The organism is Pseudomonas sp. 2 (assembly GCF_056627435.1).
This window is the reverse complement of the sequence record NZ_JBWXNG010000001.1, coordinates 226,307-281,924: the sequence shown is the minus strand read 5'-3', so window position 1 is coordinate 281,924 and position 55,618 is coordinate 226,307. Positions and strand designations below refer to the sequence as shown.

Below are 55,618 nucleotides of genomic sequence, written 5' to 3'. Positions count from 1 at the left end.
CAGGTCCGCGCAGATGTCATGGGCCGAGTTGTTGGCGCCGATCACCACCGCGCGCTTGCCGCGCCAGGCGTCGCCGCCGGGATGGCGGCTGGAGTGATGCTGCTGGCCCTTGAAGCCTTCGGCGCCCGGATAGCTCGGCACGTTTGCGACCCCGGACATGCCGGTGGCGAGGATCAACTGGGTCGGGCGCAGGGTCAGCCGCTCGCCGTTGCGTTCGACTTCCACGGTCCAGGTGCCGCTCGATTCGTCGAAGCTGGCGCCGATGCATTCGGTGCGGGTCCAGTAATTGAGCTCCATGACCTTGCTGTACATTTCCAGCCAGTCGCCGATCTGGTCCTTGGGCGTGAACACCGGCCAGTGCTCGGGGAAGGGCAGGTACGGCATGTGGTCGTACCAGACCGGGTCGTGCAGGCACAGCGACTTGTAGCGGCCGCGCCATTGATCGCCGGGGCGTTCGGCCTTGTCGATGATCAGCGTTGGCACGCCCAGGCGCTTGAGCCGCGCCGCCAGCCCCAGCCCGCCCTGACCACCGCCGACGATCAGGCAATAGGGCTGGGTGGTGATGCCCAGCGAGGCTTCTTCGTCGCGCCGGCGCTCGGCCCAGTTGCGTTTGTCCGGATGCCCATGACCATGGGTGGCGCCCAGCGGGCGACGGCGGCCGTTGGGCTCTTCGAAACCCTTGAGTTCACGCATGGTGGTCAGCAGCGTCCAGCACAGGCCGTCCTTGAGGCGTACGTAACCCTTGCCCCGTGCGCTCTCGGTTTCCAGGCTGATCCAGCCTTCGACCACGCCGTTGTCCTGCGTGGCCTGGCCTTCGACTGTCCAGTGTTCGGGGCGGGTTTGCGCCAGGCGGTTTTCCAGCATGTCGCGGATGGCAGGTTTGCCTTCCAGGGTGATCAGGTTCCAGCTGAACAGCAGCAGGTCCCGCCAGTAGCACTCGTCGCCGAACAGCGCGAGGGTGGCGTTCAGGTCGCCCTGGGCGAGGGATTGTTCCAGGCGTTGGAGCCAGTCGGTGAGCTGGGCGGTGGCGGAGTCGAGCGGGGTGTCGATCGCAACGTTCATGTGGGGCTTCTCCCTGTTTTTTGTTGTTGTGGCGGGAGGGGTGTCAGCAAGGGGTGGGCCATGTTGCCCAATGGCGCTTGCCAGAGCGGTTGCGGGGAGGGGGCTGAGGCTTTTTCACTGCGGGTGAGGCGGTGTATGTCACGAATTCGGGAATGGGGGCGGGACAAAGTGTCACTGTCTCAAGATCGAGATCGAGATCAAGGTCAAGATCAAGATCAAGATCAAGATCAAGATCAAGGTCAAGAGCGTTCTTCCTAACGTCAGACCTGTTTCGACTTCGTCGAGTTACTTGGAAAAGCCCCAAGTAACCAAGGGCTTTTGCTCCTGGTTTGGCCTCGACTTCGTCGAGGTCCCCTCACTCCGGCGATGTTCCGTGGGCCCGGCGCGAATGGGCCATCCATGGCCCCGCGCCTCGCGCGGCATCCTGCCGCTTGGCCCACTCCACATCGCCTGCGTTCGGCCTGCACCCAAGTCGCGATTTGTGGTGTTTGTGGGATTTGCGCATGAAGATCAAAAGCAACGGCAACGGCAACGGCAACGGCAACGGCAACGGCAACGGCAACGGCAACGGCAACGGCAACGGCAACGGCAACGGCTGATGTTGTGCGATCTGCTTTTGATTCTGCCCGGAGGGCGTGGGAGCAAGCTTGCTCGCGATCTGGCGCGAAGCGGCAGCACATCCTGTGCACGCGATTTTTCTGATACTGCCAGGTCGTCTGGTTTTACTGCCGCTTCGCGCCAGACCGCCGGCAAGCCGTGCTGCTACGGGGGATGTCGTGTGCATGAGATCGAATTACACCCTCAATCCCGTAGCAGCCGGGCTTGCCCGCGGGTGGCCCTCAAGATCGCCCCGTCGGCAAGCCGTGCTGCTACGTAGAGCATCCCTCGCGATTTTGATCTGGTTTTTGCTTCTGCTTTTGATCTTCGTGCGCGATAGCCCAGACAACACAAATCGCGACTTGGGTGCAGGCCGAACGGAGGTCTCGTGCAGTGGGCTAAGCGGCAGGATGCCGCGCGAGGCGCGGGGCCATGGATGGCCCATTCGCGCCGGGCCCACGGAGCGGGACCGGAGCGAGGGAACCCGACGAAGTCGGGCCCAACCAGGAGCAGAAGGACTTGGTTACTTGGTCCTTTCAAGTAACTCGACGAAGTCGAAACAGGTCTGACGTTAGGAAGAACGCTTTTGATCTTGATCTTGATCCAAATATCAAAACCCCCGCGCCATTTGTTCTAAGCTCCCCTCTCAGTTGTGCCCCAATCACAGCGGAGAACAAGAACAATGACATCTGCCTTGATCAGCGCCCATGCCCAACAGGTGCTGCAAGCGGTGCATGGCGCGACCCATGCCCAAAGGCCTGGCCATGGCCCCATGGCCGACGCCGCCATCACCCGCTCGTGGCGTCGCTGTCTGGATCAGCATCGCCTCGACCCGGCCAGCCACCGCGCGCCCAACGTGGTCGAACACCCCCGTCTGCAGGATCACCGCGCGCCGCTGGAACACATCATCGCCGTGGCACGCTGGCAGATGAGCAGCCTGCATCAGCAGCTCGGTGGCGACGGCCACGTGGTGCTGCTGACCGACGCCCAGGGCGTGGTCATCGACAGCGTGTTCAACGAAGCCGAACGGGTCGATTTTCAGCGTGCCGGCCTGTGGCTGGGCGCGATGTGGCGTGAGGACATCGAGGGCACCAATGGCGTCGGCACCTGCCTGGTAGAACGCCAGCATGTGACGATTCGTCGAGACGAGCATTTTCGGGGGCGGCACGCGGGCCTGACCTGTTCGGCCAGCCCGATCTTCGATGCCCGCGGCGAGCTGCTGGCGGTGCTCAACCTGTCGACCGCGCGGGAAGAACACAGCCTGCACCAGCGCTTTCAGGCCATGGCCCTGACCAATCTCTCGGCCAAACTGATCGAGAACTGCTTTTTCCTCGGCCACGAACCCCATCGCTACCTGCTGCGCTTTCATCCCGAGGCGCGCTTTGTCGGCTTGTTGGGGGAGGGGCTGTTGAGTTTCGACGACAGTGCGCGCATCTGCTCGGTCAATCAGGCGGCGCTGGATCTGCTGGGGCTTGATCGTGAGCAATTGATCGGCCAGCCCCTCGGCCTGTTGCTGGAGTCACCCCTTGAGCACCTGCTCGCCCAGGCCAGCCCGCAACCCGGGATCTGCTGGCCGCTGCGCCTGGCCGACGGGCGCCTGTTCTACGCGCAATTGCGCGAGCCGGTGCGCACGCGGCCCAAGCCTTTACCCGAGCCTGCGAAGATCATCGACCCACGGGTGTGCCTTGAAGATCCGCGCCTGCAACGGGGGCTGTCCCGCGCGTTGCGGGTGCTGGAGGCCGATGTGCCAGTGTTCCTGCACGGCGAAACCGGCACCGGCAAGGAAGCGTTCGCCGCCGCGCTGCACCGGGCCAGCTCCCGCGCCGGCCAGCCGTTTGTGGCGATCAACTGCGCGGCCATTCCTGAAACCCTGATCGAAAGCGAATTGTTCGGATACCGCGGCGGCAGTTTCACCGGTGCGCGCAAGGAGGGCATGGTCGGCAAGCTGGAGCAGGCCCACGGCGGCATCCTGTTTCTCGACGAGATCGGCGACATGCCGCTGGCCCTGCAGACGCGCCTGTTGCGCGTGCTCGAAGAGCGTCAGGTGGTGCCGCTGGGCAGCGCGACGCCGCGCCCGGTGGATGTGCGGTTGATCAGCGCCAGCCATCAGGACCTGCAATCCTGCGTGGCCGAAGGCCGCTTCCGCGAAGACCTGTTCTACCGGCTGGGCGGCTTCACCGTGCAACTGCCCGCGCTGCGTGACCGCTCGGACAAAGGCAGCCTGCTCGACCTGCTGCTGCGTGAAGAGGCCGCAGGTGCCGCGATCACTCTCGAACCTGGCGTACGCGAATACCTGCTGGCGCAACCCTGGCCGGGCAATGTGCGGCAACTGCGCACCTGCCTGCGCACACTGGTGGCGCTGGCCTGGGAAGGGCGGGTGAGCTTGGTGGACGTGGCCGAGTTGCTGCCTGACGCCGCCTTGAAAAGCACACTGGGCGACGACCCGCTCGGCACCAGCGAACGGCAGACCCTGGTGACGCTGATCGATGAGGAACACTGGCACATCGGCCGGGTGGCCGCGCGTCTGGGGATCAGCCGCAATACCTTGTATCGCAAGCTCAAGCAGCATGGGATTGCGCGGCAGGGATAGCCGCGTACTTGATCCTATCGCGCAGGCAAACGACACACCGGCCCAGCTTCATCAGCCTGCGCGGAACCGGCCTCCGCCGCAGGCGCACGAGCGACCAGCTCGCCGAGGATGATGCCCAGGCGCAGGTCGTCCAAATGCCCGAGGTGCTGCAGGACCAGCTCGCCCTGGCGGTCGAACACCATCAGTGTCGGCGTGCCGCCCAGTGCCCAGCGGTGCATGGTGGCGGGCATGGACGAGCCTTCGCGGGGGTTGTCGATGGCGATGGGGAAGGTCAGGCGGAATTCGCTGACGAATACCCGCAGCGCGTCAGGCGTCATCACGTGATGGTGCTCGAACACGCTGTGCAGGCCGACAACCACCAGATCGTCGCGCAGGAAGGTCGCATGCAGTTTGCTTGCCTGGGGCAGGCTCAGCTGGACGCAGCCGGGGCAGAGCATCTGGAACACACAGACCACGACCACGCGTCCGCGCAGGGCCGCCAGGCTCAGCGGCGTGTCGGTGTTGAGCCAGTCGCAGGCTTCGATTTCGTAATGGGGCATGGCGTCGATCTCTTGCAAGGGGGTGAGCCCCGCCCGGCGCAGGCGGGGCCCGGGCGGATCACTTCAGGGCGACTTTGGGAAAGTCCACCGGAATATCCAGCGCGACGTTGATGTAGTTGGTGAACAGGTTCAGGGCCACATGCGCCACGATCTCGACGATCTGCTCATCAGTGAAGCCCACCTCGCGCAGGCTCGCCACGTCGGCATCGGTCAGTTGTGCGCGCTGTTCGACCACCTTGAGTGCGAAGGTCAGGGCCGCGGCGGTTTTGCCGTCGGTGGCCTGTCCGATCTGCGCGGCGGACATCTCGGCCGCGGTGGCACCGGCCTTCTGGCCGAGCATGGTGTGGGCGGCCAGGCAGTATTCGCAGCGGTTGCGGTTGGCGATGGCCACTGCCAGCTGCTCACCCAGTTTGGCACCCAGTGTGCCCTTGCCCAGGGCGCCGAACGCGGCCCACATGCTTTGCAGGGCCGCCGGGGAGTTGGCCACGGCCTTGAACATGTTCGGGGTGGCGCCGAAAGCCTGATGAATCTGCGCGAGGATCGGCTGGCTGGCGGCAGGGGCGTTTTGCGATTGCAGGTTGACGCGGGACATGTCGTTCTCCTTGGGAGATGAGTGGTGTGTTTCGACGTGGCCAGTTTAGGGATGCTGGATGTATGATTGGGATCAATAAATTCACAAAACATACCCTTTCGTACATATGCAGCCATTACCTCCTCTGGACCGGCTTTCCGGCATCCTTGAACGCTTCAGGGTTCAGGCCCAGCTGTTTCACTCAGGCGCCCTGTGTGGCGTGACCACGTTCGACGCCCGCGAGGGCTATGGCTATCTGCACGTGTTGCGCCGTGGCGAGTTGAACGTCAGCCACCCGGGCAATCGCAAAGGGTTGGGCGCGATGCGTTTCGACGAGCCGACGTTGCTCCTTTATCCCCGACCGCTGACCCATCGCTTTCATAACCCGCCGCAAGAGGGTTCGGATTTCACCTGCGCCCGGCTGAGTTTCGACGGCGGTGCCTACAACCCTCTGGCGCGGGCATTGCCGCCGATGCTGGCGATTCCGCTGGCGCGGGTGCCGGGCCTGGAAATGGCCCTGCAACTGCTGTTTTCCGAAGCTGATCAGGTGCGCTGCGGCCAGCGTTTGCTGGTCGACCGGATTTTCGAAGTGGTGGTGATTCAGTTGCTACGCTGGTTGCTCGACCATCCGCATGAGGCGGGGGTGCGGCCCGGCTTTCTTACCGGCCTGTCGGACCCGCGCCTGGCCCGCGCACTGGTAGCCATGCACGACGCGCCGGGGCAGGCCTGGTCGCTGGAGCGCATGGCCGATTGCGCGGGCATGTCGCGCACGGCCTTCGTCAATCGCTTTCGTGAAATGGTGGGGCAGACACCGGCCGATTACCTCGGCGACTGGCGCATGGCGCTGGCCCAGGGGCGGTTGCGTGCCGGGCAGCCTATCAAGCTGCTCGCCGAGGAACTGGGCTACGCCAACCCTTCGGCGCTGTCGCGGGCGTTCGCCGCCAAGGTGGGCATGTCACCCAGGGAATGGCTGGCGCAGGACACAGACACGGACATGGACAGGTGAGGGCGGAGCAATGAAAAACATCCTGATCATCGGCATCGGCGCGGGCAACCCGGACTACATCACCATCCAGGCGGTCAAGGCGCTGAATCGGGCCGACGTGGTGTTCCTGATGGACAAGGGCCAGGACAAGGCCGGGCTCAATCACCTGCGCCGGGAAATCTGCGAGCGCTACATCGAGCACGACCGCTCCCGGATCGTCGAGGCGTTGAACCCTGAACGCCAGCGCGAAGGCATCGAATATCGCCAGGCTGTCGACGATCTCAACGCGCAGAAGCAGCAGGTTTTCGAGCAACTGATCGCCGATGAGCTGGCCGAGGGGCAGTGCGGCGCGTTTCTGGTCTGGGGCGACCCGTCGCTCTACGACAGCACGATCCGCATTCTCGACGCCATTGCCCAAAGCGGTCGCCACGACATCGCCTGCGAAGTCATTCCCGGCATCACCAGCGTGCAGGCGCTCACCGCGCAGCATCGCATCCCGCTCAACAGCATCGGCCAGTCGGTGACGATCACCACCGGGCGGCGCTTGGCCCAGGGGCTGCCTGCAGGCGCCGACAGCGTGGTGGTGATGCTCGACGCCGAGAACAGCTGGCAGACGCTGGTCGACCAGGACCTGGACATCTACTGGGGCGCCTACCTCGGCACGCCGGACGAAATCCTCATCGCCGGCCCACTCAAGGACGTCGCCGACGACATCCGCCGCGCGCGCAGTTCGGCGCGCCAGGCCAAGGGCTGGATCATGGACACCTATCTGCTCAAACCCGGCACCCGGCGCTGAGCGATGCCCGGGACGCGACGTGAAGGTCAGCTTGGAAAATGGATAATGTTACTGTATAACGTATCCATTGTGACTTAACCGAGGTATGCGCCATGAAACCGAATATCCACCCTGACTACCGCGACGTGCTGTTCCACGACACCGCGGCCGACGTGTACTTTCTGATCGGCTCGACGGTCGAGACCGACCGCGAACAGCAATACAGCGACGGCAAGACCTATCCTTACGTCGCCTTGGACGTGTCCAGCGCCTCGCACCCGATGTACACCGGCCAGCAGCGCCAGGCCACCACCGAAGGGCGCATCGCAGGCTTCAACAAGCGCTTTGCCGCCTTTGGTTCGGGCAGCAAGAAGAGCTGATCCATACCTTTGTGCAATCGATAGCCCATCAGGCTTCTGTTTTGATTCGCCAGCGCATCCGGGATGCGCGTCATTCAATACAGGAGCTTGAACATGACTGCCCAAAAGGTTCTCTACACCGCCAAAGTCCACACCACCGGCGCCCGCGATGGCGGCACGTCGCGCAGCGATGATGGACGTCTGGATATTCTCCACTCGCTGCCGGGCAGCAAAGGCACCGGGACCAACCCCGAGCAGTTGTTCGCGGCGGGCTGGTCGGCCTGTTTCGATGGCGCGCTGGGTCTGGCCGCGCGCAAATTCAAGGTCGAGCTGCCGGCCGATGTCGCCATCGATGCCGAAGTCGACCTGTGCCTGGAGAGCGAGGCCTACTTCCTGCGTGCGCGGCTGAACGTGAGCCTGCCGGGCCTGGACCGTGACATTGCCCAGCAACTGATCGAGACCGCGCACCGCACTTGCCCGTATTCGAAGGCCATCGCCGGCAACATCGACGTCGAACTCAAGCTGATCTGAGTCCGCCAGCGCTCACGGGCGCCGGCCCAGGTTCCAGATCAGCAGCGCGGCCAGCAACTGGCTGACGGCGTAGAAGCTGAACAGCCCCTGCGTCGTCCATTGCGCGTCGATCAACAGCCCGGCCGCAGCGGGGGAGACGATCGAGCCCAGGCGCCCGGCGCCCAGCACCAGGCCGACACCGCTGGTGCGAATGGCGGTCGGAAAGGTCCGCGGCGCCAGGGTGAACAGCCCGGCAATGGCGCCGTACAGCAACAGCCCGCTGCTGAAACCCGCCACGCCGCCCAGCCAACCCAGTTGGGTGGCCGGTACGATCAGGCCCATCAACACCGCGTCCAGCAGCACGAAGCCCAGCAGCAGCCGGCCGATGCCGGCGCGGTTGCCACCCAGCCCCATCAACAGCGCACCGAGCATGCCGCCGCCACTGAGCAGCATGCCGCCCGCCGCGCCGTCCTTCGGGGAAAAACCGCTCTGAATCAGCAGCGTCGGCGTCCAACTGGTGACGAAATAGAAACTGAACATGATCAGAAACAGCGCAGTGGCCAGCGACAGCGTGCGTTGCCACTGCGCGGGGGCGAACAGTTGGCGGTAGTTCATGGGCATTGCAGATGTTGAACCGACTTGGCGCTGGCGACCCAGGGCGAGGAACTCGTCGGATTCGCGCAGCCACAACACACCGGCCAGCCAGGCGGCGAGGGTGATGCCGCCGCCCGCCAGAAACACGAAGCGCCAGCCTTCGCTTTCGTTGAGCGTATGGGCCAGCAGGCCGCCGACGCTGGCCCCCAGGCCGAACGCCACCGATTGCAGGGCAATCGCCAGGCTGCGTCGCTCGGGGCTGGCGTGCTCGTGTGTCAGCACGTTGGCGCCCACCACCACGGCGCCGACGCCCAGGCCGGTCAAGCCGCGCAGCAGCATCAGCGTGCCCAGGCCCTGGCTGCAGAACGACAACGCCATGCACACGCCGCTCAGCAGCAGGCTCGCGAGGATCATCGGCCGTCGCCCGTGGCGGTCGGCCATGGGCGCGGCGAACATCGAACCGCAGGCCATGCCCACCAGGCTGGCGCTGAGCAGCACCCCCACCTGGGCGCCCGACAGCCCCCACTGCGCGGACACGCTGCTGGCGGTGAACGCCATTGCCATGACGTCCAGGCCGTTGATCACGTTGAACAGCATGCAGAGGCCGACGACCGCCCACTGAAACGCCGACATGGAAACTGCGTTGATCCCTTCGCGCACCGATTGCCTTCTCTTGTGAGTGGCCCGCTCTGCTGGCAGGTCCTGTTCGGGCCGGCATGTTATCAAGAGTTGGCATAAGGAAGCGTTGCCTGCGTCACGCTGCGGGCGTCGCGTTCGGCTTACTTGTGGTCCTCGCTCCGTTGTTGGCGCTGACGCGACTGATGGGCCTTGACCTCCGAGAGGCGGATATCCTCGGGCAACGCCTGGCGATGCTTGCTCTGGCCCACGCGCTGGGCGTGGTAGATCCCGGTGTGGCCCGAGACCAGGTAGCTGGCGACGCAGGCGATGGCCGCCAGTGGCGCGATCTCCGGGCCGAACAATTCCATCGCCATGACAATGGTCGCCAGCGGCGTATTGGCCGCGCCGGCGAAGACCGCGACGAAGCCGATCCCGGCGAGCATCGAGAAGGGCAGGTGCAGCAGCGGTGCCAGTGCGTTGCCCAGCGTCGCGCCGATATAGAACAGCGGGGTGACCTCACCGCCCTTGAAGCCGGTGCCCAGCGAGGCCACGGTGAAGGCCATCTTGCCCAGCCAGTCCCAGGGTGCGACCGGCACTTGGAACGACTGCACGATGCTCGGGATGCCCAGCCCGATGTACTGATAGCCATCCAGCGCCCAGACCGCCGTGGCGAGCACCACGCCACCCAATACCGGGCGCAGCGGCGGATAAGCGATCAGGCGCTTGATCAGCGCGCCGAGCCGGTGGGTGGCGGTGGCGAACAACAGCCCCGCCAGGCCGAACACGATCCCGGCGACGACCACAGCCATCACGGTCCAGAACTGTACCGGGGCGATTTCACCAATGACGTAATGGGTGTGAACCACGCCCCAGAGCAGGCCGACCTGATCGGCGACTATGGCCGCCACCATGCAAGGGAACAGCGCGTCGTAGCGCATGCGGCCGATGGCCAGGACCTCCAGGCCGAACAGGGCGCCCGCCAGCGGGGTGCCGAACACCGAGGCAAAACCTGCGCTGATGCCGGCCATCAGCACGATACGCCGGTCCTCGCGGCGCAGGCGCAGCAGGCGGGTCATCTGATCTGCGAGGGCTCCGCCCATTTGCACGGCGGTGCCTTCGCGGCCCACCGAGGCGCCGAACAGGTGCGAGATCACGGTGCCGGCCAGCACCAGCGGAACCATACGCAGCGGCACGGTTTTCTTCGGGTCGTGAATCTCATCGATCAGCAGGTTGTTGCCGGCGTCCACCGGCTTGCCGATCAGGTGATACACCAAGCCCACGACGAAACCTGCCACAGGCAACAGCCAGATCGCCCAGCGATGGCCTTCACGCCACTGGGTCGCATGATCCAGGGCGAACAGAAACAGCGCCGAAGCCGTGCCTGCCAGCGCCGCCACGGCACTGGCGATCAGCAGCCATTTGCCGATGTAGGGGAGCAGGTCGAGTTGTTCAGGTCTTGCGAGTCTTGACATGGGATCAGCCAAACGGAAATCGAATGGGCCTGATCGAAGCGGGGGATTTTGCGCGCGAACGCCTACAGCCCTGTCTTTGATCAGGTGTCTGTAGGCATCATCAGCTGCAGCACTTGGACAATGCGCAGCGGTTGGTCAGCGGAGGAATGCCATCTCCGGCTGGCGATCATAAACAGCTCGCGGGTAGTTGTAAAATGATGTTGCAAGGCGTGCGGGCAGAACGGCCGTTGACGTTATTTCCAGAAACTGGATATCTTGTCCAGATGAAAAAACACACCCCCGAACAACGCGCGCTCATCGAGCAACTGGGCCACATCGCCAAGGGCCTTTCCGAGACCTTCAGCCCGTTCTGCGAAGTGGTGCTGCACGATCTGCGCGATCCCGAGCACGCCATTCTGGCGATCCACAACAACCTTTCCGGTCGCAGCGAGGGTGATCCGGCCACCGAGCTTGGCCTGGCGCGCATCGCAGACCCGGCCTATCCCCAGGTGATCGCCAACTACCCCAACCGCTTCAGCGATGGCCGCCAGGTGAAGAGCACTTCGATCGGCATCAAGGACTCGACCGGCAAGTACGTTGCGGCGCTGTGCATGAACGTTGATCTCTCGGTATTTCGTGGCCTGCAGGGCATGCTCGATCAATTCAGCGCCTTTGGCGACGAGCGCCCTGAAGAGAGCCTCGAAGTGGGCAGCGCAGACTTGATCCGTGGCCGTATCGACCAGTTCGCCGCGCGCCTGGCCACCACCCCGCGCGCGCTCAAGGCGGCGGATCGTCGAGTGCTCATGCAGGAGTTGCGCGAGGCGGGGCTGCTGGACATCCGCCGCTCCATGGAAACCGTAGCGGCGTATCTGGGGGTGTCCCGGGCGACCGTTTACAACGACGCCCGGTAGTGGCGGGATTCACTCAAGCGCAAGTAGGCACCCGGGCCAGGGCTTCGATTTCCACCAGATACCCATGGTGCAATTCCGGCACCGGCACGACCACCCGTGCCGGGCGATGATCGCCCAGACGCTGCGCGTAGATCCGGTCGAACGCCGGCCAGTGTCTGATCCCGGCCACATAGACCGTCACCTTGACCAGATCCTCAACGGAACACCCGGCGGACTGCAAAATTGCAGTGAGGTTATCGAGCACCAGCCCTACTTGGTCGGCGAAACTCGCCTGCAGGTTGTGACTGCCATCGGGGCTGACCGGCAGTTGTCCGGAGATATGCAGCGAGCCCTGGTGAATCACCCCTTGCGAGTAATGGCCGGCAGGCTTTGAGGCCTTGTCGGTGCTGACGATGCGCATCCCGTTGTCTCCCTGGCTCATGAGGTCAGCAACGCGGCGAAGCGTTCGATGTCGACGTTGCCGCCGGTGATGATCACGCCGACCCGCTTGCCGCGCAGTTGTTCTTTCATCTTGCGCACCGCCGCCAAGCCCAGGCAGCCGGTGGGCTCGACCACGATTTTCATGCGCTGGGCGAAGAACTTCATGGCTGCTACCAACTCGTCGTCGGACACGGTGACGATATCGGTCACGCCCGCCTGAATGATGGGAAAGGTGTAGCGCCCCAGGTGCTGGGTCTGGGCACCGTCGGCCAGGGTCGCAGGGGTGTCGATGTGGACGATCTCGCCCTTGCGCAACGATTGCAGGCCGTCATCGCCAGCTTCGGGCTCGACGCCGTAGAGCAGGCAATCCGGCGCCAGCGCGCGAGTAGACAGCGTCGTGCCCGACAGCATGCCACCGCCACCCAGGCCCACGAACAACGCGTCCAGGGGGCCTGTGCTTTCCAGCAACTCCTTGGCAGCGGTGCCCTGGCCGGACAACACATCGGGATGGTCGTAAGGCGGGATCATGGTCATGCCATGTTCCTGGGCCAGCGCACGGCCGATGGCTTCGCGATCCTGGGTGTAGCGGTCGTAGAACACCACGGTGGCGCCGTAGCCTTGGGTCGCCGCGACCTTGGCCGCCGGGGCGTCGTTGGGCATGACGATGGTCGCGGGCATCTTTAGCAACGCCGCCGCCAGGGCGATGCCCTGAGCGTGGTTACCCGACGAGAAGGCCACCACACCGGCCTTGCGTTGCTGCTCATCGAATTTCGACAGGGTGTTGAATGCGCCGCGAAACTTGAACGAGCCGGTGCGCTGCAGGTTCTCGCATTTGAAAAACAGCTGCGCGCCGATCTCGTCGTCGATCGTGCGTGAGGTCAGCACTGGCGTCTTGTGGGCGAAACCCTCGATGCGCGCGGCGGCGGCCTGAACGTCGCTGAAGGTGGGTAGAGTGAGAGAGTCCAAAGTCATGTCCTTTCCTGAACGCGGTGGCCCGCAGCAGGGGATACAGTAGCTTTGATTATACTAAGTGTAAATATTTGGACAAAAAATACAGATTTCGACACTCAGCCAATGTTTCCGGATCCTGATTGCCACACGGCTTCCGGCGATGGGGCCCTGAGGGCAGCCCCGCCGGCAAGCCGGGCTGCATCGGGAGAGTCAGCGTTATTTCGTTTGCTCACTCCACACGTCATACAAATTGGACGGCGCATCGAGCTGCACTTCGAAGTTCAAACCATGCAATGTGTCCCGTGCCGCCAGCTGATAGTTGGGCGCAAACAGGGGAATCAGAAACGCCTGATCCACCGCCCGCTGCTGAATCTGATCCAGAATCAGTTGGCGCTGCTTGAGGTCCGATGTGGCGCGTGCCTGGTTGATCAGGCCGGTGATCTGCTCGTCGGGCTGGGCAATGCCGCGATACAGAAAGCCCGAGGCGCCCAGCACGTCACGCAGCGACAGCGCGGTGTCGGACGGATTGAGCGTGTTGGGGTACACATGCCAGGAACCATCGGCAATCGACTTGACCCATTCGCCGGTGCTGATCAGGCGCAGGTCCAGTTCCAGGCCCAGGTTCTTGCGCACCGCAGCCTGGATCTGCTGAATCAGCAGATCGCGGTTGTCGCGGACGTAGGTCTGCGGGTAACCCACTTCAATACGCAACCGCTGGCCGTCGCGGGTCCGGTAACCCTCGGCGTCACGGCCGGTCCAGCCGGCTTCGTCGAGCAGCTTGTTGGCACCGGGGACGTCGTTGCCCCAGGTATTGACCAGCGCCTTGTTGTAGCCGGGGTTATCGGGGCCGATGTTCGACCAGGCGCGCGGCAAGGTGCCCAGGTAGATGTTCTTGACGATGGCCGCCACATCGAACCCGTCACGCAACGCCCGGCGCACGCGTATGTCATCGGTGGGTGCCTGTCGATAGTTGAGGTTGAGGGTGAAGGAGGTCTCCGCCGAAGGGCTGGTCAGGAACTGAAACCCGGGGACGTTCTCGAACAGTGCCCGATCGGTGGGCTGCACGCCTTCGATCAGGTCTACCTGGCCCGAACTCAGTGCGCCGGCGCGTACGGCGTACTCAGGCAGGAAGCGATAGGTGACCGAATCCAGATAGGCCGCGCCCTTGTGCGCAGCGTAGGCCGGCGGCCAGTTGTAATTGGGGTTCTTGACGAAGCGCGCGGACTGGCCGCGATTGTACTGATTGAAAATGAACGGCCCGGTGCCGACAAGGTTCGGGCCGCCCTGACAGAGATCGCCGCCAGCGGCCAGCGTCTTGGGTGAGAGGAAGCCGAGTTTGACGCTGGACAGCGATTCGAGCATGGCTGAATCGGGTTTGCTCAATACGATCCGCACTTCATGCGGGCCGACCACTTCGGTGTGGTCGTAATACTCCAGAAACGCTGCGGCGTTGGCGGTGTGCGCCGGATCCTTGGTGTAGTCCAGGTTGGCCTTGACCGCGTTGCCATCGAATGGCGTGCCGTCGGTGAAGGTCACGTCGTCGCGCAGCTCGAAGGTGTACACCAGGCCGTCGTCCGACACGCTCCAGTGCTTGGCCAGCCACGGCGCAAAACTGCCGTCGGCCTGTTTGCCAATCAGCGAGTCAACGTAATTGCGGATGACCATGAAGGCGTTCTGTTGCGATGAGTTGTGCGGGTCGAAGCAGGCCGGTTCCGTGGTCACGCCAAAGGTCACGTCGCCGCCATTGCGTGGCTGCGCGGAGCCGGTTTTGGGCGCGGCGTTCGCAGTGGAAGGTGGTGCGCCGTTGTCGCAGGCGGACAGCAGCGGGGCGGCCGTGATGGCCAGACAGAGCAGGGAGCGATGGGCTTTCATGAGGTCCTTATCAGGCGCCAGGGTGCGCGCTGAGCAATTGCCGGGTATAGGGGTGAGCGGGAGCATCGAACAGCGTGGCGACAGGGCCTTGCTCGACGAGTTGACCTTGATGGAACACCAGCACGCGATCACTCACATGACGGATCACGTCCAGGTCGTGAGAGATGAACAGCAGGGCGATACCACGGCTGGCTTGCAGTTCGCTGATCAGGTCGAGCACTTGGGCCTGCACGTAAACGTCCAGGGCCGAAACCGGCTCGTCGCAGATGATCAGCGCAGGTTCGGCCGCCAATGCGCGGGCGATGGCGATGCGTTGACGCTGCCCGCCAGAAAGCGAGCGCGGGTGGCGATCCAGGTAATCGGCGTTCAGCCCGACCTGAGTCAGCAGCGCGGTGGCCTGCTTTCGGTGCTCGTGGGAGGCGGGGAGATTTTCCGCGATGATCTGCAACACGCTGTAACGCGGGTCGAATGAGCTGAGCGGGTCCTGGGGGATGTATTGCATCTGCCGCCGCAGGGCGCGTCGCTGCGCTTCCGGCACATCGCTCCAGCGCTGCCCGAGCAGGTGCACGCTGCCTGAATCCGGCGCGAGCAATCCCAGCACGATGTTGGCGCAGGTGGTCTTGCCCGAACCGGACTCGCCAACGATCCCCAACACTTCGCCTCTGTTGAGCGTGAATGAGGTACTTTGCAGCGCGGCGAAGGCCGGGGATTTGCGTCCCAGGCCACGACGCCGGTAAGACTTGCCGATGCCCTGGACCCGCAACACCTCGCGTTCGGTCACCTGGCGCGCAGGCAGTGGATCGCGCTGGATGACCAGCGGCGCCGTGTCATCGATCCCGGGCAGCACGCGCGCCGAACTCAGCCGTGTGCCGCGAGAATCGGGGCCAGGGCTCGCCGCCAGCAACTGACGGGTGTAAGGATGGCGCGGTTGGGTCAGCACCTGATGCACGCTGCCTGAGTCGACGACTTCGCCATGGTGCATGACATACACCCGGTCGGCGATCTGCGCGACCAGATTGAGGTCATGACTGATGATCAGTAACCCCGCGCCCTGCGCCACGCGCTCGGCCAGCACTGAGATCACCTGACGCTGCACGCTGACGTCCAGCGCGGTGGTGGGTTCGTCGGCAATGATCAGCCTGGGGCCGGCAGCGATGGCGGCGGCAATCAGCGCACGCTGGCGCAGGCCGCCGGACAACTGGTGGGCAAACTGATTGCTGCGCCACCCGGGTTCAGGAATGCCGACCTGGGTCAGGGTGTCGAGCACCTGTTCGCCACGCGCCTTGTCATCGGCCAGCAGGCGATGGGTCAGCAGCACTTCACCGGTTTCCTGGCCGATGGTGCGCAGCGGGTCGAGCGACACCAGCGCGTCCTGCATCACCAGCCCGGCAAACCGGCCCCGGATCTGGCGCCAGTCACCCGGGCCGAAGCGCAGGGCATCGCGACCGGCGATCAGCAGGCGCCGGGCCTGCACCTGAGCGTTGTCCCCAGCCAGCCCCAGCAGGCTTCGGGCTGTCAGGCTCTTGCCTGACCCGGACTCGCCGACCAGCGCCACGCATTCGCCGGGGCGAATCTGCAGGTTCAGGCCACGGACCAGCGGTGCGCCTGCATTGACGCCTGAGAAGCTGATGCGCAGGTCTTCGATGTCGACCAGCAGCTCGGCGGATTCGCGTTCATGTCCCTGGCTCACGATGGCTGCCTCCCTTCGAAACGGCGCTGCCAATAGCTGCCCAACACGGTGAAACTGATGACGGTCAAGGTGATCGCGATGCCAGGGAAAACACTGGGCCACCACGCCACGCGCAGCACATCCCGGCCCTCGGCGAGCATCACGCCCCATTCCGGCGTGGGGGGTTGCGGACCCAGCCCCAGGAAGCTCAGCCCTGACACCGCCATGATCGAGCTGCCGATGTCGATGGTTGCCACGATCGGAATCGCCATCAGCACGTTGGGCAGCAAATGCGCGATGAACGTTTGTACGCGCGAGCGGCCGTAAAGAACGGCGTGGCGCACGTAATCGGCCTCGCGTACCAGTAGCGTCTGGCTGCGCACCAGACGTCCGAACTTGGGAATGCCGGCGATGCCGATCGCCACGGCGACGTTCATCAGGCCCGGCCCGATCAGGGCGATGACCAGCAACGCCAGCAATACGTTGGGAAACGCTGAAAGCACATCGAACAGGCGCGAAGCGATTTCATCCAGCCAACGGTTTTTCATGCCCGCAATCAAGCCGAGCAGCGTGCCTGCGACCAGGCTGATGAGCATCCCCGACAGGCCGATCAGCAAAGAATACCGGGCGCCGTAAAGCACCCGTGCGAACACATCCCGGCCCAGCCGGTCGGTGCCGAACCAGTGGGCGGCGCCCGGTGCCTGAAGCCCGACGCTGACGTCGCCCGCCAGCGGGTCGTAATGAGTGATCCAGAACGGCACGGCCAGAATGATCGCCACCAGCAGCAGAAACAGGCCGCTCAGTACGACGGCCAGTGGTGGTCGGGTCACCTGGCGGCGTGGCGCTACCGCATCCAGGGCGGCTTGAGTGGGAGCAGTCAGGCTGCTCGAAGGCAATGTCATTGGGTTCTCAGCCTCGGGTCGATGAACAGGTAGGCGATGTCGAGCAGCGTGGAAATCACCACGTAGATAAAGGCCGCCAGCAGCACCACCGCCAACACCACTGGCACGTCCTGGCTGGTGATCGCGTTGAGGGTGACGGTGCCCAGGCCCGGACGGCCGAAGACTTTCTCGGTGATCACGGCCCCTCCGAGCAATCCGCCGATCAGCCAGCCGCCCAGGGTGACGATGGGCAGCAAGGCGTGGCGCAGCACGTGGCCGGTGCGTACGCGGGTTTCGCTTAAGCCGCGTGCGCGCACGGTCGTGATGAAGGGCTGCTCCAGAGCCTTTTCCATGGCCTCGCGCAGCACTTGGGCCAGGATGCCTGCGGTGGGCAGTGCAAGGGTGATGGCGGGCAATACCAGCGCGTTGACGCCCCCTGCGCCGGAGACCGGAAACAGGCGCCAGTGAAAGGAAAAGGCCATCAGCAACAGAATGCCGATCCAGAACACCGGCGTTGAGGTGAGTATCAATTCAAGGGTCGACGCCAGCCGCTTGCCCAGCGCGCCTCGCCCGGCAGTGAGCAGCGCCACACCGATGGCGAACAGCGCCGCCAGCACCCCGGCAGTCACTGCCAACTGCACTGTCGGCCACAGTTGTGAATGCAGCACGCCGGCCACGGACTGACGCATCACATAGGACGTGCCCAAGTCGCCATGCAGCAGGCGCACGATGAAATCCAGATATTGCTCGGGCAGAGATTTGTCCAGGCCCCACTCGGCAGCGATGGCTTCGCGCAGGCCCGGGTATTCATTGTCGCCGGCGAGGATGTCTTCGATTTTTCCCGGCAGAGAATGCAGCGCGACGAACGCTGCGGTGACGCTCAGCCAGAGCACCAACAGGCTGCTGCTCAAGCGAATGAGCACGTTTGACCACATGACAGATCCTTCTCTTGAACTCGCCATAGGACATGACGAAGGTCGATGATTATTCAATTAATGAATATTGAAAGGATCCTATATGCAATAAAGTCAGGTCGTCCAAGCACCTTTATGCATATTTTTAGAATGATTTGGGAGGTAAGGGCGGGCTTGATGTGCGCGTGCACGCACTGGGTTTGCCGCCTGGATACCCGTGGGCGCGTACGGAAAGGGAAGATGCACATATTGCAAATGACACAAAGTGTCATTATTATTTTTTGTGTCCTTGATGTGCTGGTTTGGCATTCAGGACGCAGCTTGTTGCCCCATTCCCGCAGCCATGTCATCCAGAGACCTGCCATGAACGTCCATTTCATTGTCCACGAATCCTTCGAAGCTCCCGGCGCTTATGAAACCTGGGTTCGAGATCGAGGCTTCAAGGCATGCTATTCCCGCGTCTACGCCAACGAGGCTCTGCCAGCGAATGCGGACAATATCGACGTGTTGGTTGTACTGGGCGGCCCGCAGGATCCGGGCACTACCGTGGAGCAGTGCGCGCATTTCGACGCGGCCGCCGAGTGCCGGCTGATTGCTCAGGCCGTCAACGCCGGCAAGGCTGTCGTGGGTGTGTGCCTGGGCTCGCAACTGATCGGCCAGGCGCTGGGCGCGAAATTCGGCCACAGCCCGGAAAAGGAAATCGGCAAATTCCCCATCCGCCTGACGGCAGACGGCAAGGCCAACAGCAAGGTCGCGCATTTTGGTGAGGTGCTTGAGGTCGGCCATTGGCACAACGACATGCCGGGCCTGACCCCTGAAGCCAAGGTGCTGGCGGTCAGTGAGGGCTGCCCCCGGCAGATCGTCGAATACAGCCCGCTGGTCTACGGATTCCAGTGCCACATGGAATTCACCCGCGAGGTCGTCGAGCTGCTGATCGCTGCGTCAGAGGCAGAACTCGCCACGCTGACCGATCGCCGCTTCGTACAGCAACCGGCCGCGCTGCGGGCGAACGACTGGGAGGAGATGAACCAGAAGCTGTTCGTGTTTCTCGACAAGCTGGTCGCCGAGTTTCGCTCGGCCAACGGCTGAGCCGCAGGCTTTTGCCGGGATGAGGTGTGAGATGACGACAAATGCTCCCAGCGCTACCCAGACCCTGCATGATCGCCACGGCCAGTGGGCAACGGCTGAAACGGTGGAGGATTTTCAGCGCAATCTGGCTGCTGTGCGCGCCCGCATCGCTGCGAGCTGCCAGCGTGTCGGCCGTGATTCGGGTGAGGTCCGCCTGTTGCCCGTCAGCAAGACCGTGGATGAAGCGCACCTGCGCCTGGCCTACGCGGCCGGGTGCAGGACGCTGGGCGAGAACAAGGTCCAGGAGGCTTGTGGCAAATGGGAAGCCCTGTCCGATCTAGCAGACCTTCAATGGTCGGTGATCGGGCATCTGCAAACCAACAAGGCCAAACTCGTGGCACGGTTCGCCTCAGAGTTTCAGGCACTGGACAGCGTGCGCCTGGCACAGGCCCTCGATCGGCGGCTGCAGATCGAAGGGCGTTCGCTGGAGGTCTTCGTGCAGGTCAATACCTCCGGTGAGCCGAGCAAGTACGGCCTCCCACCGCAGGAAGTGGCGGCATTTCTCAAGCTCCTGCCGCAGTTCTCGTCGCTGCGTGTGCGCGGCCTGATGACCCTGGCCGTGCTCTCGGCCGAACCCCGGCGCGTGCGTCAGTGTTTTGCGCTGCTGCGTACCCTGCGCGACCAACTGCAGCAAGACGCCCCGGCCGCTGTCAGCCTGACGCAATTGTCCATGGGCATGTCAGGTGACTTCGAGATCGCGGTGGAGGAAGGCGCCACGGTGGTCCGGGTCGGCCAGGCGATTTTTGGCGCCCGCGCAACGCCGGATTCCTTTTACTGGCCGGCTGAATCCCGGCAAGACTGATCGAGAGATGATAGATGTCGACCTACCGCCTGATCGTGCAACACCACCAGAAATTGCTTGGCCATTTCGAGTCCAGTACCCCTTGGGCCAGCGAGGCCATCGATGAACTCGTCGCCCGCCTGCCGGCCAGTGAAGGCTTTGAGCTTCAGCTACTGGTGGCCAGTGATGAGCGACGCTTGATCGAGGCCAGTGCTGCCGGCATTCGGGTGCTGGGGCGTGAGCCGGTGTTCACAGAGCTTGCGATGGAGGGCCGGTCCGCAGTCACGACTTGATCCGTTTAACTCAACTCGCCCTCGATGATGATCATTTCCCGCCGATAGGCGCGCAGCGCGAACACTTTGGCTTCGGCATAGGCCGGGTCGTCATAGCACGCTTTCGCCTGGGCGTAGCTGGGAAACTCGACAGCCAGTACGCGGCTCGTGCCGTTGCTTTCCAGCAGCGCGTCGGCGGCCAGGACCTTGAGTTTCGCCTGATACTTTTCGGCGATCGGGGCCCACAGTCGGCCGTATTCCTGCTGGGCGTCGGCGTCAATGACGTCGTAGCCGAAAACGATCCAGTAACCTTTCATGCTGATTTCCCTTGGCTGATGAGGTTTGTGTTGCCTGAAAGCTCGTTCGCGAATGAATTCGCTCCTACAGAGGATTGGCGTTTGTCGCGATCCAACGGTGTTGCGCGGTCCTGTAGGAGCGAATTCATTCGCGAATACGGTAGAGCAGGCGCCGCATAAACACTTCGCTGTGCAGTCGAGCGCAGTGGTTTATTTTTCCGATACAAGCTGCGGCTGCCTGCCCCGTGGCGCGATGTTGACCATCAACAGGCCCGCCAGCGACAGGATAGACCCGCCGATGAAACCGTCGGTGACCGATTCGTCCAGCAGCCACACGCCCATCAGCACGCCAAACAGCGGCGTCATGAACGCCATGACGCCCAGCCGCGCCGCCAGGTAGCGCCGGAGCATCCAGAACCAGATCAGGTAACTGGCAAACGATACCGCCAGGGTCTGGAAGATCAGGCTGGCCCAGACGATGCCGTCGAACGTGGCCGTATCGGCTTGTCCATTCAACAGGGCAACAGGCGATAGCACCAGGGTCGCGCCCATGAGCTGGTAGTACAGGGTCTGGGTAGCCGGCGCATCGCTGAGTTTGCTGGAACGTACCGCCACCGTGGTGAGGCCCCAGGCCGCGCCCGCGCACAGTCCCAGGGCATCGCCCAGCAACTGTTGAGTCAATGCGGGCTGGCCGGCTTTGCTCCCGGCCAGGAAGGTGACAGCGATCCCGGCGAAGGCCAGCCCGACGCCAGCCCATTGTCGGGCGCCAAGCCGCTCTTCCGGCAGTCGGACATGCAAACCCACCGCTGCAAACAGCGGCGCCGTATAGAGGAACACTGCCATGTGGGAGGCCGTGGTCCAGCGCAGCCCTTGGGCAATGAACACAAACTCCGCCGCGAACAGCGAGCCGACCACCACACCGGCGCGACACCAGAGCCCCGGGAGCCAGGTGTCGCGGGCGATGAATCGCGCAAAAAGCCACACCAGCGCGGCAGCGATTGCCGAGCGCAGCGCCACCTGCAACATCGGGTCGACGCTGTGTACGATCGCCTTGATCGCCACCTGCTGCGCGCCCCAGATCAGGCACAGGGTGATCATCATCGCGGTTGCCGCCGCATCCACGGGTTTTCTCGCTGACACTGCACGTTGTCCTGGCTGATGTGATTTAGCGATTGTCTCGGCGCGACCGGCGCGTTACAAATCATCTCTTCTGCCTCTATGGAAGAGAAAAACTGCGCCATGCGACCCGACACCCCGCTCAAGGCCATCGCCTGCTTCGATGCCGTCATGCGCACCGGCAGCGCCAAGCTCGCCGCCCAATCGATGTTCGTCACCCCCGGTGCGGTGGGGCAGCAAATTCGCAAGCTGGAAGACTGGCTGGGCGTGCCGCTGTTCGTGCGCAGCGTGCGCAAGTTGCAACCCACCGAGGAGGCGCTGCGCTACTGGCAGCAGATCAAGCCCGCACTGGCACAGATCGACGACACCCACGCCAGCCTGCTGGGCAGGTTCGCCTTCGACGTCTCACTGAGCCTGCCCCCGGCGTTCGCCAGCACCTGGTTCGCCCGGCGCATGCCCGACCTGATGCAATGTCTGCCGGACTTGCAGCTGCACCTGAACGCCAACGCAGACGCCGTCGATTTTCGGACCGACGCCTATGACCTCGCCGTCCGCCACTTCGATGGCAAGGACAAAACCCTGCACAGCCGGCTGTTGCTGCGCGATGAAGCCAGGGTCTTCTGCAGCCCGCAGTATCGGGATCGCCTGCAGCTCTTCGCGCTGCAGGACCTGCAGCGCGCAACCTTCATCCACACCACCGCCCACGCCAACTGGTCCCGCTGGTTGGCACAATCCGGTGCCTCGGTCAGCAGCAAGACCGGCGGCTTGCGCTTCGACCAGTCCGAACTTGCCATCGACGCCGCCAGGCGAGGGCAGGGGCTGGTGCTGACCAGCCCCTGGCTGATCGAGGACGATCTGCAGCAGGGGCGGCTGGTCGAGCCGTTCGACTGCGCGCTGCCGGTGGGCAAGGGCTATTACGTTGTGTATGGGCAGGACAAGGCGCTGAATGCGGGGGCGAAGGCGTTGTATGAGTGGTTTTTCGAGGTGGGGCCCGCTCTTGATCCAAAGCAGGCGGTGGATGACGCGCAGTTGCCGTGATGCCGAGGCCTCCCATTGTGCCCACTACCTCGAGGCGGACGATGATGTCTGCCGACGCAGATTGCACCTTCGCAACCATCGCGCTGAACATGAATTTGCTGCGACGGATGCAGCGTTCGATCTGATCACCCGCTACTTCCGCGCCCCCGATGAGGCTGAGGGGCTGCAGATCAGAATTCACCGCCCGTAACGGGTGTTGGTCCTTTCGGAATGCAGGCAACCCACTATTTTCTGGTGCAACTGTTAGAGGCGACATCTGCATCCTGGCCGGGCGCTTCTGCATTGGACAGCAGTCGAATCACCGCGCGGCACCTCCCGTCATGACGATCCAGGAACGCCTCGTAATCCTTGCCTGCTTCGGGCGTAAAGACGCGATTGGAAGGCACGCAGACGACTTGCTCGGTGACCATTTTCAATGTGACCACGGAGGGCGCGCCTGCGGGTATGACGACCTCTGAATAGGACTCGCCGTAGCTCAGATGCTCGCTTTTCCATGACGTCGGCATGCCTATGCTGCGCCTGGTGTGCTGCCCCAAGGTCGAATTGAGCTTGTCGGCGACGGAGTAACCATAGGCAAAGAGTGGCTCCTTGCTCGACGTACAGTCTTGTCCCGGATTGATTGCGACGGGCAAACCGTTGTTGCCGAAAAGCCGGATACGAGCGGAGGTGGTTTGATCGTATGGCTGATCTTGCAAAGGCTGCTCGTGGTGAGTGGTGCCACAGGCACTCAACATCAGGGCAGCGAGGAGGGGGAATGAACCTTTCTTCAATTGAAACTCCTGGATTCAGCGATCAGACGCTTATCGGCAATGTCTTGAAAAGCTGAATGTTTCTGCCGGTGAAAGTGGAGGGTGGCGTTGAGTCAGCGCCTGGGGAGAGGAGGTGGGTTTGTTGCCGTCAGGTGGAAGGCTTGTAAGCAGGCCGCGCATGCGTGGCTGGCTCGGGTGTTCCAGAGGCTTCCAGACATGGTCGGTTGGTAAAGGGGCGCGCTCAAATGACGAAGGGTAGGTATCGGTCGATTCCTGCCCTTCGCGAATGTCTGCTTTGGGTCGACCTGCCAAGACGTAATCCGTGCACCGATCAAGCCGAATACAGATGAAGGGTCAGTGGCAATGTAAACGAGGAGGGGCAAGTGGAATGCAGTGCTCCGGCAGCCGGGGGAGCGCAGCAGTTGGCTCCCGCGACCTTACAGTGAGAGCGGTTTACCGAGGGTGACACTCGCCATCGCTCCAGGCGGCCTTGTCCAGTGGCGTCAGCCCTGGAATCACAAAGGCCGTGCAGGCAAACTTGCGGCCGCGGGCGGTGGTGGCGTCGTAGCTCAGCTTCTGACCACCCAGCGCGTTCTTTTCGGCGTACTGAACGTTGGTGACTGTGATTTCATCGGAGGATGCCAGGCCCAGGGTCTTGGCGGTGGCGGTCTGCATTTCGGTCATGTTGACCTGTGCCGAGCCGCAAGCGGACAGTAATACGCTCGCCCCTGCAATGGCCAGAGCGCGCAATTTCCATGTAGTCATGTTCAATCTCCATCCCAAAGTAAAATCACGTGCGGGCGCACGGGAAATATCGACGTGTTGTTATTGATTTTTTGATAAGAATCGACAGGAAGTGATGTCCCGACAGGCGTCGAGGCAGAGACGATAGGGGCATTGGGCGGGCATCGCAACACTGAATGGATCCAATAAGCGTGATCCCGTTCTCAAATTTGAAACGGTTGGTGGCACTTTAATGTTAAATATGATTGTGCACGATGGTCGTCCAACTGTGTTCAATACCGTTCAAGCCGCACCGAACACCATCGTCCAGTAAAGGCCCAGATCGCTGCGGGTAATGGTGGCGCACACCGCAACGATCTGGGTGAACATCGAGTTCATCAGATTGGCGTGGGTGGCGGTGCCGGACCTTCCGCCAGATATCACCCCCATTGCACGCGATTGCTGGCATCGCGTCAGTGATGCCACAATGCCGCGCCAAGCCTTGCGCTAAACGATAAGCTCGATTCACGGACCCTCCACTATGCCCAGCCTCCGTAGCTGCTCCAACGCGCCAGGTTTGCCGGGGCGGCTGCGTCGACTGCTGTGTTTCGTGCTGCTTTCGGCCCAGGCGGCGTGGGCGAGCCCGGCCACCCAACAGAATGGCGTCGTACAGGTGGTTGATGTACAGCTGCGCTGGAAACATCAGTTTCAGTTCGCGGGCTATTACGCCGCCATCGCGCAAGGCTATTACCGCGATGAAGGGTTGGAGGTGCGCCTGCACGAGGGCGGTCCCAATATCACCCCGGTTGAAGAGGTGCTGTCCGGGCGCGCCCAATATGCCGAAGCCAACAGCGAATTGCTGTACTCACGCTTGCATGGAAAGCCCCTGGTCGCGCTTGCGGTGATTTTTCAGCATTCCCCCTCTGTGCTGCTGGCTCGCACCGACAAAGGGGTGCGCACCGTGCATGACCTGATCGACAAGCCGGTGATGCTGATGGATGCACAGACCGATGCGGACTTTCTGGCGATGTTCCGCAGCGAGGGGATACCCCTCGAAAAACTGCAACTGCTGCCCAGCAGTTATCAGATCGGGGATCTGGCTGACGGCAAGGTGACGGCCTTCAACTCCTACCTGACCAACGAGCCCTTCTATTTGCAAGAGCGCGGTGTGGACTACAACGTGATCTCGCCCGTCACCTACGGGATCGACTTCTACAGCGACATCCTGTTCACCACCCAAGCCGAGATTGATGAGCATCCCCAAAGGGTCGAGGCCTTCCGCCGCGCCACGCTGCGTGGCTGGCGCTACGCGATGGACAACCCCGAGAAAATCATCGACCTGCTGCTCAACCAGTATTCGGTAGAAAAAAGCCGCGCGCATCTGGAGTTTGAAGCTCAAGCCATGCGGCCACTGGTGCAATCCGACTTGATCGAGATCGGTCACATGAATCCGGGGCGCTGGCAACGCATGGCGGAGACTTTCCTCGAACTGGGCATGGTCAACAGCCTCGACGGTCTGGAAAACTTCATCTACGATCCCAACCCGCCACAGCTCGTCGAGCGGCTGCGCAAGACGATTGTCCTGATCAGTATTGGCGGCGTGCTTGTCCTGATGTTCACGCTGGTGCTGTTGAACGCCCAGCGCCATCTGCGTAACGAGATCAAGTTACGCAAACTCGCTGAAGAGGAAGTCCGCAAGCTGGCCTTTTATGACAGCCTGAGCGGCTTGCCCAATCGCAATAGTTTCATTCCCTTCGTCAGCCAGAAGCTGCTCGGCGCCAAGAGTCGTGGAGAGCATTTGGCCCTGTGCTATATCGACCTGAACAACTTCAAGCAGATCAACGATTGTCATGGCCACCAGGCGGGCGATGCTGTTCTGGTCCATGTGGCCTCGGCCATCAAATCCCATATTCGCGAATTCGAAATCGCCGCGCGCATGGGGGGTGACGAGTTTGTCTTGCTGCTCGACGGCGCGCATCACAAACACGATATCCAGCGCATCACCCAGGACATCTGCAAGGCTGTCGAGCAGCCCATGCAGTGGAAGGACACCCAGATCAAGGTCAGCGCCAGCCTGGGTGTGGCCTGGTATCCGGAAGATGGTGAACTGCTCGACGAACTGATGTTCAAGGCCGATACCGCCATGTTCGAAAGCAAAGCCAGGAACACTGCGCAGGCCTGAGAGGAGGGGGGGATGGGGAGGGATGCCGATATTCCCGGACTTTTGCATGGGTCTTTTATCTTCTGGCGTTCGCCTATGAATCCGATCACGCCAACTCGCTTTCCGATGCCGAGCGCTAACGTTCGATGCAGCCTTACACCGGTCAGTGCCTGGGTGTTGAGTAAAAGCGGCAAGAGCCAGCTGCAGACCACGGAGACTCAGGTAGGGAGTGAGCTGCAGGCTGGCAACGATACGGTCGCCATCGCCGCAACCGAGAACGTCACCATCAGCTCGGCGGCAGACGAAGAACAGACAAGCGCGCCCGGCCTGGTTATCAGGCCAGACCCCCCCCAGTCGTCAGGCACCCCCCAAATCACCCCGCCCCAACCACCGTCCAGCCCTTGCCCTGGCTCGACGACGCCTTGTCACCCGCCATGCACACGCCGACTTGCAGGCGTTTCATTTTTGCCAGCACCTGGGGGCTCAGCGCCTGGCCGTACAGCTGCGAGAGTTGTGCGCCGCGGGCGATGGATTCCTGATAGTTGCGGTTGGCGATGGCTTCGCAGCTGTCGATGTCGCTCTTGAATGTCGCCTGCTGCAGGGCGCCGGCAACGCCCGCTTTCTCGAAGCGCGTGCCTTCGTAGCTTTGGCGGGCGTAGTCGATGTTGGCGGTGGGGTTGGTGCTGCTGGAACTGGTGCTGGAGTTGGACGGTGCCGAGGCGCATCCGCCCAGGGTGAGAAAAGCCAGGGCGGTGATGAGGCGGGTCTTGGGCATGAGTCTTCCTTGGGTGTCGAGAGCGTGTTTAACCTGTCGCTGCTATCGGCCCAAGGAGTGGATCTCTTGAGGACATTTCTGCAGACCCCGGCGCCGGGTGTCGCATGCGCCGGGCTCCAGCGGCTCAACCGGGCAGCGACACCAGCTCGATCTGCGCGCCCCACGGCGCCTGAATGTACATCCACTGCACGCCGTCCGGGTTGGTGATCGGCTCGTTCAGAATCTTCAGGCCACGGGCCTTGATCACTGCCAGGCTGTGGGCCATGTCGGCGGTTTTCAGTGCGAAGTGGCTGACGCCGATGTCGTCGCCATGAGGCGACTGCCCGTTGAGGTCGGCCCCGCGATACTGGAACAGCTCGACCTTGGCGCCGCCATTGAGTTGCAGCATGACGAAGCGCTGCAGCTCGCTGCTTTGATGCCAGTTGAACTGGGTTTTCCATTCGGCGGGGATCTTGCCCGGCTGAATGTCGGAGATGATTTTGGCGCCGGTCAGGTCGGAGAAGAAGTGGATCGCGGCGTCGATGTCCGGCACGTTCATGCCGACGTGGTCGATCAGCGAAACCTGCAGCGCATCGGCGGCAGCGGGCGCGACCGGGGTGTTGGGGGTTGCGGCCTGGGCCAGTGAGGCCAGGGTGACAGACAGTGCCATCAGGGTCATTTTCACGATTTTCATGGGGTACTTTCCAATACAGGTGGGGATGGCAAGCAGCCTGAGCGGCTGCTTGCCTGCCAGTCAGATCTGCGCCTGGCCGCCATCGACGAACAGTTCGGCGCCGTTGACGAAGCTGGCATCGCTGGAGGCCAGGAACAGCGCAGCCTTGGCAATTTCTTCCGGTTCACCGACGCGGCCCAGCGGCACTTGCGAGGCCAGGTAATCGAGCAGGCCTTGCTGTTGCGCAGCGTCAGGGCCGGCGAGGTCGACCAGGCCCGGGGTGCGGGTGGCGCCGGGGCTGATGGTGTTGACCCGGACGTTGCGGTCTTTCAGGTCCAGAATCCAGTTGCGGGCGAAGGCACGTACGGCGGCCTTGGAAGCGGCGTAGACGCTGAACGCTGGCGTACCGGAGCTGCCTGCGGTGGAGCCGGTGAGGATCACCGAAGCGTTTTGCGCCAGCAGGGGCAGGGCCTGTTGCACGGTGAACAGCGTGCCTTTGACGTTGCGGTCGAAGGTGTCGTAGTAGTGCGCTTCGGTGATCTGGCCCAGGGGCAGCATCGAGCCACCGCCGGCGTTGGCGAACAGGACGTCGATGCGGCCCTGTTCGGCTTTGACGCGCTCATAAAAGGCGTTGAGTTGCTCCAGTTTCGAGGAGTCGACCTGCACGCCGGTGGCGTTGCCGATCTGTGCCACGGCGGCGTCCAGTTCAGCCTGACGGCGGCCGGTGATGTAGACGGTGGCGCCTTCGCTGGCGAAGAGTTTGGCGGTGGCCAGGCCGATGCCGCTGGTGCCGCCGGTGACGATTGCGATTTTGCCTTCGAGTTTACCGTTCATAGTGTTTCTCCAAGTGTGGGGTAGTGCGTTCAGTGGGTTGTTTGCTGCGATGGGAGAATCGTATCGACGGTCGGCAAAATTCAAAATAGAATTGTCCGAAACTCATCGTTGCAGAAATGAAATGAACAAACTTCCGGATTTCGAAGGGCTGGCGATGTTCGCCAAGGTGGCAGAAGAGGGATCGTTCGCGGCAGCAGCGCGGGTGATGGGCGTATCGGTGCCGACGGTGTCGCGGGCGGTGGCCAGGCTCGAGGAACGCTTGGGCGGGCGGCTGTTCAATCGCACCTCGCGGCAACTGTCGCTGACCGAGTTCGGCCAGAGCATGGCGGGCAAGGCCGGTGACATCTATCGTCAGGCCGAGGAAGTCGAGGGCGAGGCCATGGAGTTGTCGGTGCAGCCCCGTGGCCAGGTAAGGCTGGCGATTCCGATGTCTTTCGGGCTGCGCTGGGTGGCGCCATTGATGCCGAAGCTGATTCGCCGGTATCCCGAGTTGTCTGTGGACCTGCATCTGTCCGATGCCTCGGTGGACCTGATCGCCGACGGTTTTGACGCAGCCTTGCGCATCGCCGCGCTGCCTGATTCGTCACTGGTGGCCCGAAGGCTGTGTGCGGTCACTCAGTTTCTGGTGGCGTCGCCGGCCTATATCGCGCAGTTCGGCCGCCCGCAGCACCCCCGGGATCTGGCCAATGTGCCGTGCCTGAGTTACGCCTACCGCGCCCGCACCCAGGTGTGGCGCTTCACCCATGAAACCGGCGTTGAGGAGGATGTGGTGCCGAGCGGGCCGATGCGCGTGACCAATTCCGACGCGATGATCCCGGTGCTGCTCGAAGGGCTGGCGATCTCCGAACTGCCTGAGTTCATCGCCAGCGAGTACCTGGCCGATGGCCGACTGGAGCGGATCCTGCCCGAGTGGAGCATGACCCGCGGCGGGCTGTACTTCGTGACGCCGTCAGCGAGAACCCGGCCAGTGAAGATCAAGGCGTTGTCGGATTTCTTCCATGAACACTTGTCCGATCCTGCCTGGCGCTGGAATGGATAGACGAGTTCCGTGCCTGCTTACAAAAATGAAACGATGGTTTTCAGCCTTTGCCATTTTGAAGAACAAAGGCGTTGGTTAACGTGGGCATCCGTGACCGGCAATCCATGCCGCGTACCCATCCCACAGGACCTTCGCCATGAAAAACGCCGTACAACTGTTCCAGGACTACCTGGACGCCATTCAGGATCCCCGCGCCGCCGCTCGACTCTTCGCCGACGACGGTGCGCTGGAGATTCCTTACCTCAAATCCCTGGGCATTCCCGACCGCGCTCAAGGGCCGGAGCAGATCGAGGTCTTTATCTCATCGCTGCTGAAAAAGGTGCCGGACTTCAAGTTCCGCTGTATCCGCTTCCTCATCGACACCCCTGACCAGGCTTTCGCCGAGTACGACGTCGAGGCGCTGGTGCCGGCGACCGGGCGGATCTACCAGCAATCCTATGCCGGGCGCCTGGTGGCCCGGGACGGCAAGATCCAGCTGCTGCGCGAGTCGATGAACACTCTGGCGGCGGCAACCGCCTTCGCGCCGCGCGACCCGGCGTGATCGCCATGCCAGCTGGCTAACCCAATCCGCTTGATTGTTTGCCTAATCCTCCGGGAATCGGCGTGGCCGATGGGAAACCTTTCGGCGGCAGACTAAAGTCGTTGAACAGAAGCGCTTGACCACGACCCTGGCCCCCTGTGCCGGGCGTCGTCGTTGACCCTGAAAAGTTGCCCCTGAAAAAACAACATCGGCGCACCGGGCGTGTCCGATGTCAGGGCTTGCGCTCAAGGCAGCAATGTACTGCCACAGCTGTTCATAAAAAATATCGACTAACCGATGATGGGCGGGTGAACCATGGAACTGCGAATCAACCAGAAGACCTATCAGGTCGATGCCGACGCTGATACCCCGTTGTTGTGGGTCATCCGCGATGATCTGGGCATGACCGGCACCAAATACGGCTGCGGCCTGGCGCAATGTGGCGCCTGCTCGGTGCTGGTGGACGGCAACGTCGTGCGCTCCTGCGTCACGCCGGTGGCCGGTGTGGTGGGGCGCGACGTCACCACCATCGAAGCGATCGAGGCGGACGAGGTCGGCAAACGGGTGGTACGCACCTGGGTCGATCTGCAGGTCGCCCAATGCGGTTATTGCCAGTCCGGGCAGGTGATGGCCGCCACCGCGCTGCTCAAGCACAATCCCAAACCCAGCGACGCGCAGATCCAGGCCGCGATGGTCAACCTGTGCCGCTGCGGGACCTACAACGCGATTCATGCCGCCGTGCATGAGCTGGCGCAGGGGGAAGCCTGATGAACGCGCCATTTGAATCCCTCGAAGCGCTGTTCGCGCGGCCGCAGGCCTTCCCCATCAACCTCTCGCGCCGTCGCTTTCTGACCGGCACCGCCATCGGCGCCCTGGTGCTGGGCTTTGGCCTGCCGTTGGGCTCGACCCGGGTACAGGCCGCTGCCGGCGCGACCGCTGAGCGGGGCACGCAGATCCCGGCGTTTCTGGAAATCCATCCGGACAACACCGTGCACCTGCGCTGCCCGTTCATGGAAGGCGGGCAGGGCACTTTTACCGCCATGGCGCAGATCATCGGCGAAGAACTGGATATCGATCCTGCCAGCTTTACTGTCGAAGCCGCGCCACCGGGCGAGGCCTACGTGGTCATGGAAAACGGCCTGCGCATCACCGGCGGCAGCATGTCGGTGCGCATGAGCTATCCGACCATGCGCCGGCTGGGTGCGCTGGCCCGGGCCATGATGCTACAGGCAGGCAGCGAACAACTCGGCGTGCCGGTGAGCGAACTGACCACCGAGCCCGGCAAGGTGGTGCACGCGGCTTCCGGACGCTCCGTCGCCTACGGCGAACTGGCCGAGCGGGCCATGGACCTGCCGGTGCCGGACCCGGCCAGCGTGCAGTTGCGCGATCCGGCTCAATTCCGCTGGATCGGCAAGCCGGTCAAACGCCTCGACGCCTACGACAAATCCACCGGCAAGGCGCTGTACAGCATCGATCTGAAGGTCGACGGCATGCTGCATGCGGCTGTTCAGCATGCGCCGCGTCTGGGCATGACGGTGGGCAATCTGCGCAACGAGGATCAGGTCAAGGCCATGAAGGGCGTGCACTCGGTGCATCGTTTGCCCGGCGCAGTGGCGGTGGTCGCCGAGCGCTGGTGGCACGCCAAGCGCGCGGTGGAAGCGGTTCAAGTCGACTGGCTGGAAGCGGCGCCGGACAGCAAGCTGCGCATCATGCCGGCGGACTTTTCCAGCGACGCCTGGCTCAAGCGCCTGGCCGCAGAGAAGGGCCCGGCACGGGACGACGAAAACGAAGGCGACATCGCCAAGAGCCTGGCCAGTGCCAAGACCCGGATCGACGCGACCTACCACAACCAGTACCTGAATCACGCCCAGCTGGAACCGCCATCGGCGCTGGCGCGCTTCAGCGAAGACGGCTCACTGGAGATCTGGCTGCCCAATCAGGCGCCGGACATGTTCCGCGCCGATATCGCCAAACGCACCGGCCTGGACCCCGAGCGCATCACCCTGCATTCGCCCTTGCTGGGCGGGTTTTTCGGCCGGCACTTCCTGTACGAATCGGCCAACCCCTATCCCCAGGCCATCGAACTGGCCAAGGCGGTGGGGCAACCGGTCAAGGTGATCTGGACCCGCGAAGAAGAGTTCGTCCGCGATGTGTTGCGGCCCGTCGCGGCAGTGAATTTCCGCGGGGCGCTGGACAACGATGGCTGGCCGGTTGCAATCGAAGCGGTCAGTGCCACTGAAGGCCCGACCGAGGCGCTGGCGGGCAAGCAAAGCGACAAGCTCGACCCGACCGCGCTGGAAGGATTGGCGGGCAAGTCTTACGCCATCCCCAACAAGCGCATCGCGCAGATCTACGTCAAAGGCCCGGCCATGCTCGGCTACTGGCGTTCGGTGGGCAATTCGCTGAACGACTTCTTCTACGAGTCCTTCCTCGATGAGTTGGCCGACAAGGGCGGCAAGGACCCGTTCGAGCTGCGCCTGCATCTGCTGCGCGACAACAAGCGGCTGACCACGCTGCTCAATGCCGTGGGCGAGTTGTCCGGCGGCTGGAAGCGCGGGCCGTTCACCGCTGAAGACGGCAGCAAGCGTGCCCGTGGCGTGGCCATGGCTTCGCCCTTCGGCACGCAGACGGCGGTGATCGCCGAGGTATCCATCGAGAACGGTGAGGTGAGGGTGCACGACATCTGGCAGGCGATCGACCCGGGCAGCATCGTCAACCCGGCGATCGTCGAGGCGCAGGTCAACGGTGCCGTGGCGCTGGGCTTGTCGCAGACGCTGGTGGAAGAAGCGGTGTGGATTGACGGCAAGCCCCGTGCGCGCAATTACGATCTGTACCCGATCCTGCCACCTGCGCGCATGGCGCGGGTGCATGTAAAGGTGGTCGAGAGTGGCGAAAAAATGGGTGGGGTGGGTGAACCGCCGCTGCCTGCCGTGGCGCCTGCGGTGGCCAATGCCGTAGCGGCGTTGACCGGGCAGCGGGTGCGCAGCCTGCCATTGAGCCGACACTCTTTCACCTGACCTGCACGGGAACCGTTTTTTATGAGCAACAGCCGATTTGCAAGAACCGCCGGCTGGTTGGCCGTGCCGTGCCTGATCGTGGCCGGCCTGCTGGCCTGGTATGTCACCCGCGAGCCTGCCTCGCCGTTTGCCGAACAACAAAGCGCCGATACCGACCAGGCGCTGGTCAGCCGTGGCGAATACGTCGCCCGGCTCAGCGATTGCGTTGCCTGCCACAGCGTGCCGGGCGGCGCGCCGTTCGCCGGCGGCCTGGAAATGGCCACGCCCTTGGGGGCGATTCACGCCACCAACATCACCCCGGATCGCGACACCGGGATTGGCGGCTACAGCCTGGCCGACTTCGACCGCGCCGTACGCCATGGCGTGGCGCCGGGCGGGCGGCGGCTGTATCCGGCGATGCCATATCCGTCCTACGTGAAACTCAGCGACGACGACGTGAAGGCGCTGTATGCCTTCTTCATGAAAGGCGTGGCGCCGGTGAAACAGGCCAACATCGCCAGCGCGATCCCCTGGCCGCTGAACCTGCGCTGGCCCATCGCGCTGTGGAACGGCGTGTTTGTCGACAATGGGCCGTACGCTGCCAAGGCCGGGCAGGATCCGTTGTGGAATCGTGGCGCCTATATCGTCCAGGGGCCGGGGCATTGCGGCAGTTGCCACACGCCGCGCGGGCTGGCGTTCAACGAGAAGGCGCTGGATGAAAAGGGCACGCCGTTCCTCGCCGGCGCCTTGCTCGACGGCTGGTACGCGCCGAGCCTGCGCAACGACCACAACACCGGCCTTGGGCGCTGGAGCGAGCCGGAGATCGTGCAGTTCCTCAAGACCGGGCGCAACCGCCACGCGGTGGTGTTCGGCTCGATGACCGAGGCGTTCAACAACTCCACGCAGTTCATGAGCGATGAAGACCTGACCGCCATCGCCCGCTACCTGAAGTCACTGCCCGGCGATCCCGCACGCGATGGCGCGGCCTGGCAGTACCAGGCGGTGTCGGCGGCTGACCGACTGGACACACCCGGTGCCCACACCTACGTGACCCGTTGCGCGTCCTGCCACGGGCTGGACGGCAAGGGCCAGGCCGAGTGGATGCCGCCGCTGGCAGGCGCGACCTCTGCGCTGGCCGCTGAAAATGCTTCGGCGATCAACATCACCCTCAATGGCTCGCAGCGGGTGGTCACGGCCGGGGTGCCGGATGCCTACCGCATGCCGGCGTTTCGCGAGCAGCTGTCGGACCAGCAGATCGCCGAGGTACTGAGTTTCGTGCGCAGCACCTGGGGCAATCGCAGTTCAGCGGTGGACGCGCAGGCGGTGGGCAAGTTGCGTGAGCACACCGACCCGGCCAGCCCGACACCGATCATCCTGCACATGCGCTAAGGGGACGACTGATGGAAAGCATCGATCTGTTGGTGTTGCGCAGCGCCCGGGACTGGCTGGCGGCGGGTGAGCGCGTGTTGCTCGCCACCGTGGCCCGCACCTGGGGATCATCGCCACGCCCGGTGGGTTCGATGATGGCGCTGCGCAGCGACGGGCGGGTGGTCGGCAGCGTTTCTGGCGGCTGCATCGAGGACGACCTGATCCATCGCTACACCACCGCCTACGGCGGCAGCGGCCTGCAAGACGGCCTCCCGCAGGTGGTGCGCTATGGCGTCAGCGCCGACGAGGCCCATCGCTTCGGTTTGCCCTGTGGCGGCACCCTGGAGTTGATCCTCGAATTCAGCCCGGACTGGCGTGTCATCGACGAGCTGCTGGCATTGCTCGACAGCGGTCGGCTGGTACGTCGTCGCCTGCACCTGCCGAGCAACCGGGTCAGCCTCGAACCCACGGCAACCCCCGAGCAGTTCGCCTTCGATGGCGAGCAGATGCTCAGCACGTTGGGGCCGGGCTTTCGCTTGCTGATGATCGGAGCCGGGGCATTGGCCGAGTACCTGGCGACCATGGCGCTGTTCAACGGCTTCAAGGTCGCGGTGTGCGATCCGCGTCCCGAATACCTGCAGACCTGGTCGGTCCCCGGCGTGGAGCGGATCAGCGGCATGCCCGATGACGTGGTGCGGGATTTTGCCGTGGACCTGCGCACCTGCATCGTTGCCTTGAGCCACGACCCCAAACTGGACGACCTCGCCCTGCTCGAAGCGCTGCACAGCCCGGCGTTCTACATCGGCGCCATCGGCTCGCGGCGCAACAGTGAGTCACGCCGCGAGCGCCTGATCGAACATTTCGGCGAGACCAGAACCTCCCTGGCCCGGCTGCGCGGCCCGATCGGCATCTACATCGGCAGCAAGACCCCGGCCGAGATCGCGGTCAGCGTGATGGCGGAAATTCTTGCGGCGAAAAATGGCATCGCTTTGGCCAGCGAGATTCGCGTCGGTCCGGCCAAACATGCCCTGGAAAAAACCGCCTGAATTAACCCGCGCTGGTGTGCAGGGCCATTGCCGGGCGCGCCGGGTAGGGTGAGTCGACGGGCAGGTGAATCTGGATCAAGGCCACCAACTGGGTGATCTGATAAACGCAGTCGGTCATCACGTGCAGGCCGTTGTAGTCGCCGTGGATCACCGCCTGATCCATCAGCGGCTTGGACTGCACGGCGAACTTCATCAGTTCGTGGGTGTAGTGGCTGACGCGCTCGATGGCGCTGGCGAAGTCCGGGTCATGGTCGGGCGCATCCTGACCCGGGCGCAAGGCCTGGATCAGCCGCCGCTGAAATGACGCGACGCCGCCCATGTCGCGGATTCGCTCATCGAGAAAATCCGAACAGTGAGCAGTGGCATTGCCGATCCGGTGGAACAGTTCGCGCAGGTCGACGAAGCTGACATTGCGCAGCTTGAGCTGCAGGCGACAGACTTCCTGATTCAGCCGCAGGGCGACCATCAGGTGCTGACGCAGCAGGGCGATCAGCGCGGGCCGGCCCTGAAACAGCGTCGAATCCGAGGCCGCGGCCGGGGCGTCAGGCTGGAGAAATGCAGGGGTGGGGCGGCGGTTTTCCTGGCTGTTCATGACGAGCTGCCCTCGTGATCGGAGTGAGCATTGATCTGAATCGCGTTGAGGCAAACGTTAATCCAGATCGCCGCGCCGCTCACTCCTACCTGAAGACAGCCGACCTATACCTTGGTGTGCTCCGTCGCACCCCAAGCGGTATCAGCCCGGGGCGTCGGTCAGTGATGGCTGATCACAGCGCCCGACTCGCCAGCATCGCCCGCCAGGTCGTTACTGACGTTGCGCCCCAGCACCAGCACGGTGACCAGGCCGCAACCGACCAGCGCAGTGGCCAGGCTCATCAGCACGGCGCTGCCCATCTGGTCGACGATCTGCCCGCCGAAGAACGAGCCCAGGGCGATGATGACCTGGAACATCGCCACGAACAGCGGCATGCCGCGTTCGACGTCCTTGGGTGCGACCACGAACATCCAGATGCTGGCACAGGCCGGGAATGCGCCGAAGGCGAAGCCCCAGAGGGCGATCAGCATCGCGGCGCCGGTCAGGCCGGTGGCGTAGTAGGGGAACAGCACGGTGCTGACGCCGATCATCAACGCCACCAGCATCAGGGTGTGGCGCACGCTGCGGTTGGCGGCAAAGCCGGCGAACATATTGCCGAACACGCCAGCGATGCCGTAGAGCAACAGCAGCGAGCCAATGGTCGGGCCGTCGAAACCGGCGCTGTGCTTGAAGAACGGTGCGACGTAGGTGTACGCGGCGAAGTGCGCCAGACCGATCAGCAAGACGGCGATCAGGCCGACCCGGGCTTGCGGGTTGATGAACAGGGCGGGCAGGTCGCGGACTTGAATGGCTTTGTCCGGGTTCAGCCGTGGCAGCAGGAAGAGCTGCGCCAGCAGCACCGGCACGCCGACCAGCGCGGTCACCATGAAGGTCATGCGCCAGCCCATCAGTTCGCTCAGCCAGGTGCCGACGGGCACCCCGAGTACCGTGGCCAAGGTCACGCCCGCCATGATGATCGACGTCGCCTGGGCAACGCTCACCCCTCGCGGCGCCAGCCGGCCGCTCAGGGCAATGGCCGTGGCCCAGAAGCCGCCGATGCTGATGCCCAGCAGCACGCGCCCCAACAGCAACAGGCTGAAGTCAGTGGCGAAGGACACCACCAGGTTGGCGACTATCATGATCAGCGTCAGGCCGGTCAGCAGGTAGCGACGGTCCATGGCGCCGATGCCCACCGACAGCAAGGGCGCGGCGAGGGCGGCCATGATGCCGGGCAGGGTCACCATCAGGCCGGCATGGCCGGCGCTGATGCCCAGGTCGCGGGCGACGTCGTTGAGCACGCCCACCGGGAGAAATTCGCTGGTCACTAGGGCGAAGGCGCCGACGGCAACGGAAAGAATCGCCAGCCATTGCTGTTTGACGTTCTGCTGATCATGCTCGGGACGGCCATGAGAGGCCTGATTGGCGCTTGGCATAAGCTTGGGTTCCAAGTAAGGGCGTCGCCTGTACACAGGTGTGTTCGAGGCGCGAGAGCGAGGGAGAATTCGGGGCGATTGTAGGAGCCGGTCTCAGAGGGCCGACAGGCGAGGCGTTCGATAGTAATTATCAGCAGGAATGATAAAAGACGCTGGATGGCGCGTTCCAGACGCTTCTGCCAAGGCTTCAGGCGTGACTCATTGCAGCCATTTGTTCTGGATCGCCGCGTAGGTGCCGTCCTGGCGGATGCGCGCCAGTTCCGCGCGCAGACGCTCCACCAGCGCATCGGCCGTGCCCGGGCTTGCGGCCATGTACAGGCCGTTCTCGCTCGACAGCTCCGGCAGCGGCAACGAGCGGACCATCATGGTCGCCGGGTCATCGCCGTTCTTGCGCATCAGGTTGATGGCGTTGAGCTCGTTGGAGATCCACAGCTCGACGTGGTCGACCTTGAGCTTGCGGTAGTTGTTCTCATAGGTGCTGCTCGATTGCAGTTCCTTGCCCACCTGAAAGCCGTGAGCGATCAGGTACTGCTCACCGACGTCCTGATTGACCGTGGCGATGTGGTAACGCCGGGCATCGTCCAGCGAGCTCAGCTGGATGGGGCGGTCGGCAAGGCTGAACATGTACCAGCGGGTGGGCGCGATGGCGCCAATCCACTTGAACAGATGCTCGCGCTCTGCGGTTCTGGCGATGGAGTAGATCAGCACGTTGTCGTTGTGCATCGCCAGGTCATAGGCGCGGGCCCAGGGCAGCACTTCGATGCGCGCTTTGACCCCGGCACGCTGCATCACGGTCTGTACGATCTCGGTGCTCAGGCCGGTCACCTGGCCGTTCTCGGTCATGTTGTAGGGCGGCAGTTCTTCGGTGACGACGCGCAAAGTGTCGGCTGCAGCGGCGGGCCCGGCATCAGAAGCCAAAACAGCATCGACCGCGACGCACATCAAGAGGGCCACGCACCAGTGTCTGAATCGGGCTGTCATGCTGCACCTCTCATTGCGCCGTCTCCTGCAGGGGAGGCGAGGCTACATTGAACATCGGGTGAGTGCTTTTCTTTTTTAGGCGCGCGCAGGCGCTGCGGGTTCCTGATATTTCGCGCCTCTGAATGTCAGTGCTTGAGTATAGAACCGCTCGAACGGAATTGACGCACCGATGGCATCCGTGAACTAAGCTCCTGCGTCATCGGGCTGCGTTCGGCCACCGGCTGGTGATCATTCACGGCCATTTGCAAGCGGGTCTGGACCAGGGAAGTCAGAGGTTGCCCATGATCAAGCGTTACCCAGGCTGGCTCGTATCGCTGCGGGCAGTGCTCTGTCTGATCCCAGGCATGGCGCTGGGCGCACCTGACTGCAGCCATCTGACCGCGACCGGCAACGCCGAATACCCTCCCTACCTGTGGCGCGATCCGCAGAACCCGCAGCGCCTGATCGGCGCCAATGCCGATCTGGTCAAGAAACTGGGCGAGCGCCTGGGGCTGTCGATCGATGTGCTGTATGTGGGGCCCTGGTCGCGGTCCCAGGAAGAAGTCAGGGCCGGGCGCATTGACATGCTGGCCGGGTATTTCCTGACCCAGGAGCGCCAGCAGCTGGTCGACTTCATCACGCCGCCGTTTCTCGCCACGCCGACCATGGTCTGGGTGCGGCGCGATGCCGGTTTTCCCTATCACCAATGGTCAGACCTGATCGGCCGCACCGGCGGCACCCTGGTCAACAACAGCAACGGCCAGGCCTTCGACGATTTCGCCAACGCTCACCTCGCGCTGGAAGCGGTGCCCACCGCCAGCCAGGCGTTCCAGAAGCTGATCCTCAAACGCAACGACTACGTCATCTTCGAGCACTACCCCGGCGTCGCCCTGGCCAGGACCCTGGGCATCGAAGACAGCGTCCAGGCGCTGGAGCCGCCCGTCAGCAGCGAAGGGCTGTACCTGGCGTTGTCGCGCAGCTCGCCCTGCATCACCCCGGCACTGCGCGAGCGCATGGCCGCGCAGATGCAGGAGATCGTCGCCGGGCCGCTGCCTCAAGCGCTGGTCAAAGCCAATCTGGAACTGTGGAATGCCCAGCAAAAGCAGGCGGCAAAGCCCTAACCTGGCTCATTCAATGGCCGCATCGGCGAGCGGTTTGGGGCGTTTGAAACGCGCGACCCACCCCATCACCAACACGAAGAACACCGGCACGAACACCACCGCCAGAGTGGCTGTGAGCATGCCGCCGATGACCCCGGTGCCGATTGCCTGCTTGGCTGGTTGCGCTGCCGGCCGATCTGGATAGCGTGCTGGGTGGCAGTGTCTCGATCGGCGAGTCGCCCGCGGGCGGGGCGCGGTTTGTGATTCGTTTGCCCGGCTAGACCGCACCCCTGGCGTCAAAACTGCTCGGCCGTCATCCCGTACAGCGACTCGCTGCCATTGCGTATGCAGGCTTCCAGGCCGGCAATCCGTGGCAGCAGCCGGTCGAAGAAGAACCGCGCCGTCGCCAGTTTTGCGCTGTAGAAGGGTTCGTCCGAGGCCAGATTGCGCTGCGCGACATCGGCCATCCGTGCCCAGAGCCAGGCGTAGCTGACGTAGCCGAACAGGTGCAGGTACTCCACGCAACTGCTGCTGACGATATCCGGCGTTGAGCGCGCCTGTGTCGCCAGCCATTGGCTGACGTCGATCAGGCGGGTGACGGCCGAGTGCAGGGCAGGGCCGAATCCGGATGTGGTTGTTTCGGCGCAGTCCAGCATTGCCCGGGTGTAGATTTCCAGTGCCGCGCCTGAATCACTGAGGACCTTGCGCCCCAAGAGGTCCAGCGCCTGAATGCCGTTGGTGCCTTCGTAGATCTGTGCGATGCGCACGTCCCTGACCAACTGCTCCTGACCCCATTCGCGAATGTAGCCGTGGCCGCCGAACACTTGCTGGCCGTGGATGCAGCTCTCAAGGCCTGAGTCGGTGAAGAACGCCTTGGCCACCGGCGTCAGCAGCGCCACCAGCGAGGCCGAGCGCACGCGTTCCTCGGCATCGGGTGAATACCGGGCGAGGTCAAGATGCCGAGCAACGTACACCGCAAAGGCGCGGCCGCCTTCGGTCATGGCTTTCATGGACAGCAGCATGCGGCGCACATCGCCGTGGACGATGATCGGGTCGGCGATGCTCGCAGGCTGCGCGGCGCCATTGGCCGAGCGGCTCTGCAGGCGCTCGCGGGCGTAGGTGCGGGCCTGCTGATAGGAGGCTTCGGCGCAGCCCAGGCCCTGAATGCCAATGGACAACCGCTCGTAGTTCATCATCGTGAACATCGCAGACAGGCCCCGGTTGGCCTCGCCGACCAGCCAGCCGCTGGCGCCGTCGAAGTTGATCACGCAGGTCGCCGAGGCCTTGATGCCCATCTTGTGTTCGATGGAACCGCAGTTGACGGCGTTGCGTGCGCCCAGCGAACCGTCGTCCTTGACCAGCACTTTCGGTACCAGAAACAGCGAGATGCCCTTGGCGCCGGGTGGGGCGTCTGGGAGCCTGGCCAGCACCAGGTGGACGATGTTTTCGGTGAGGTCCTGATCGCCGCCGGTGATGAAAATCTTGCTGCCGCTGATCCGGTAACTGCCGTCGGCGCAGGGTTCGGCGCGGGTGCGGATCAGGCCCAGGTCGGTGCCGGCGTGGGCTTCGGTCAGGCACATGGAACCGGCCCAGCGGCCTTCGTACATTGCCGGCAGGTAGCGGGTTTTCAGGGTTTCATCGGCGTGGTCGTCGATGGCCAGGCAGGCGCCGGAGCTGAGCACCGAGTACAGGGCAAAACTGCTGTTGGCCGCGTAGAGCATTTCCTCGAACAGCACCGACAGCATCTTCGGCGCACCGAGCCCGCCGTAGGCCGGATTGCCGGTCAGTCCCACCCAGCCGCCCTGGCTGTAGGTGGCGTAGGCCTGGGCAAAGCCGTCGGGTGTGCGTACCTGGCCGTCGTGGAACTGCACACCTTCTTCATCGCCGCTGCGGTTGAGCGGCGCCAGCAGGCCGCGGGTGATGCTGGCGGCTTCTTCAAGAATCGCTTCGCAGGTGTCGGCATCGATGTGCCGGGCGATGCCTGGCAGGCGGGCCCAGAGCGCGGGCGCTTCGAACAGCTCGTTGAGCACAAAACGCATGTCGCGCAGCGGGGCATTGAATTCAGACATGGGTGTTTCTCTTGTTGTTGTCGGAGGGTGTTTTTCGGTGCTTTGCGAGCCCCTGAAAAATAACTATTGATGACTCTATCAAAAATGATGAATATATCAATAACGCTCCGGCACGGTGACACCCCCGGCCAGGAGACCGATAACAACAACACGAAAAACAGGTGACGCAATGACTGCAATTCTCCATTCCGAACCCGCCCACGCTGCCGCCGATCAGGCGCAGACCGCCGCTGCACTGCTCGATTACGCCCGCACCCTGGTGCCGCGCTTGAAGGCCCGCAGCAAAGACACCGCGCAACTCGGGCGCCTGCCGCAAGACACCCTGGTCGACCTTGAAGCGGGCGGCCTGCTGACCCTGACCACACCGCGCCGCTATGGCGGCAGTCAGGTGTCGGTGCGCACCTTTCTGGAAGTGGTGGCCGAGCTGGGCCGTGGCGATGCCTCGGTGGCCTGGGTCGCGGCGCTGACCAACGTCACCACCTGGTGCGCGGCGGCGTTCTTCGGTGAAGAGGCCGCCGAAGAGGTGTTCTGCGGCGCCAAACCCGCTCGCGTCACGGGCGTGCTGTCGCCGCGCAAGGCGCTGGTGCGCAAGGTCGAGGGCGGGTATCTGATCGAGGAGGGCATGTGGGGCTTCAACTCCGGGGTCAACCACGCGACCTGGGACATGCTCGGTATTCCGCTGGTCGATGAGCACGGCAAGGTGGTCGATCAAGGCGTGGCGCTGATTCCGGTCGAGCAGTTGCAGATTCTCGATGACTGGAACGTCATCGGCATCAGCGGCAGTGGCAGCTCAACCGTCACCGTCAGCAATGTGTTCGTGCCGCAGTCGCGCATCGCCTCGGTGACCCGGGCGATCGAGGGCGATTATCTGGCCACGCACCTGGCTGGAGAGTCGCTGTACCAGAGCGCGTGCATGCCGATGCTGGCGATCATCCTGGCGTTCCCGGCCCTGGGCCTGGGCGTGGCGGCACTGGAAACCTTCCTGGAGACCCTGCCACGCCGTGGCATCCAGTACTCCTGGTACGCCAAGCAGTCGGAAGCGCCGATCACTCACCTGCAAGTGGGCGAGGCCTCGGCGAAGATCGATGCGGCCCGCGCTATTCTCGAGCGTCACGCCGACGCCATCGACGCCAGCGCGGCGTCGGGCAGTTACATGGCCTTCGACGCGCGCGCCAGGGTGCGCCGAGATGTCGGCTATGCGGAAAAACTGGTCTGGGAAGCCGTCGACCTGCTGGCCTCGGCCTCCGGTGGCTCGCTGGCTTCGGTCAACAACCCCATGACCCGCATCTGGCAGGACGCGCGCATCGCCTCGCTGCACGGCATCGTCAGCCCCAACACCAACTTCGAGACCTACGGCCGGATTCTCTGCGGCAATACGCCGGGCACACCGTTCATTTGAATGCCGAACCCGCAACGCGTATCGACCGGGAGTGTGCCGCATGCAAATCAAAGAAGTGGAACCGCGAATCTTTCGCCGCGTGATGGGCAAGTTCGCCACGGGCGTCACTGTCATCACCTTCAGCCACGAAGGGCAGTTCAGCGGGATGACCGCCAACGCCTTCATGTCGCTGTCGATGGACCCGCCCATGGTGCTGGTCGCGGTGCGCAATCAGGCGCGCTTCGCCGCCAGTGTGAAGCCGGGCGATGCCTTCGGCATCAGCTTTCTGCGTGAAGACAACGAGGCCTTGAGCAGCCATTTCGGTGGCCGACCGCAGGCGGATCTGGTGCCGGACTATCGCCTGCTGGGCGAGGCGCCGGTGCTGGCCGGTGCGCTGGTGCAACTGGCGGTGCGGGCCAACGCCGTGCACGCCGGTGGCGATCACCTGATCTACACCGCCGATGTGCAGGCCATCGAGGAGTCGGACGGCAGGCCGCTGCTGTTCTATTCGGGCTCCTACAAGCAGCTTCACGCGCTGGACCCGGCGACCTGCTGGTTCGACCTGGGCTGAGCCATCGCCGGGCGTCGGGGCCCGGCGATCTGCACGATGCCCTCCAACAATGACAATAAGGAGCACAGCATGATTGCTGTACGCGATATCGCCTATGTCCGTTATCAGGTGCCGGATCTGGACGTCCAGGCCGACTTCCTGCGCGACTTCGGCCTGCGGCACCACGCCCGCACGGCGACCGCTTTGCACATGTCCGCCTGCCACGGCGGCTATCCGGCCTACATCGCCGAGCTGGGTCCGGCCAAGGCACTGGGCGTCGGCTACCGCATGGACAGCCTGCAAGCCTTGCAGGCCATCGGCGAGCGCTTCGACAGCCCGGTGCGGCCGAACGACGAACTGGGCGCCGGCTGGATCGTCACGCTGCGCGATCCGGACGGCCTGCGGGTCGACCTGCTGTATGGCGGCCAGGTGGTCGAGGTGCAGGACGTGCGTCCCGCCCTGCAACTGAACACGGTCGATGGCCGTCGACGCCTGGGCAGCACCAACCGGGTCCGCGTGCAGCCGTCCTGCGTGATGCGCCTGGGCCACGTGGTGCTCAAAACGGTCAACTTCAAGGCCATGTTCGACTTCTACCACGACGTGCTCGGGCTGCGGGTCTCGGACAGCTACTACGCCCCGAGCCCGGACAACACCGTGGCGGCCTTCATGCACTGCGGGCTGGGCGAAGAATACACCGACCACCACACCGTGGCGCTGTTGAATCTGGGCGCCACGGAGCCGGGTTTCGATCACTGCGCCTTCGAGGTGCTCGACTGGGACGACCTGGCCTGCGGCAACCAGTACCTGCGCCAGCAGAACCGTCGCCATTCCTGGGGCATCGGCCGCCACGTGCAGGGCAGCCAGATCTTCGACTACTGGCTCGACCCGTTCGGCAACAAGGTCGAGCACTGGACCGACGGCGACCTGGTCAACGACGCGATGCCAGTGGGCAGCGAACCGTTGTCTCCCGACGCCCTGGCGCAATGGGCGCCGCCACTTTCGCCGGACTTCCTCGACTGACTGGCCTCGCACTCTCATCTTTTGAAAGGAACACAGCATGAAACTCGCTCGCTATTCCCATGCCGGTAAGACTTCGATCGGCCGGGTGCAGGACGACCGCATCATCAATCTGGATCAGCTGTTGCCCACCTCCGGGCTGGTCGACGTCAGCACCTTGCTCGCCAACCCCGATGCGATGGCCGCGGCACGCGACCTTCCGGCCAACGCGCAAAACAGCGTGGCTCTGGACCAGGTGAAACTGCTAACGCCGATCCTGCGCCCCGGCAAATTCATGGCCCTGGGCATGAACTACAAGGACCACGAAGCCGAGGCGCGGCGCCTGGGCGTGGCGATTCCGACTTCGCAGGTCTGGTTCAGCAAACAGATCACCTGCCTCAACGGCCCATTCGACGACGTGCATCACCCGGCCGTGTGCGAACGCCTGGATTACGAGGCGGAGCTGGGCGTGGTGATCGGCAAGGGCGGCCGACGCATCAGCGAACAGGAGGCGTTGCAGCACGTGGCCGGGTACTTCGTGGCCAACGACGTCAGCGCCCGTGACTGGCAGGCCAAGAGCCCGACCTGGACGCTGGGCAAGTCCTTCGACACCCACGGCCCCATCGGCCCGTGGATCACCACCGCCGATGAAATCGCCGACCCGCAGCAGTTGACCGTGACCCTCTGGGTCAACGGTGAGCGCCGTCAGCATTCCTCGACCGAACTGATGACCTACAGCATCGCCCGGCAGATCGCCTATTTGAGCGAGGTCATGACCCTGGAACCCGGCGACATCCTGATCACCGGCACCCCGGCAGGCGTCGGCATCGCCATGCAGCCTCAGGTGTTCCTGCAGGTCGGCGATGTGGTGCGGGTCGAGATCACCGGCCTTGGCCATATCGAAAACACCATCGTCGACGAGCCGCAATAACCGCCAAGCGGCGGCGTCGCAGCGCGATGCCGCCCCATGCATCCATTTGCCCCAGGGGAAAACAGCCATGGCTGCCAAAGCGCCGAAAGTCATCATCACTTGCGCCATCACCGGTTCCATTCACACGCCGTCGATGTCGCCGTATTTGCCCATCACCCCCGAGCAGATCGCCCGCTCGGCCATCGAAGCGGCCGAGGCGGGGGCTGCGGTGGTGCACCTGCACGCCCGAGATCCGCAGAGCGGCATGCCGAGCCAGGACCCGCGTCTGTTCGAGCGCTTTCTGCCGCAGATCAAGCGTGAATCCGATGTGGTGCTGAACCTCACCACCGGCGGTGCGCCGACCATGTCGGTGGAAGAACGCATCGCCCCGGCCTTGCAGTTCAGCCCGGAAATCGCCTCGCTGAACATGGGCTCGATGAACTTCGGCATGTATGAACTGCTGCAGCGCTACACCGAGTTCCAGCACGACTGGGAGCAGCCGTATCTGGCGGCCAGTGAAGAGCGGATCTTTCGCAACACCTTCAAGGACATCGGCCAGATCCTGGCCGCCTGCGCCGAGAACGACACGCGCTTCGAGATCGAGTGCTACGACATCGGCCACCTGTACACCGCCGCGCACTTTCGCGAGCGTCTGTTGCTGAAGGATCCGTTGTTCATTCAGTCGGTGTTCGGCATTCGTGGCGGCATCGGCACCCACCCCGAAGATGTCGCGCACATGAAGCGCACCGCTGACCGGCTGTTTGGCGACAGCTATCACTGGTCGGTGCTGGGCGTCGGCGCGCAACAGCCGCGCATCGCGACCCAGTCGTTGTTGATGGGCGGCCATGTGCGGGTGGGCCTGGAAGACAACCTGTGGCTGCGCAAGGGCAGGCTGGCGCAGAGCAACGCCGAGCAGGTCAGCGCCATCAAGGCGGTGATCGAGTCGCTGGGCTTCTCGGTCGCGACCCCGGATGAAGCGCGGGAAATCATGCAGTTGAAAGGGCGCGACAAGGTCGCTTTCTAAGTCGTTTAACCGATACCGCGAATGCATGTCGCCTTTATCGGCGAGGCCCCCGGCTGCGCGTCCGGGCGCGGTATCGACGTTGTTTTCAAGCTCAACACGTGCGCTGTAAACGCTGTGACCGATCAGTTCCAACGACAATAAATAAACTGTGCAGGCGTAACGATGAATAACAAGAAAACCATGCTGGGTGCATTGGCGACGGGGCTGCTGTGCGCGTCTTCGATTGACTGTGCATCGGCGATGAACTTCAACATTCCCACCTCGGCCAGTGTCGAGTCGGCACAAATGGGCGGCGCGTCCATGGCCTTTCCACAATCCACCGCGATTGCCAGCGACAACCCGGCCGGCATGGTCGAGTTGGGCAATCGCATCGACGGTGACGTGCAACTGTTCTTCGGTAGTTTCCGTTCAAGCTTTGGCAACGAGAACAACCGTGACGACTTCAAAGTGCGGGTGCCGGTGCCCTCTGGCGGCTTCAACTACATGCTCGATGAGCGCACCTCGGTGGGCATGTCGCTGTACTCGATCGGCTCAGGCTCCGACTACAGCCACGCCGCCATTCCGGGCTCGGGTTTTCCGGCGGTGAAAACCAAGATCACCCACATCAACTTCGCGCCGACCATCGCCTACAAACTCACCGACGATTTCTCGCTGGGCTTCTCCGTGCTGCTGGGCATCCAGCAATTGCAGGCTCGCGGCCTTGTCGCGCCGCAGCCCGATGGCAGCCTGGGCGTATCGCCGACCCACGGCATCGTCACCACCACCGGGCTTGGCTGGCGGGTAGGGGGCTTGTGGAACATCAATCCGCTGCTCAGTGTCGGCGCCTCGTACTCGCCGAAGATGCGCTTCAGCGATGCGTCCGGCTACAAGGATGATCTGCTGGCGATCTCCGGCGGGCACCTGGATTTGCCGGAACAGGCGGGCATCGGCCTGGCGCTGCACCTGACCCCGGATTTGACCGTTGCCGCTGATTACCTGCGCATCGAATGGGACAAGGTCGGCTTTTTCAACAACCCCGATGGCGCCGGGATGAACAGCCAGAACGTTTACCGCTTCGGCGTGTCGTGGAACGCCGCCCAGTCCCTGACCCTGCGCGCCGGCTTCAAGCGCGCCAGCGCCGCGGTGGACGCCGACCACACCAACGCCAACTACTTCTCGCCGGGCATCCTGAACAACTCGGTATCAGCCGGATTCACCTACCACCTCTCGCCGCAGACCGACCTGTCGCTGGGTTACGAATACGAAATCCCCGAAACCATTCGCGGCCGCGGAACCAGCACCGGCACCAACATCGGCGCGCATTATTCCTCGGTGCTGATGGGGGTGGGGATGCGGTTCTGACTGGATGAACCCAACACAAACCCCGTAGCAGTCCGGCTTGCCGGCGGCCTGGCGCGCAGCGGCAGTAAAATCAGGCGACCTCGGCGTGTCAGATCCACCGCGTGCATAGGATTTACTGCCGCTGCGCGCCAGCCCGCCGGCAAGCCGTGCTGCTACGGGGGCAGCGCTAGCCGGTCGATTTTGATTTTGATCTTCGTGCGCGATAGATCAGACGACACAAATCGCGACTTGGGTGCAGGCTGAATGGAAGTCTCGTGGAGTGGGCCAAGCGGCAGGATGCCGCGCGAGGCGCGGGGCCATGGATGGCCCATTCGCGCCGGGCCCACGGAGCGAGACTGGAATGAAGGAAGTCCGACGAAGGAGGACCCAAACCAGGAGCAATGGTTTGGTTACTTTGCCGAAACAAAGTAACTCGACGAAGTCGAAACAGATCTGACGTTAGGAAGAGCGCTCTCGATCTTGATCTTGATCTTGATCTTGATCTTGATCTTGATCTTGATCCTGAAGCCCCCCCACACACTCCCTGTCACCCCCCGATCGACTCGGGTATCCTTGCCCGACCGCTCAATAGCGCAAGCCGATCAACACCATGACCAAGAAACAAGGACCGGTTCCCCCAGCCGAGACCAAAAAAACGACGCGCAAAAAAGCCAGCCCCGCGCCTGCCGTCGATGAAACCGGCGAGCAGCCCGCCGAACCGCGCAAACCGCGGATCAACGAAAAGGCCCGCCAGCGCACCCGCAACAAACTGCTGCGCGCCGCGCGCACCGTCATGGGCCGCAAGGGCATCGAAGCCACGGCAATCAACGACATCACCGAAGAAGCCGAGCTGTCGTTCGGCTCCTTCTACAACTATTTTTCCAGCAAGGAAGAAGTGGCCCGGGCCGTGTTCATCGACGACGCGCTGGCGATGATCGAAGAACTCGACGCCACAACCTGCCCGACGTCCTGCGTCGCTGAGCGGGTCGGCGTCAACATCCGCCGCACCATCCATCGCGGCCTGACCGACCCGGTCTGGGGCTGGTTCCTGGTGCACTCGGTCTACAGCATCAACGACATGATCGAAACCATGGGCAACCCGCTGGCGCGGGACATCCGCATCGGCAACGAAGAAAACGCCTTCCACGTCATCGATATCGTCGCCACCGTCGACTGCATCGTCGGCGGCATGCTCTACCTGCTGCGCAAGATCCTCGAAGGCGCGCGCCCGGTGTCGGCTGTGGAAAGCATGGTGCAGTTCATCCTCGGTGGCCTGGGCGTGCCCCACGAAGAAGCCGAGCGCATCGTCCACATCGACCTGAGCAGCCACGGCATCGCGCCTGTGTAATCACTTGAACCGGCAACCTGCGGAGGCGGCATGAGAATCGGCGAACTGGCAAAAATCAGCGGGCTGGCCGCCTCGCGCATCCGCTTCTACGAGGCCAGCGGCCTGATCACCTCGGTGGCGCGCAAGGCCAACGGCTATCGCGACTACGCGCCCGACACCCAATGGCTGCTGGAGCTGATCACCGGTGCCCAGGCCGCGGGTTTCTCGCTGGAGGAAATCCGCCAGTTGCTGCCGATGAGCGAAAACGGCTGGCATCAGGACGAACTGGTCAGTGGCCTCAAGCGCAAGGTCGAAGAGATCGAACGGCTGCAGGAGCGCCTGGCCCGCAACAAGGCGCACCTGCTGCTGGTCATCGAAGGCGTGCAGAGCAAGCCTGAGGACGTGACTTGCGGCGACAACACTCAACGGCTTCTGCGCAAACTGCGCGAAGAGCGCGACGCCTTCTCGGGCGACAGCGACGACGCAGGATTGCCGTCCAAAAAAAGCCATTGACCTTAAAGTTCACTTCAATCTTATGGTGGTCCCCTGTCAATCGAGGACTGCCCATGAAACTGTTCGATTCCCTCACGCTTCCCAACGGTTCGACCCTGCCGAACCGGATCGCCAAGGCCGCCATGGAAGAAAACATGGCGGACGATCAGCACGCGCCGTCCGACGCCCTGATGCGTCTTTACCAGAGCTGGGCCGATGGCGGCGCCGGCCTGATCATCACCGGCAATGTGATGGTCGACGGCCGGGCCATGACCGGCCCCGGCGGCGTGGTGCTGCAGGATGACCGGCAACTGGAGAGGTTCCGGCGCTGGGCCAGCATCGGCCGCTCCGGCGGGGCGCAGGTCTGGCTGCAGATCAATCACCCGGGGCGGCAGATGCAGGCCAATCTGGGGCAGCCGACCTGGGCGCCCTCGGCCGTGCCGCTGGAGCTGGGCAATCTGTCCAAGCGTTTCGCCCCGCCCCGCGCGATGACGGCCGAAGTGATCGCCGAGGTCATCGCGCGCTTTGCCCGCACCGCGCAACTGGGCGAACAGGCCGGTTTCAGCGGCGTGCAGATCCATGCGGCCCACGGCTATTTGCTCAGCCAGTTTCTCTCGCCCCTGACCAACCAGCGGACCGATCAATGGGGCGGGCCGCTGGAAAACCGCGCGCGCCTGTTGCTCGACATCGTCAAGGCGGTGAGGGCGGTGGTGTCGCCCGGGTTCACGGTTGCGGTCAAGCTCAATTCGGCCGACTTCCAGCGCGGCGGCTTCACGGCCGACGACGCCAAGACCGTGGTGCAGTGGCTCAACGCGCTGGACGTGGATCTGGTGGAGCTGTCCGGCGGCAGCTACGAAGCGCCGGCCATGCAAGGCGAGGCCCGCGACGGTCGGACACTGGCCCGCGAGGCGTACTTCGTCGAGTTCGCCCGCGACATCCGGACGGTCGCCCGCATGCCGGTGATGGTCACCGGTGGCGTGCGTCGCCGCCCTGTGGCGCAAAGCGTGATCGAAAGCGGCGTCGACATGGTCGGGATCGGCACGGCGCTGGCCCTCGACCCACAGTTGCCGCGCAGTTGGCAACAAGGCCCGGACAACGCGCCACAGCTGCCGCCCATCACCTGGAAAAACAAGGCCATGGCGTCGCTGGCCAACATGGCCGTGGTGAAGTTTCAGTTGAGCAGGCTCAGCCGCAACAAATCGCCTGATCCGGGGGTGTCGCCGTTGCGCGCGCTGATCATGCAGCAGGCGGCGATGGCGTGTCGGACGCGGCGCTATCGGCGCTGGGTTTCGGGAGAGGGTGTGACGAATCGCACTTGATCCGCACGAAGGGGAGCCTGTGCGCGGCGCGCCGCAAGGGCGCGCCACGAACGGGTGGGCAGGATCAGTACTTCCAGGTCACCGAAGCGGTCAGGTTGCGCGGCGCGCCGTAGCTGGCCGTGGTGGCGTTGTTGTACAGCGACAGCAGGTATTTGCGGTCGGTGACGTTGTTCAGGTTCAGCGACGTGCTCCAGTTGCTGTCGATGTCATAGCTGCTCATCAGGTCAACCAGGCCATAGGCGTTCTGCTTGATGGCGCTGTTGTCGTCGTTTTCCACGGCGGTCTGCCAGCTGACGCGGGCACCGACTTTCATCTGCGGGATGCCTGGCAGGCGGTAGGTGGCCATGCCGCGGAAGCTGTGGGTCGGCACGTATTTGCGGGCCTTCTCGCCGTTGTCATCGTCGATGCGCACATAGGTGTAGCCGGCCAGCAAGTCAAGGCCATCGATGACTTGGCCGGTGGCCTGCAGCTCGATACCGTGGCTCTTGAAGTCGTTTGGCGTGTAGACGTTCTGCACACCGTTGTAGCCTGCGTACACGGCCACGTTGCGCTGTTCGGTCTTGAACGCGGCTGCAGTCAGGTGCAGACGATCGTCCATCACGCTGCCCTTGACCCCGACTTCCATGCTCTTGCCTTCCAGCGGGGCGAGCAGCGAGCCGTCGACGCCGACGTTGTATTGCGGGTTGTAGATCTTGGTCCAGCTGCCGTAGACGCTCCACTCCTTGCTCAGGTCGTAGACCAGGCCGGTGTAGGGCGCGACCTTGCCATGGGCGCGGGTGTAGCGCTCGGAACCGTAGCTGTCGCCCTTGCTGTCGGCGCTGAGCATGCGTGCACCGGCGATCCAGTGCAGGTCATCGGTCAGGCTGAAGCGCGCGCCGCCGAACACACTCTTCTGGGTGTCCTGGAAATTCTGCCCCAGGCCTTCGCTGGTGGCGCCAAACACTGGCATGGGCGTGACGCCCGCCAGGATGCCCGAGAACGAGGTCTCGAAGAAGCTGCCATCGGTCAGGTTCTCGTCGTACTCCTGGGCTTTCTGATGGGTACGGCCATACGCGGCGCCGAAGGTCAGTTGGTGCTCGCGACCGAACAGGCTGAACGGCCCCTGCACCTTGGCCTCGCCCAGAAGCTGGTGGGCCTCGCTGCGGGTGTGGTTGCCATAGGCCCCAGCGACGTCGTCGGTGACGGAGCCGACGTACAGCATGTTGGTGTTCTGCTTTTCCTGAATGCCAGTGGCGGTGACCGTCGCGTTCCAGTCATTGCCGAAGTCATGCTTGAGTTCGACGAAGGTGCGCGTGGTGTGCAGGTTCCAGTAGGTCCACGGCTGGCCGATGCTGTTGCTGCGGCCGCTGTAATGAATGGCGTTGCCGTCGCTGTCGACCAGCGGCAGGTTGCCCCAGCTGCTGCCGTTGGCGTCACTGTTGTGCTGGGAGAAACCCACGGTCACGGTGTCGGCATCGCTGACGTCGAACGCCAGCAGGCCGGCGGCAATGTTGCGCTCGTGGCTGTAGCGGTCCATCCACGAGTTGCCCTTGTCGTGGGCATAGATGAAGCGGCCGCGGACCTTGCCGTCGTCGGTCAGCGGGCCGGCCACGTCGACGTCGATCCGGCGGCTGTCCCAGGAGCCGACGCTGGTCTGGATCTGCGCCTGGAAGTCTTTGGTGGGGCGCTTGCGCACGAAGTTGACGGTGGCCGAGGGGTTGCCGGCGCCGCTCATCAAGCCATTGGCGCCGTGCAGCACGTCGATCTGCTCGTACTCGGCCAGGTCCTGTTCGCCCGTCAGCACGGTGCCGACGAAGGGCATGCCCATGCCGTCATATTCGAAGGTGTTGATGTCGAAGCCGCGCGAGGTGAACTCAGTCCGGTCGGTTTCGGTCTGCTCGACGGTCACCGAAGGCGCCGAGCGCAGGGCGTCCTTGATGCCGTTGATCTTGAAATCGTCCAGCTCCTGGCGGGTGATGGTGGTCACTGCCTGCGGTGTCTGCTTGTCGGTCAGGCCCAGTTTGGTCGTGGTCGACGACGCCTTGCCTTCATACCCCTGGCTGACGCCATCGACGCTTTCAGTGCTGCTTTCAATCTGGGTCGCGGGCAGCGTGAGGTCGTCGGCTGCGTGAACGATGGGCATGGCGCTGCACGCGCCGACCAGGAGAAGACCGGCAGGGAGGTGACGTTTCAAGGAAAAATCCTACAGAAGAAGAAAGTAACAGGATGTGTTTCAAAATCTGAATGCGAATCTAACTCATAAAGCTCACGTCTTTCGACATTTTTTTCACATTTGCGCACATGCCATTTTCTTTCATGGCTTTTTGATACATTACCAAGGTGCTTAAAAATGCGTCGAAATACAGTGATCAGGAGAGATTTGTGCAGGAAGTTGGAGAGCGATGCTGTCGTTGTCTGAGGCTCTTTTCCGACCGCTGTCTCGCATTTGTTACATTTGGCTATGCTAATCGGGGCAGAAAAAGTGCAACGCGTGGCCGATCGCAGTCGTTAGGGAAGCCCCGATCCAATGCCCAAAGCCCTGAATGGAAATCTGGATGCGCTGAAGGTGCTGCTGGCCGTGTTCGTGGTCGCGCTGCACTGCCACGTCTTCGGCGGCAACGACACCACCCTGGGTTATCTCTTGTGCAACGGCCTGTTCCGGGTCGCGGTGCCGACGTTCTTCATCATCAACGGCTTCTATCTGCATCGGGTCCTGACCGAGGGGCACTCTTTCGCGATCTGGTTCAAACGGGGTCTGTGGCTGTATCTGTTCTGGATGCTGATCTACAGCCCGATGTACGTGGAGCCGGCGACCCTGGGCAGCCTCGGCGGCGTAGTGGCGGTGCTGAAAAAACTGCTGATCGGCTACTTCCACCTCTGGTACCTGACCGGCATGCTCGGTGGCGGCCTGATGCTGTACCTGATGCACAGACGCAGCACGACGCTGCTGGTGACGCTGGCGCTGGCGGCGTTCGTGACCGGTCTGTTTCTGCAGTACGCCCGGGTGTACTACGAGTTGCCCAATGCCTTCCTGCAGCACTTCAACCAGAACGACTACACGGCGCGCAACTTCGTGTTCATGGGCTTCCCGTTCATGACCATCGGCTACCTGTTCGCCCGCCATCAGGTCACCGAAAAGATCACCCGCGCAGGCGTCTGGACCGCGCTGATGCTGGGGTTGTTGCTGATTCTGGCGGAGGCCTTCCTGAACCTTGCGCTGCGCGCCGATACCCGACTGAACTTCGACTTCCTGGCATCGCTGGTGGTGATGGGGCCAGCGCTGTTCCTGCTGCCCTTCGTGCACTATCGAGCATCCACCAGCAGCGTGCCGGCCAAGGTTTCCTCGGCGGTGTACTACGTGCATCCATTGTTTATTCTGGGGGCGATGTCGCTGGGCATGGCCTACGGGAACCTGCTGGCGCTGGTGGTGCTGATCCTGGCGTTCGCCGCTGCGCCATTGCTGATTGGGGTGAGCAGGAGGGTGAGGTTTGTGCTTTAGGATTGTCGTCAGGATTTATCTGCGAGTTTTCTGCGCCAGCAGCTTCAGCCGTTTGAGGGCGAGATTGTGCAGGTAGCGGGTCACCGCATCGTGGTGCTCTTCACTGACGTGATAGCAGTCCAGAAGACCGAGCAAGTAACCCTCGGCCATCGCGTGGTAGCGAGAAATACCTTCCTTGGTGTTGCTGGTCAGCAGCTTGCCGATCAGATCGTCGATGCGGCTGCGGTCTTCTGGCGAAAACCAGCCTTCCTGAGGGGCTGAACCCTCGTCATCCCATGCTTGTGAGTCCACGTCGTCCAGCCCCTCTGCGTTTCTCGCCAACAATTACATGCTCATCTGTTGTGTCGCAGGATAGAGAAATTCAGCGCCGCTGCAACGCTCAGCCAGGCCAGATAAGGGAAAAGAATGAGCCCGGTGACTACATCCAGCTGCACCGCCATGATCACCATCACGGCGACCACCAGCCAGAGCAGCGCCAGGATCACCATGCCCGCAGCGATGCGATGGGCGCCGAAGAATACGGGCGTCCACAGGGTATTCAGGGCGATTTGCGTGGCCCACAGCGCAAGCACCGTCTGGCTGCCGGGTAGCTGGGCCAGCCGATATCCCGCCCAGGCCAGGAGCAGGTAGATCGTGGTCCAGGCCAGCGGGAACATCCAGTTGGGCGGGGTGAAGCCAGGTTTTTGCAGCGATTCGTACCAGCTTCCGGGTTTGAAAAAGAAGCCGGTGCTGGCCGCGGCGGCGCAGGCGATGAGGAAGATGTAAAAGGTCATCTGAAGTCCTTTGGGGTGGCAGGAGCGATTACTGTTCAAAGGGTTTGATGCCAATGAGCAGGAAAAGTCCTCGGCTTCTGCCCAGAGGGCCAGGAGCGCAGCTTGCTCCGGGCGATCGCCGGCAAGCCGGAGTGCTACGGTCCGGCTTGCGACGT

At 63.3% G+C, this 55,618-nt stretch carries 54 protein-coding genes, 2 pseudogenes and 1 riboswitch (1 of these 57 only partly in view); of the genes and pseudogenes, 29 read left to right on the top strand and 27 right to left on the bottom strand.

The genetic code is table 11. The features are described from left to right. Positions 1–1,062, bottom strand: partial view of an NAD(P)/FAD-dependent oxidoreductase gene (locus AC1MEK_RS01305; RefSeq protein ID WP_480394450.1) — the 5' portion only. 762 nt of this gene lie to the left of the window's left edge; only the first 1,062 of its 1,824 coding nucleotides appear in the window; its start codon is at positions 1,060–1,062; its stop codon lies off the left edge, out of view. A 1,279-nt stretch (positions 1,063–2,341) separates the two neighbouring features. Here AC1MEK_RS01305 and AC1MEK_RS01300 point away from each other — a divergent pair. After that, positions 2,342–4,249 (top strand): sigma-54-dependent Fis family transcriptional regulator, encoded by a 1,908-nt coding sequence (locus AC1MEK_RS01300; protein WP_480394449.1) that lies wholly within the window; start codon positions 2,342–2,344, stop codon positions 4,247–4,249. 14 nt (positions 4,250–4,263) lie between these two features. Here the strand turns inward: AC1MEK_RS01300 and AC1MEK_RS01295 are convergent, their stop codons facing one another. Further along, complete coding sequence (locus tag AC1MEK_RS01295) at positions 4,264–4,788, bottom strand: redoxin domain-containing protein (RefSeq protein WP_480394448.1); 525 nt, start codon at positions 4,786–4,788, stop codon at positions 4,264–4,266. Positions 4,789–4,846: 58 nt separating this feature from the next. Next, complete coding sequence (locus AC1MEK_RS01290; protein ID WP_480394447.1) at positions 4,847–5,380, bottom strand: carboxymuconolactone decarboxylase family protein; 534 nt, start codon at positions 5,378–5,380, stop codon at positions 4,847–4,849. Between the two features lie 106 nt (positions 5,381–5,486). Here AC1MEK_RS01290 and AC1MEK_RS01285 point away from each other — a divergent pair, with 106 nt between their 5' ends. The 4 genes from AC1MEK_RS01285 (at position 5,487) to AC1MEK_RS01270 (ending at position 8,009) form a co-directional block, all read left to right on the top strand. Then, positions 5,487–6,365, top strand: coding sequence for an AraC family transcriptional regulator (locus AC1MEK_RS01285; protein WP_480394446.1), 879 nt, complete (start codon positions 5,487–5,489; stop codon positions 6,363–6,365). Between the two features lie 10 nt (positions 6,366–6,375). Continuing rightward, complete coding sequence (gene cobF / locus AC1MEK_RS01280; protein WP_480394445.1) at positions 6,376–7,140, top strand: precorrin-6A synthase (deacetylating); 765 nt, start codon at positions 6,376–6,378, stop codon at positions 7,138–7,140. A gap of 92 nt (positions 7,141–7,232) precedes the next feature. Then, the gene (locus AC1MEK_RS01275; protein WP_480394444.1) at positions 7,233–7,499 is read left to right on the top strand and encodes a type B 50S ribosomal protein L31; all 267 of its coding nucleotides are present in this window, start codon (positions 7,233–7,235) and stop codon (positions 7,497–7,499) included. A gap of 93 nt (positions 7,500–7,592) precedes the next feature. Continuing rightward, positions 7,593–8,009 (top strand): organic hydroperoxide resistance protein, encoded by a 417-nt coding sequence (locus tag AC1MEK_RS01270; protein ID WP_480394443.1) that lies wholly within the window; start codon positions 7,593–7,595, stop codon positions 8,007–8,009. A 12-nt stretch (positions 8,010–8,021) separates the two neighbouring features. Here the strand turns inward: AC1MEK_RS01270 and AC1MEK_RS01265 are convergent, their stop codons facing one another. Both AC1MEK_RS01265 and AC1MEK_RS01260 read right to left on the bottom strand, forming a co-directional pair. Beyond that, positions 8,022–9,215 (bottom strand): MFS transporter, encoded by a 1,194-nt coding sequence (locus tag AC1MEK_RS01265; protein WP_480394442.1) that lies wholly within the window; start codon positions 9,213–9,215, stop codon positions 8,022–8,024. A 146-nt stretch (positions 9,216–9,361) separates the two neighbouring features. Continuing rightward, a complete protein-coding gene (locus tag AC1MEK_RS01260) occupies positions 9,362–10,672 on the bottom strand; it encodes a voltage-gated chloride channel family protein (RefSeq protein WP_480394441.1) in 1,311 nt (436 codons plus the stop codon). Positions 10,673–10,756: 84 nt separating this feature from the next. After that, positions 10,757–10,838, bottom strand: a riboswitch (Fluoride riboswitch). Between the two features lie 97 nt (positions 10,839–10,935). Here AC1MEK_RS01260 and AC1MEK_RS01255 point away from each other — a divergent pair. Beyond that, on the top strand, positions 10,936–11,562 hold the full coding sequence (locus tag AC1MEK_RS01255) for a helix-turn-helix transcriptional regulator (RefSeq protein ID WP_480394440.1): 627 nt from the start codon (positions 10,936–10,938) through the stop codon (positions 11,560–11,562). Positions 11,563–11,575: 13 nt separating this feature from the next. Here AC1MEK_RS01255 and AC1MEK_RS01250 read toward each other — a convergent pair whose 3' ends face one another. The 6 genes from AC1MEK_RS01250 to AC1MEK_RS01225 form a co-directional block, all read right to left on the bottom strand. Beyond that, entirely contained in the window at positions 11,576–11,962 is a 387-nt protein-coding gene (locus tag AC1MEK_RS01250) for a RidA family protein (protein ID WP_480394439.1), read from the bottom strand. 17 nt (positions 11,963–11,979) lie between these two features. Further along, positions 11,980–12,954 carry a threo-3-hydroxy-L-aspartate ammonia-lyase gene (locus AC1MEK_RS01245; RefSeq protein WP_480394438.1) on the bottom strand — a complete coding sequence of 325 codons (975 nt, stop codon included), beginning with the start codon at positions 12,952–12,954 and terminating at the stop codon, positions 11,980–11,982. Positions 12,955–13,149: 195 nt separating this feature from the next. Then, positions 13,150–14,805 (bottom strand): ABC transporter substrate-binding protein, encoded by a 1,656-nt coding sequence (locus AC1MEK_RS01240; protein ID WP_480394437.1) that lies wholly within the window; start codon positions 14,803–14,805, stop codon positions 13,150–13,152. A 10-nt stretch (positions 14,806–14,815) separates the two neighbouring features. Next, positions 14,816–16,495 carry a dipeptide ABC transporter ATP-binding protein gene (locus AC1MEK_RS01235; RefSeq protein WP_480394436.1) on the bottom strand — a complete coding sequence of 560 codons (1,680 nt, stop codon included), beginning with the start codon at positions 16,493–16,495 and terminating at the stop codon, positions 14,816–14,818. Then, positions 16,492–17,376 carry an ABC transporter permease gene (locus tag AC1MEK_RS01230; RefSeq protein ID WP_480394435.1) on the bottom strand — a complete coding sequence of 295 codons (885 nt, stop codon included), beginning with the start codon at positions 17,374–17,376 and terminating at the stop codon, positions 16,492–16,494. The genes AC1MEK_RS01235 and AC1MEK_RS01230 overlap by 4 nt, the downstream gene beginning before the upstream one ends. Then, positions 17,373–18,290, bottom strand: coding sequence for an ABC transporter permease (locus AC1MEK_RS01225; RefSeq protein WP_480394434.1), 918 nt, complete (start codon positions 18,288–18,290; stop codon positions 17,373–17,375). The genes AC1MEK_RS01230 and AC1MEK_RS01225 overlap by 4 nt, the downstream gene beginning before the upstream one ends. Positions 18,291–18,632: 342 nt before the next feature. On the opposite strand from AC1MEK_RS01225, the gene AC1MEK_RS01220 reads away from it, so the two are divergent. Genes AC1MEK_RS01220 through AC1MEK_RS01210 form a run of 3 tightly spaced genes read left to right on the top strand, consistent with a single transcriptional unit; the run spans position 18,633 to position 20,471 of the window. Then, a complete protein-coding gene (locus AC1MEK_RS01220) occupies positions 18,633–19,358 on the top strand; it encodes a type 1 glutamine amidotransferase (RefSeq protein WP_480394433.1) in 726 nt (241 codons plus the stop codon). A gap of 31 nt (positions 19,359–19,389) precedes the next feature. Next, a complete protein-coding gene (locus AC1MEK_RS01215; protein ID WP_480394432.1) occupies positions 19,390–20,199 on the top strand; it encodes a YggS family pyridoxal phosphate-dependent enzyme in 810 nt (269 codons plus the stop codon). 14 nt (positions 20,200–20,213) lie between these two features. Next, on the top strand, positions 20,214–20,471 hold the full coding sequence (locus tag AC1MEK_RS01210) for a cytoplasmic protein (protein WP_480394431.1): 258 nt from the start codon (positions 20,214–20,216) through the stop codon (positions 20,469–20,471). 5 nt (positions 20,472–20,476) lie between these two features. Here AC1MEK_RS01210 and AC1MEK_RS01205 read toward each other — a convergent pair whose 3' ends face one another. Further along, positions 20,477–20,767, bottom strand: a complete 291-nt coding sequence (locus AC1MEK_RS01205) for a DUF1330 domain-containing protein (protein WP_480394430.1) — start codon at positions 20,765–20,767, stop codon at positions 20,477–20,479. A gap of 189 nt (positions 20,768–20,956) precedes the next feature. Next, the gene (locus tag AC1MEK_RS01200; RefSeq protein ID WP_480394429.1) at positions 20,957–21,886 is read right to left on the bottom strand and encodes a DMT family transporter; all 930 of its coding nucleotides are present in this window, start codon (positions 21,884–21,886) and stop codon (positions 20,957–20,959) included. A 99-nt stretch (positions 21,887–21,985) separates the two neighbouring features. Here AC1MEK_RS01200 and AC1MEK_RS01195 point away from each other — a divergent pair, with 99 nt between their 5' ends. Then, positions 21,986–22,900, top strand: coding sequence for a LysR substrate-binding domain-containing protein (locus AC1MEK_RS01195; protein WP_480394428.1), 915 nt, complete (start codon positions 21,986–21,988; stop codon positions 22,898–22,900). 7 nt (positions 22,901–22,907) lie between these two features. Further along, positions 22,908–23,090: pseudogene (locus tag AC1MEK_RS01190) on the top strand (ATP-binding protein); the annotation flags it as partial. Positions 23,091–23,124: 34 nt separating this feature from the next. Here AC1MEK_RS01190 and AC1MEK_RS01185 read toward each other — a convergent pair. The 3 genes from AC1MEK_RS01185 to AC1MEK_RS01175 all read right to left on the bottom strand — a co-directional run bounded on the left by AC1MEK_RS01185 (position 23,125) and on the right by AC1MEK_RS01175 (position 24,822). After that, a complete protein-coding gene (locus AC1MEK_RS01185; protein ID WP_480394427.1) occupies positions 23,125–23,670 on the bottom strand; it encodes a hypothetical protein in 546 nt (181 codons plus the stop codon). Between the two features lie 432 nt (positions 23,671–24,102). Then, a complete protein-coding gene (locus tag AC1MEK_RS01180) occupies positions 24,103–24,414 on the bottom strand; it encodes a hypothetical protein (protein ID WP_480394426.1) in 312 nt (103 codons plus the stop codon). Between the two features lie 261 nt (positions 24,415–24,675). Next, positions 24,676–24,822, bottom strand: a complete 147-nt coding sequence (locus AC1MEK_RS01175) for a hypothetical protein (RefSeq protein WP_480394425.1) — start codon at positions 24,820–24,822, stop codon at positions 24,676–24,678. A gap of 91 nt (positions 24,823–24,913) precedes the next feature. Here AC1MEK_RS01175 and AC1MEK_RS01170 point away from each other — a divergent pair, with 91 nt between their 5' ends. Further along, entirely contained in the window at positions 24,914–26,554 is a 1,641-nt protein-coding gene (locus AC1MEK_RS01170) for an ABC transporter substrate-binding protein (protein WP_480394424.1), read from the top strand. A gap of 352 nt (positions 26,555–26,906) precedes the next feature. On the opposite strand, the gene AC1MEK_RS01165 is transcribed toward AC1MEK_RS01170, so the two are convergent. The 3 genes from AC1MEK_RS01165 to AC1MEK_RS01155 all read right to left on the bottom strand — a co-directional run bounded on the left by AC1MEK_RS01165 (position 26,907) and on the right by AC1MEK_RS01155 (position 28,794). Then, a complete protein-coding gene (locus AC1MEK_RS01165; RefSeq protein ID WP_480394423.1) occupies positions 26,907–27,308 on the bottom strand; it encodes a hypothetical protein in 402 nt (133 codons plus the stop codon). A 124-nt stretch (positions 27,309–27,432) separates the two neighbouring features. Continuing rightward, positions 27,433–27,981, bottom strand: a complete 549-nt coding sequence (locus AC1MEK_RS01160) for a VOC family protein (protein ID WP_480394422.1) — start codon at positions 27,979–27,981, stop codon at positions 27,433–27,435. Positions 27,982–28,041: 60 nt separating this feature from the next. Then, positions 28,042–28,794, bottom strand: a complete 753-nt coding sequence (locus tag AC1MEK_RS01155) for an SDR family NAD(P)-dependent oxidoreductase (protein ID WP_480394421.1) — start codon at positions 28,792–28,794, stop codon at positions 28,042–28,044. A gap of 121 nt (positions 28,795–28,915) precedes the next feature. On the opposite strand from AC1MEK_RS01155, the gene AC1MEK_RS01150 reads away from it, so the two are divergent. From AC1MEK_RS01150 to AC1MEK_RS01125, 6 genes are all read left to right on the top strand, one after another. Then, a complete protein-coding gene (locus AC1MEK_RS01150; RefSeq protein ID WP_480394420.1) occupies positions 28,916–29,833 on the top strand; it encodes a LysR family transcriptional regulator in 918 nt (305 codons plus the stop codon). Between the two features lie 136 nt (positions 29,834–29,969). Next, positions 29,970–30,374, top strand: coding sequence for a nuclear transport factor 2 family protein (locus tag AC1MEK_RS01145; protein WP_480394419.1), 405 nt, complete (start codon positions 29,970–29,972; stop codon positions 30,372–30,374). Positions 30,375–30,668: 294 nt separating this feature from the next. After that, entirely contained in the window at positions 30,669–31,121 is a 453-nt protein-coding gene (locus tag AC1MEK_RS01140) for a (2Fe-2S)-binding protein (RefSeq protein WP_480394418.1), read from the top strand. Beyond that, positions 31,121–33,370, top strand: coding sequence for a xanthine dehydrogenase family protein molybdopterin-binding subunit (locus AC1MEK_RS01135; RefSeq protein WP_480394417.1), 2,250 nt, complete (start codon positions 31,121–31,123; stop codon positions 33,368–33,370). The genes AC1MEK_RS01140 and AC1MEK_RS01135 overlap by 1 nt, the downstream gene beginning before the upstream one ends. A 21-nt stretch (positions 33,371–33,391) precedes the next feature. Next, positions 33,392–34,738, top strand: coding sequence for a c-type cytochrome (locus AC1MEK_RS01130; protein ID WP_480394416.1), 1,347 nt, complete (start codon positions 33,392–33,394; stop codon positions 34,736–34,738). Between the two features lie 11 nt (positions 34,739–34,749). Then, positions 34,750–35,763, top strand: coding sequence for an XdhC family protein (locus tag AC1MEK_RS01125; protein WP_480394415.1), 1,014 nt, complete (start codon positions 34,750–34,752; stop codon positions 35,761–35,763). 1 nt (position 35,764) lies between these two features. Here AC1MEK_RS01125 and AC1MEK_RS01120 read toward each other — a convergent pair whose 3' ends face one another. From AC1MEK_RS01120 to AC1MEK_RS01110, 3 genes are all read right to left on the bottom strand, one after another. Next, a complete protein-coding gene (locus AC1MEK_RS01120; protein WP_480394414.1) occupies positions 35,765–36,355 on the bottom strand; it encodes a hypothetical protein in 591 nt (196 codons plus the stop codon). Positions 36,356–36,513: 158 nt separating this feature from the next. Then, entirely contained in the window at positions 36,514–37,767 is a 1,254-nt protein-coding gene (locus AC1MEK_RS01115; protein ID WP_480394413.1) for an MFS transporter, read from the bottom strand. Between the two features lie 198 nt (positions 37,768–37,965). Further along, the gene (locus AC1MEK_RS01110) at positions 37,966–38,748 is read right to left on the bottom strand and encodes a substrate-binding periplasmic protein (RefSeq protein ID WP_480394412.1); all 783 of its coding nucleotides are present in this window, start codon (positions 38,746–38,748) and stop codon (positions 37,966–37,968) included. A 281-nt stretch (positions 38,749–39,029) separates the two neighbouring features. Here AC1MEK_RS01110 and AC1MEK_RS01105 point away from each other — a divergent pair, with 281 nt between their 5' ends. Beyond that, the gene (locus tag AC1MEK_RS01105; protein ID WP_480394411.1) at positions 39,030–39,848 is read left to right on the top strand and encodes a substrate-binding periplasmic protein; all 819 of its coding nucleotides are present in this window, start codon (positions 39,030–39,032) and stop codon (positions 39,846–39,848) included. A gap of 6 nt (positions 39,849–39,854) precedes the next feature. On the opposite strand, the pseudogene AC1MEK_RS01100 reads toward AC1MEK_RS01105, so the two are convergent. Both AC1MEK_RS01100 and AC1MEK_RS01095 read right to left on the bottom strand, forming a co-directional pair. Continuing rightward, positions 39,855–40,001 (bottom strand): annotated as a pseudogene (locus tag AC1MEK_RS01100) (hypothetical protein); the annotation flags it as partial. 122 nt (positions 40,002–40,123) lie between these two features. After that, on the bottom strand, positions 40,124–41,896 hold the full coding sequence (locus AC1MEK_RS01095; RefSeq protein ID WP_480394410.1) for an acyl-CoA dehydrogenase C-terminal domain-containing protein: 1,773 nt from the start codon (positions 41,894–41,896) through the stop codon (positions 40,124–40,126). Between the two features lie 169 nt (positions 41,897–42,065). On the opposite strand from AC1MEK_RS01095, the gene AC1MEK_RS01090 reads away from it, so the two are divergent. From AC1MEK_RS01090 to AC1MEK_RS01050, 9 genes are all read left to right on the top strand, one after another. After that, positions 42,066–43,295, top strand: a complete 1,230-nt coding sequence (locus AC1MEK_RS01090) for an acyl-CoA dehydrogenase family protein (RefSeq protein ID WP_480394409.1) — start codon at positions 42,066–42,068, stop codon at positions 43,293–43,295. Positions 43,296–43,335: 40 nt separating this feature from the next. Further along, the gene (locus tag AC1MEK_RS01085) at positions 43,336–43,845 is read left to right on the top strand and encodes a flavin reductase family protein (RefSeq protein ID WP_480394408.1); all 510 of its coding nucleotides are present in this window, start codon (positions 43,336–43,338) and stop codon (positions 43,843–43,845) included. A gap of 69 nt (positions 43,846–43,914) precedes the next feature. After that, the gene (locus AC1MEK_RS01080) at positions 43,915–44,844 is read left to right on the top strand and encodes a VOC family protein (RefSeq protein ID WP_480394407.1); all 930 of its coding nucleotides are present in this window, start codon (positions 43,915–43,917) and stop codon (positions 44,842–44,844) included. A gap of 37 nt (positions 44,845–44,881) precedes the next feature. Then, the gene (locus AC1MEK_RS01075) at positions 44,882–45,751 is read left to right on the top strand and encodes a fumarylacetoacetate hydrolase family protein (protein ID WP_480394406.1); all 870 of its coding nucleotides are present in this window, start codon (positions 44,882–44,884) and stop codon (positions 45,749–45,751) included. A gap of 67 nt (positions 45,752–45,818) precedes the next feature. Next, entirely contained in the window at positions 45,819–46,754 is a 936-nt protein-coding gene (kce, locus tag AC1MEK_RS01070; protein WP_480394405.1) for a 3,5-dioxohexanoate:acetyl-CoA acetone transferase, read from the top strand. Between the two features lie 162 nt (positions 46,755–46,916). After that, positions 46,917–48,095 (top strand): OmpP1/FadL family transporter, encoded by a 1,179-nt coding sequence (locus AC1MEK_RS01065; protein ID WP_480394404.1) that lies wholly within the window; start codon positions 46,917–46,919, stop codon positions 48,093–48,095. A 589-nt stretch (positions 48,096–48,684) separates the two neighbouring features. Further along, positions 48,685–49,422 carry a TetR/AcrR family transcriptional regulator gene (locus AC1MEK_RS01060; protein ID WP_480394403.1) on the top strand — a complete coding sequence of 246 codons (738 nt, stop codon included), beginning with the start codon at positions 48,685–48,687 and terminating at the stop codon, positions 49,420–49,422. 30 nt (positions 49,423–49,452) lie between these two features. Further along, entirely contained in the window at positions 49,453–49,914 is a 462-nt protein-coding gene (locus tag AC1MEK_RS01055) for a MerR family transcriptional regulator (protein ID WP_480394402.1), read from the top strand. Between the two features lie 53 nt (positions 49,915–49,967). Next, the gene (locus AC1MEK_RS01050) at positions 49,968–51,212 is read left to right on the top strand and encodes an NADH:flavin oxidoreductase/NADH oxidase family protein (protein ID WP_480394401.1); all 1,245 of its coding nucleotides are present in this window, start codon (positions 49,968–49,970) and stop codon (positions 51,210–51,212) included. Positions 51,213–51,276: 64 nt separating this feature from the next. Here the strand turns inward: AC1MEK_RS01050 and AC1MEK_RS01045 are convergent, their stop codons facing one another. Then, the gene (locus AC1MEK_RS01045) at positions 51,277–53,334 is read right to left on the bottom strand and encodes a TonB-dependent siderophore receptor (protein WP_480394766.1); all 2,058 of its coding nucleotides are present in this window, start codon (positions 53,332–53,334) and stop codon (positions 51,277–51,279) included. Positions 53,335–53,718: 384 nt separating this feature from the next. Between AC1MEK_RS01045 and AC1MEK_RS01040 the strand changes: the two genes are divergently transcribed. After that, positions 53,719–54,690: an acyltransferase family protein gene (locus AC1MEK_RS01040; protein ID WP_480394400.1), complete on the top strand. Its 972-nt coding sequence runs from the start codon at positions 53,719–53,721 to the stop codon at positions 54,688–54,690. A 15-nt stretch (positions 54,691–54,705) separates the two neighbouring features. Here AC1MEK_RS01040 and AC1MEK_RS01035 read toward each other — a convergent pair whose 3' ends face one another. Both AC1MEK_RS01035 and tspO read right to left on the bottom strand, forming a co-directional pair. Beyond that, complete coding sequence (locus AC1MEK_RS01035) at positions 54,706–54,981, bottom strand: hypothetical protein (RefSeq protein ID WP_480394399.1); 276 nt, start codon at positions 54,979–54,981, stop codon at positions 54,706–54,708. Between the two features lie 41 nt (positions 54,982–55,022). After that, the gene (gene tspO, locus AC1MEK_RS01030) at positions 55,023–55,463 is read right to left on the bottom strand and encodes a tryptophan-rich sensory protein TspO (protein ID WP_480394398.1); all 441 of its coding nucleotides are present in this window, start codon (positions 55,461–55,463) and stop codon (positions 55,023–55,025) included. Between the last annotated feature and the right edge of the window lie 155 nt (positions 55,464–55,618).

Bases quoted from the DNA above. Each gene is read 5' to 3' on its own strand.
- AC1MEK_RS01300 (WP_480394449.1), top strand. From the start codon at position 2,342: ATGACATCTGCCTTGATCAGCGCCCATGCCCAACAGGTGCTGCAAGCG.
- AC1MEK_RS01295 (WP_480394448.1), bottom strand. From the start codon at position 4,788: ATGCCCCATTACGAAATCGAAGCCTGCGACTGGCTCAACACCGACACG.
- AC1MEK_RS01290 (WP_480394447.1), bottom strand. From the start codon at position 5,380: ATGTCCCGCGTCAACCTGCAATCGCAAAACGCCCCTGCCGCCAGCCAG.
- AC1MEK_RS01285 (WP_480394446.1), top strand. From the start codon at position 5,487: ATGCAGCCATTACCTCCTCTGGACCGGCTTTCCGGCATCCTTGAACGC.
- cobF (WP_480394445.1), top strand. From the start codon at position 6,376: ATGAAAAACATCCTGATCATCGGCATCGGCGCGGGCAACCCGGACTAC.
- AC1MEK_RS01275 (WP_480394444.1), top strand. From the start codon at position 7,233: ATGAAACCGAATATCCACCCTGACTACCGCGACGTGCTGTTCCACGAC.
- AC1MEK_RS01270 (WP_480394443.1), top strand. From the start codon at position 7,593: ATGACTGCCCAAAAGGTTCTCTACACCGCCAAAGTCCACACCACCGGC.
- AC1MEK_RS01265 (WP_480394442.1), bottom strand. From the start codon at position 9,215: ATGTCGGCGTTTCAGTGGGCGGTCGTCGGCCTCTGCATGCTGTTCAAC.
- AC1MEK_RS01260 (WP_480394441.1), bottom strand. From the start codon at position 10,672: ATGTCAAGACTCGCAAGACCTGAACAACTCGACCTGCTCCCCTACATC.
- AC1MEK_RS01255 (WP_480394440.1), top strand. From the start codon at position 10,936: ATGAAAAAACACACCCCCGAACAACGCGCGCTCATCGAGCAACTGGGC.
- AC1MEK_RS01250 (WP_480394439.1), bottom strand. From the start codon at position 11,962: ATGCGCATCGTCAGCACCGACAAGGCCTCAAAGCCTGCCGGCCATTAC.
- AC1MEK_RS01245 (WP_480394438.1), bottom strand. From the start codon at position 12,954: ATGACTTTGGACTCTCTCACTCTACCCACCTTCAGCGACGTTCAGGCC.
- AC1MEK_RS01240 (WP_480394437.1), bottom strand. From the start codon at position 14,805: ATGAAAGCCCATCGCTCCCTGCTCTGTCTGGCCATCACGGCCGCCCCG.
- AC1MEK_RS01230 (WP_480394435.1), bottom strand. From the start codon at position 17,376: ATGACATTGCCTTCGAGCAGCCTGACTGCTCCCACTCAAGCCGCCCTG.
- AC1MEK_RS01225 (WP_480394434.1), bottom strand. From the start codon at position 18,290: ATGTGGTCAAACGTGCTCATTCGCTTGAGCAGCAGCCTGTTGGTGCTC.
- AC1MEK_RS01220 (WP_480394433.1), top strand. From the start codon at position 18,633: ATGAACGTCCATTTCATTGTCCACGAATCCTTCGAAGCTCCCGGCGCT.
- AC1MEK_RS01215 (WP_480394432.1), top strand. From the start codon at position 19,390: ATGACGACAAATGCTCCCAGCGCTACCCAGACCCTGCATGATCGCCAC.
- AC1MEK_RS01210 (WP_480394431.1), top strand. From the start codon at position 20,214: ATGTCGACCTACCGCCTGATCGTGCAACACCACCAGAAATTGCTTGGC.
- AC1MEK_RS01205 (WP_480394430.1), bottom strand. From the start codon at position 20,767: ATGAAAGGTTACTGGATCGTTTTCGGCTACGACGTCATTGACGCCGAC.
- AC1MEK_RS01195 (WP_480394428.1), top strand. From the start codon at position 21,986: ATGCGACCCGACACCCCGCTCAAGGCCATCGCCTGCTTCGATGCCGTC.
- AC1MEK_RS01180 (WP_480394426.1), bottom strand. From the start codon at position 24,414: ATGACTACATGGAAATTGCGCGCTCTGGCCATTGCAGGGGCGAGCGTA.
- AC1MEK_RS01175 (WP_480394425.1), bottom strand. From the start codon at position 24,822: ATGGGGGTGATATCTGGCGGAAGGTCCGGCACCGCCACCCACGCCAAT.
- AC1MEK_RS01170 (WP_480394424.1), top strand. From the start codon at position 24,914: ATGCCCAGCCTCCGTAGCTGCTCCAACGCGCCAGGTTTGCCGGGGCGG.
- AC1MEK_RS01165 (WP_480394423.1), bottom strand. From the start codon at position 27,308: ATGCCCAAGACCCGCCTCATCACCGCCCTGGCTTTTCTCACCCTGGGC.
- AC1MEK_RS01160 (WP_480394422.1), bottom strand. From the start codon at position 27,981: ATGAAAATCGTGAAAATGACCCTGATGGCACTGTCTGTCACCCTGGCC.
- AC1MEK_RS01155 (WP_480394421.1), bottom strand. From the start codon at position 28,794: ATGAACGGTAAACTCGAAGGCAAAATCGCAATCGTCACCGGCGGCACC.
- AC1MEK_RS01150 (WP_480394420.1), top strand. From the start codon at position 28,916: ATGAACAAACTTCCGGATTTCGAAGGGCTGGCGATGTTCGCCAAGGTG.
- AC1MEK_RS01145 (WP_480394419.1), top strand. From the start codon at position 29,970: ATGAAAAACGCCGTACAACTGTTCCAGGACTACCTGGACGCCATTCAG.
- AC1MEK_RS01140 (WP_480394418.1), top strand. From the start codon at position 30,669: ATGGAACTGCGAATCAACCAGAAGACCTATCAGGTCGATGCCGACGCT.
- AC1MEK_RS01135 (WP_480394417.1), top strand. From the start codon at position 31,121: ATGAACGCGCCATTTGAATCCCTCGAAGCGCTGTTCGCGCGGCCGCAG.
- AC1MEK_RS01130 (WP_480394416.1), top strand. From the start codon at position 33,392: ATGAGCAACAGCCGATTTGCAAGAACCGCCGGCTGGTTGGCCGTGCCG.
- AC1MEK_RS01125 (WP_480394415.1), top strand. From the start codon at position 34,750: ATGGAAAGCATCGATCTGTTGGTGTTGCGCAGCGCCCGGGACTGGCTG.
- AC1MEK_RS01120 (WP_480394414.1), bottom strand. From the start codon at position 36,355: ATGAACAGCCAGGAAAACCGCCGCCCCACCCCTGCATTTCTCCAGCCT.
- AC1MEK_RS01115 (WP_480394413.1), bottom strand. From the start codon at position 37,767: ATGCCAAGCGCCAATCAGGCCTCTCATGGCCGTCCCGAGCATGATCAG.
- AC1MEK_RS01110 (WP_480394412.1), bottom strand. From the start codon at position 38,748: ATGACAGCCCGATTCAGACACTGGTGCGTGGCCCTCTTGATGTGCGTC.
- AC1MEK_RS01105 (WP_480394411.1), top strand. From the start codon at position 39,030: ATGATCAAGCGTTACCCAGGCTGGCTCGTATCGCTGCGGGCAGTGCTC.
- AC1MEK_RS01095 (WP_480394410.1), bottom strand. From the start codon at position 41,896: ATGTCTGAATTCAATGCCCCGCTGCGCGACATGCGTTTTGTGCTCAAC.
- AC1MEK_RS01090 (WP_480394409.1), top strand. From the start codon at position 42,066: ATGACTGCAATTCTCCATTCCGAACCCGCCCACGCTGCCGCCGATCAG.
- AC1MEK_RS01085 (WP_480394408.1), top strand. From the start codon at position 43,336: ATGCAAATCAAAGAAGTGGAACCGCGAATCTTTCGCCGCGTGATGGGC.
- AC1MEK_RS01080 (WP_480394407.1), top strand. From the start codon at position 43,915: ATGATTGCTGTACGCGATATCGCCTATGTCCGTTATCAGGTGCCGGAT.
- AC1MEK_RS01075 (WP_480394406.1), top strand. From the start codon at position 44,882: ATGAAACTCGCTCGCTATTCCCATGCCGGTAAGACTTCGATCGGCCGG.
- kce (WP_480394405.1), top strand. From the start codon at position 45,819: ATGGCTGCCAAAGCGCCGAAAGTCATCATCACTTGCGCCATCACCGGT.
- AC1MEK_RS01065 (WP_480394404.1), top strand. From the start codon at position 46,917: ATGAATAACAAGAAAACCATGCTGGGTGCATTGGCGACGGGGCTGCTG.
- AC1MEK_RS01060 (WP_480394403.1), top strand. From the start codon at position 48,685: ATGACCAAGAAACAAGGACCGGTTCCCCCAGCCGAGACCAAAAAAACG.
- AC1MEK_RS01055 (WP_480394402.1), top strand. From the start codon at position 49,453: ATGAGAATCGGCGAACTGGCAAAAATCAGCGGGCTGGCCGCCTCGCGC.
- AC1MEK_RS01050 (WP_480394401.1), top strand. From the start codon at position 49,968: ATGAAACTGTTCGATTCCCTCACGCTTCCCAACGGTTCGACCCTGCCG.
- AC1MEK_RS01045 (WP_480394766.1), bottom strand. From the start codon at position 53,334: ATGCCCATCGTTCACGCAGCCGACGACCTCACGCTGCCCGCGACCCAG.
- AC1MEK_RS01040 (WP_480394400.1), top strand. From the start codon at position 53,719: ATGCCCAAAGCCCTGAATGGAAATCTGGATGCGCTGAAGGTGCTGCTG.
- tspO (WP_480394398.1), bottom strand. From the start codon at position 55,463: ATGACCTTTTACATCTTCCTCATCGCCTGCGCCGCCGCGGCCAGCACC.